At 65.4% G+C, this 57671-nt stretch carries 50 protein-coding genes, 1 tRNA gene and 1 pseudogene (1 of these 52 running past the window's edge); 42 read left to right on the plus strand and 10 right to left on the minus strand.

Annotation, left to right across the window (positions count from 1 at the left end; all coding sequences use genetic code 11):
- The 5 genes and pseudogenes from ABDV68_RS01175 to ABDV68_RS01195 form a co-directional block, all read left to right on the plus strand.
- Positions 1–392 (plus strand): annotated as a pseudogene (locus tag ABDV68_RS01175) (hypothetical protein); the annotation flags it as partial.
- Between the two features lie 73 nt (positions 393–465).
- Positions 466–540, plus strand: a tRNA-Glu gene (locus tag ABDV68_RS01180).
- A gap of 164 nt (positions 541–704) precedes the next feature.
- Positions 705–1937 carry an integrase arm-type DNA-binding domain-containing protein gene (locus ABDV68_RS01185; RefSeq protein ID WP_343517813.1) on the plus strand — a complete coding sequence of 411 codons (1233 nt, stop codon included), beginning with the start codon at positions 705–707 and terminating at the stop codon, positions 1935–1937.
- 482 nt (positions 1938–2419) lie between these two features.
- The gene (locus ABDV68_RS01190; protein ID WP_343517814.1) at positions 2420–3448 is read left to right on the plus strand and encodes an adenine-specific methyltransferase EcoRI family protein; all 1029 of its coding nucleotides are present in this window, start codon (positions 2420–2422) and stop codon (positions 3446–3448) included.
- A complete protein-coding gene (locus ABDV68_RS01195; protein WP_343517815.1) occupies positions 3445–4527 on the plus strand; it encodes a DUF262 domain-containing protein in 1083 nt (360 codons plus the stop codon). The genes ABDV68_RS01190 and ABDV68_RS01195 overlap by 4 nt, the downstream gene beginning before the upstream one ends.
- 85 nt (positions 4528–4612) lie before the next feature.
- Here ABDV68_RS01195 and ABDV68_RS01200 read toward each other — a convergent pair whose 3' ends face one another.
- A complete protein-coding gene (locus tag ABDV68_RS01200) occupies positions 4613–4816 on the minus strand; it encodes an AlpA family phage regulatory protein (protein ID WP_343517816.1) in 204 nt (67 codons plus the stop codon).
- 265 nt (positions 4817–5081) lie between these two features.
- Positions 5082–5327: a hypothetical protein gene (locus ABDV68_RS01205; protein WP_343517817.1), complete on the minus strand. Its 246-nt coding sequence runs from the start codon at positions 5325–5327 to the stop codon at positions 5082–5084.
- A 17-nt stretch (positions 5328–5344) separates the two neighbouring features.
- On the opposite strand from ABDV68_RS01205, the gene ABDV68_RS01210 reads away from it, so the two are divergent.
- Complete coding sequence (locus ABDV68_RS01210) at positions 5345–6082, plus strand: hypothetical protein (protein ID WP_343517818.1); 738 nt, start codon at positions 5345–5347, stop codon at positions 6080–6082.
- A gap of 86 nt (positions 6083–6168) precedes the next feature.
- Entirely contained in the window at positions 6169–6378 is a 210-nt protein-coding gene (locus ABDV68_RS01215; RefSeq protein WP_343517819.1) for a sigma-70 region 4 domain-containing protein, read from the plus strand.
- On the opposite strand, the gene ABDV68_RS01220 is transcribed toward ABDV68_RS01215, so the two are convergent.
- Together ABDV68_RS01220 and traD are read right to left on the minus strand one after the other, a co-directional pair.
- The gene (locus tag ABDV68_RS01220; protein WP_343517820.1) at positions 6346–6630 is read right to left on the minus strand and encodes a conjugal transfer protein TraD; all 285 of its coding nucleotides are present in this window, start codon (positions 6628–6630) and stop codon (positions 6346–6348) included. The two genes, ABDV68_RS01215 and ABDV68_RS01220, sit on opposite strands and share 33 nt — an antisense overlap.
- Positions 6631–6652: 22 nt before the next feature.
- Complete coding sequence (gene traD, locus ABDV68_RS01225) at positions 6653–6955, minus strand: conjugal transfer protein TraD (RefSeq protein ID WP_343517821.1); 303 nt, start codon at positions 6953–6955, stop codon at positions 6653–6655.
- Positions 6956–7127: 172 nt separating this feature from the next.
- Here traD and traA point away from each other — a divergent pair, with 172 nt between their 5' ends.
- The 5 genes from traA (at position 7128) to ABDV68_RS01250 (ending at position 18460) form a co-directional block, all read left to right on the plus strand.
- Positions 7128–9944, plus strand: coding sequence for a Ti-type conjugative transfer relaxase TraA (gene traA / locus ABDV68_RS01230; RefSeq protein ID WP_343517822.1), 2817 nt, complete (start codon positions 7128–7130; stop codon positions 9942–9944).
- Positions 9945–10179: 235 nt separating this feature from the next.
- A complete protein-coding gene (locus ABDV68_RS01235) occupies positions 10180–10980 on the plus strand; it encodes a DUF2026 family protein (protein ID WP_343517823.1) in 801 nt (266 codons plus the stop codon).
- Between the two features lie 87 nt (positions 10981–11067).
- Positions 11068–14403 (plus strand): NERD domain-containing protein, encoded by a 3336-nt coding sequence (locus ABDV68_RS01240; RefSeq protein ID WP_343517824.1) that lies wholly within the window; start codon positions 11068–11070, stop codon positions 14401–14403.
- A gap of 135 nt (positions 14404–14538) precedes the next feature.
- Positions 14539–15354 (plus strand): Hachiman antiphage defense system protein HamA, encoded by an 816-nt coding sequence (locus ABDV68_RS01245; RefSeq protein WP_343517879.1) that lies wholly within the window; start codon positions 14539–14541, stop codon positions 15352–15354.
- A gap of 46 nt (positions 15355–15400) precedes the next feature.
- Complete coding sequence (locus tag ABDV68_RS01250; RefSeq protein WP_343517825.1) at positions 15401–18460, plus strand: DEAD/DEAH box helicase; 3060 nt, start codon at positions 15401–15403, stop codon at positions 18458–18460.
- Between the two features lie 437 nt (positions 18461–18897).
- On the opposite strand, the gene recJ is transcribed toward ABDV68_RS01250, so the two are convergent.
- From recJ to ABDV68_RS01265, 3 genes are read right to left on the minus strand one after another with little or no spacing between them, the layout of a single operon-like run.
- On the minus strand, positions 18898–20652 hold the full coding sequence (gene recJ, locus ABDV68_RS01255) for a single-stranded-DNA-specific exonuclease RecJ (RefSeq protein ID WP_343517826.1): 1755 nt from the start codon (positions 20650–20652) through the stop codon (positions 18898–18900).
- 38 nt (positions 20653–20690) lie between these two features.
- Entirely contained in the window at positions 20691–21983 is a 1293-nt protein-coding gene (locus ABDV68_RS01260) for an MFS transporter (RefSeq protein WP_343517827.1), read from the minus strand.
- A gap of 44 nt (positions 21984–22027) precedes the next feature.
- Positions 22028–23509 (minus strand): S41 family peptidase, encoded by a 1482-nt coding sequence (locus ABDV68_RS01265; protein ID WP_343517828.1) that lies wholly within the window; start codon positions 23507–23509, stop codon positions 22028–22030.
- A 249-nt stretch (positions 23510–23758) separates the two neighbouring features.
- Between ABDV68_RS01265 and rpsU the strand changes: the two genes are divergently transcribed.
- The 11 genes from rpsU to ABDV68_RS01320 all read left to right on the plus strand — a co-directional run bounded on the left by rpsU (position 23759) and on the right by ABDV68_RS01320 (position 33100).
- Complete coding sequence (rpsU, locus tag ABDV68_RS01270) at positions 23759–23965, plus strand: 30S ribosomal protein S21 (RefSeq protein ID WP_010162663.1); 207 nt, start codon at positions 23759–23761, stop codon at positions 23963–23965.
- Positions 23966–24057: 92 nt separating this feature from the next.
- On the plus strand, positions 24058–24681 hold the full coding sequence (locus ABDV68_RS01275) for an FKBP-type peptidyl-prolyl cis-trans isomerase (protein ID WP_343517829.1): 624 nt from the start codon (positions 24058–24060) through the stop codon (positions 24679–24681).
- Positions 24682–24770: 89 nt separating this feature from the next.
- Complete coding sequence (locus ABDV68_RS01280) at positions 24771–26186, plus strand: cytochrome ubiquinol oxidase subunit I (protein ID WP_343517830.1); 1416 nt, start codon at positions 24771–24773, stop codon at positions 26184–26186.
- Positions 26176–27183 carry a cytochrome d ubiquinol oxidase subunit II gene (gene cydB / locus ABDV68_RS01285; RefSeq protein ID WP_343517831.1) on the plus strand — a complete coding sequence of 336 codons (1008 nt, stop codon included), beginning with the start codon at positions 26176–26178 and terminating at the stop codon, positions 27181–27183. Before ABDV68_RS01280 ends, cydB begins: the two co-directional genes overlap by 11 nt.
- A complete protein-coding gene (locus ABDV68_RS01290) occupies positions 27180–27302 on the plus strand; it encodes a DUF2474 domain-containing protein (protein ID WP_343517832.1) in 123 nt (40 codons plus the stop codon). Before cydB ends, ABDV68_RS01290 begins: the two co-directional genes overlap by 4 nt.
- Before the next feature lie 71 nt (positions 27303–27373).
- Positions 27374–28255 (plus strand): glucose-1-phosphate thymidylyltransferase RfbA, encoded by an 882-nt coding sequence (gene rfbA / locus ABDV68_RS01295; protein WP_343517833.1) that lies wholly within the window; start codon positions 27374–27376, stop codon positions 28253–28255.
- Entirely contained in the window at positions 28252–28818 is a 567-nt protein-coding gene (rfbC, locus tag ABDV68_RS01300; protein ID WP_343517834.1) for a dTDP-4-dehydrorhamnose 3,5-epimerase, read from the plus strand. Before rfbA ends, rfbC begins: the two co-directional genes overlap by 4 nt.
- A gap of 5 nt (positions 28819–28823) precedes the next feature.
- Positions 28824–29882 carry a dTDP-glucose 4,6-dehydratase gene (rfbB, locus tag ABDV68_RS01305; protein WP_343517835.1) on the plus strand — a complete coding sequence of 353 codons (1059 nt, stop codon included), beginning with the start codon at positions 28824–28826 and terminating at the stop codon, positions 29880–29882.
- A complete protein-coding gene (gene rfbD / locus ABDV68_RS01310) occupies positions 29879–30757 on the plus strand; it encodes a dTDP-4-dehydrorhamnose reductase (protein WP_343517836.1) in 879 nt (292 codons plus the stop codon). The genes rfbB and rfbD overlap by 4 nt, the downstream gene beginning before the upstream one ends.
- On the plus strand, positions 30757–32133 hold the full coding sequence (locus tag ABDV68_RS01315) for an MBOAT family O-acyltransferase (protein ID WP_343517837.1): 1377 nt from the start codon (positions 30757–30759) through the stop codon (positions 32131–32133). The genes rfbD and ABDV68_RS01315 overlap by 1 nt, the downstream gene beginning before the upstream one ends.
- Positions 32120–33100, plus strand: a complete 981-nt coding sequence (locus ABDV68_RS01320; protein ID WP_343517838.1) for a hypothetical protein — start codon at positions 32120–32122, stop codon at positions 33098–33100. The genes ABDV68_RS01315 and ABDV68_RS01320 overlap by 14 nt, the downstream gene beginning before the upstream one ends.
- A 4-nt stretch (positions 33101–33104) precedes the next feature.
- On the opposite strand, the gene ABDV68_RS01325 is transcribed toward ABDV68_RS01320, so the two are convergent.
- A complete protein-coding gene (locus ABDV68_RS01325) occupies positions 33105–34508 on the minus strand; it encodes a sugar transferase (protein WP_343517839.1) in 1404 nt (467 codons plus the stop codon).
- A 229-nt stretch (positions 34509–34737) separates the two neighbouring features.
- Here ABDV68_RS01325 and ABDV68_RS01330 point away from each other — a divergent pair, with 229 nt between their 5' ends.
- The 10 genes from ABDV68_RS01330 to hisH are packed head-to-tail and all read left to right on the plus strand — an operon-like array spanning position 34738 to position 44259.
- Positions 34738–35748 carry an NAD-dependent 4,6-dehydratase LegB gene (locus ABDV68_RS01330; RefSeq protein WP_343517840.1) on the plus strand — a complete coding sequence of 337 codons (1011 nt, stop codon included), beginning with the start codon at positions 34738–34740 and terminating at the stop codon, positions 35746–35748.
- Between the two features lie 8 nt (positions 35749–35756).
- Entirely contained in the window at positions 35757–36950 is a 1194-nt protein-coding gene (locus ABDV68_RS01335; protein WP_343517841.1) for a LegC family aminotransferase, read from the plus strand.
- 4 nt (positions 36951–36954) lie between these two features.
- Complete coding sequence (locus ABDV68_RS01340; RefSeq protein WP_343517842.1) at positions 36955–37629, plus strand: acylneuraminate cytidylyltransferase family protein; 675 nt, start codon at positions 36955–36957, stop codon at positions 37627–37629.
- Positions 37629–38267, plus strand: a complete 639-nt coding sequence (locus tag ABDV68_RS01345; RefSeq protein WP_343517843.1) for a hypothetical protein — start codon at positions 37629–37631, stop codon at positions 38265–38267. The genes ABDV68_RS01340 and ABDV68_RS01345 overlap by 1 nt, the downstream gene beginning before the upstream one ends.
- Positions 38264–39268, plus strand: coding sequence for an N-acetylneuraminate synthase (gene neuB / locus ABDV68_RS01350; protein WP_343517844.1), 1005 nt, complete (start codon positions 38264–38266; stop codon positions 39266–39268). The genes ABDV68_RS01345 and neuB overlap by 4 nt, the downstream gene beginning before the upstream one ends.
- Positions 39265–40452 (plus strand): UDP-N-acetylglucosamine 2-epimerase, encoded by a 1188-nt coding sequence (gene neuC, locus ABDV68_RS01355; protein ID WP_343517845.1) that lies wholly within the window; start codon positions 39265–39267, stop codon positions 40450–40452. Before neuB ends, neuC begins: the two co-directional genes overlap by 4 nt.
- A gap of 3 nt (positions 40453–40455) precedes the next feature.
- A complete protein-coding gene (locus ABDV68_RS01360) occupies positions 40456–41508 on the plus strand; it encodes a nucleotidyltransferase family protein (RefSeq protein WP_343517846.1) in 1053 nt (350 codons plus the stop codon).
- A 29-nt stretch (positions 41509–41537) separates the two neighbouring features.
- Positions 41538–42851 (plus strand): N-acetyl sugar amidotransferase, encoded by a 1314-nt coding sequence (locus ABDV68_RS01365; RefSeq protein ID WP_343517847.1) that lies wholly within the window; start codon positions 41538–41540, stop codon positions 42849–42851.
- Positions 42848–43621 (plus strand): imidazole glycerol phosphate synthase cyclase subunit, encoded by a 774-nt coding sequence (locus ABDV68_RS01370; protein WP_343517848.1) that lies wholly within the window; start codon positions 42848–42850, stop codon positions 43619–43621. Before ABDV68_RS01365 ends, ABDV68_RS01370 begins: the two co-directional genes overlap by 4 nt.
- Complete coding sequence (gene hisH / locus ABDV68_RS01375; protein ID WP_343517849.1) at positions 43618–44259, plus strand: imidazole glycerol phosphate synthase subunit HisH; 642 nt, start codon at positions 43618–43620, stop codon at positions 44257–44259. Before ABDV68_RS01370 ends, hisH begins: the two co-directional genes overlap by 4 nt.
- A 152-nt stretch (positions 44260–44411) precedes the next feature.
- Here hisH and ABDV68_RS01380 read toward each other — a convergent pair whose 3' ends face one another.
- Positions 44412–45860, minus strand: a complete 1449-nt coding sequence (locus ABDV68_RS01380) for a polysaccharide biosynthesis C-terminal domain-containing protein (protein WP_343517850.1) — start codon at positions 45858–45860, stop codon at positions 44412–44414.
- Between the two features lie 172 nt (positions 45861–46032).
- On the opposite strand from ABDV68_RS01380, the gene ABDV68_RS01385 reads away from it, so the two are divergent.
- From ABDV68_RS01385 to ABDV68_RS01420, 8 genes are all read left to right on the plus strand, one after another.
- Positions 46033–46950, plus strand: a complete 918-nt coding sequence (locus ABDV68_RS01385; protein WP_343517851.1) for a hypothetical protein — start codon at positions 46033–46035, stop codon at positions 46948–46950.
- A 44-nt stretch (positions 46951–46994) separates the two neighbouring features.
- Positions 46995–48452 (plus strand): MBOAT family O-acyltransferase, encoded by a 1458-nt coding sequence (locus ABDV68_RS01390; protein ID WP_343517852.1) that lies wholly within the window; start codon positions 46995–46997, stop codon positions 48450–48452.
- Positions 48453–48454: 2 nt separating this feature from the next.
- Positions 48455–49588, plus strand: coding sequence for a hypothetical protein (locus tag ABDV68_RS01395; protein ID WP_343517853.1), 1134 nt, complete (start codon positions 48455–48457; stop codon positions 49586–49588).
- Positions 49585–51669 (plus strand): acyltransferase family protein, encoded by a 2085-nt coding sequence (locus ABDV68_RS01400; RefSeq protein ID WP_343517854.1) that lies wholly within the window; start codon positions 49585–49587, stop codon positions 51667–51669. Before ABDV68_RS01395 ends, ABDV68_RS01400 begins: the two co-directional genes overlap by 4 nt.
- A gap of 97 nt (positions 51670–51766) precedes the next feature.
- Complete coding sequence (locus ABDV68_RS01405) at positions 51767–53308, plus strand: hypothetical protein (RefSeq protein WP_343517855.1); 1542 nt, start codon at positions 51767–51769, stop codon at positions 53306–53308.
- Positions 53309–53324: 16 nt separating this feature from the next.
- The gene (locus ABDV68_RS01410; protein ID WP_343517856.1) at positions 53325–54071 is read left to right on the plus strand and encodes a GDSL-type esterase/lipase family protein; all 747 of its coding nucleotides are present in this window, start codon (positions 53325–53327) and stop codon (positions 54069–54071) included.
- Positions 54068–54664: an acyltransferase gene (locus ABDV68_RS01415; RefSeq protein WP_343517857.1), complete on the plus strand. Its 597-nt coding sequence runs from the start codon at positions 54068–54070 to the stop codon at positions 54662–54664. Before ABDV68_RS01410 ends, ABDV68_RS01415 begins: the two co-directional genes overlap by 4 nt.
- Positions 54665–54685: 21 nt before the next feature.
- Positions 54686–55978: an O-antigen ligase family protein gene (locus ABDV68_RS01420; protein WP_343517858.1), complete on the plus strand. Its 1293-nt coding sequence runs from the start codon at positions 54686–54688 to the stop codon at positions 55976–55978.
- On the opposite strand, the gene ABDV68_RS01425 is transcribed toward ABDV68_RS01420, so the two are convergent.
- Positions 55930–56955 carry an acyltransferase gene (locus tag ABDV68_RS01425; RefSeq protein WP_343517859.1) on the minus strand — a complete coding sequence of 342 codons (1026 nt, stop codon included), beginning with the start codon at positions 56953–56955 and terminating at the stop codon, positions 55930–55932. The genes ABDV68_RS01420 and ABDV68_RS01425 overlap by 49 nt on opposite strands.
- Positions 56956–57136: 181 nt before the next feature.
- Between ABDV68_RS01425 and ABDV68_RS01430 the strand changes: the two genes are divergently transcribed.
- Positions 57137–57671 carry the 5' portion of a hypothetical protein gene (locus ABDV68_RS01430; protein WP_343517860.1) on the plus strand. Its footprint extends 416 nt past the window's final position, so only the first 535 of its 951 coding nucleotides appear in the window; its start codon is at positions 57137–57139; its stop codon lies off the right edge, out of view.

Below are 57671 nucleotides of genomic sequence, written 5' to 3' on the forward strand. Positions count from 1 at the left end.
GCTCGACCGCGCTGCGCGGCGGGGACGGGAGCGATTCGCTCGCCGGCGGCAACGGCGCGGACACGCTCACCGGCGGCGCGGGCGCCGACTGGTTCACCTTCACCACCGCGCCGGGGGCCGGGCAGGCCGACACGATCCTCGACTTCGTCTCGGGAACCGACGGGCTGCGCTTCGACGATGCGGCGTTCGCGGGTCTCACCCCCGGCGCGCTGCCGGCGAACGCGTTCCATCTCGGCACCAGCGCGCAGGATGCCGACGACCGGCTGATCTACGACCAGGTGACCGGTTCGCTATGGTACGACGCCGACGGCAATGGCGGCGGCGCGGCCGCGCTGGTCGCCGTGCTCGGCGCGGGCACGGTGCTCGCCGCGAGCGACATCGGCGTGTTCTGAGCGGGGCGGCGCGCCGTGAAGAACGCCACTTGACCCGGTGGCGTGCTTTGCCTAGTCCGCGCGCTCGCTGCATGGCCCCTTCGTCTAGCGGTTAGGACGCGGCCCTTTCACGGCTGAAACACGGGTTCGATTCCCGTAGGGGTCACCAACAAGCCCTCCCAGAGGGTGCCAGAAGATGCCATAAATGGCTGTTTTCTGCGGATTTTCTGTGGTATAAGCATCCCAATCGGATCAGCTGGATACCACCAGATACCAGCATTTTGATGGTATGTTCGATGGTAGCTCGCCGGTCCCGGATCGGGAGATACCATCATGGCCCTCACCGCCCTCGCGATCAAGAGCGCCAAGAGTCGCGCCAAGCCCTACAAGCTCGCCGACAGCGACGGCCTTTATCTGCTGGTGACGCCCTCGGGCGGGCGCTGCTGGCGGATGAACTATCGCCATCTCGGCAAGCAGAAGACACTGGCGTTCGGCACCTGGCCCGACACGAGCCTTGCCGACGCCCGCGAGCGCCGCGACGCGGCGCGCAAGGTGCTGGCGCGGGGCGACGATCCGGCCGAGCAGATCAAGCTGGAGCGCATCGCAGCGACCGTGGCAGCGTCCAACAGCTTCAAGGCTGTCGCCGATGAATGGCTGACCAAGGCTGAGAAGGAAGGCCGTTCGGCTGTCACCATGAAGAAGCTGCGGTGGCTGCTGGACTTCATCAACGAGTCGATCGGCAAGCGCCCCATCGCCACGATCTCCGCGCAGGAGCTGCTGATCATGCTCCGCAAGATGGAGGGCAAAGGCAAATATGAGACGGCCAAGCGGCTGCGCAGCACATGCAGCCAAGTCTTCCGCTATGCTATCGCCACGGCCCGCGCCGAGCGCGACGTTGCCGCCGATCTACGCGGTGCGCTGATCGCCCCTAAACCGATCCACCGCGCCGCAATCACCAGCCCCAAGGAAGCAGGCGGCTTGCTCCGCGCCATCGAGGCGTTCGAAGGACATCCCAACACCAAAGTAGCACTTCGGCTGCTTCCCCATGTGTTTGTCCGCCCTGGCGAGCTGCGTCATGCCGAATGGAGCGACTTCGATTTCGACAAGGCGCTTTGGACGATCCCGCCGCACAAGACCAAGATGCGGCGGGCGCATACCATCCCCCTCTCCCGCCAAGCGCTCGCCATCCTAGAAACCATCGAACATGATGCGGACTATAGCCGCTTCCTGTTCCCCTCGCTGCGCTCGGTCGATCGGCCGATGTCCGAGAACACGATCAACGCGGCGCTGCGCCGCATGGGCTTCGCGCAGGACGAGATGACCGGTCACGGCTTCCGAGCCATGGCGGCAACGCTGCTCAACGAGATGGGGTTATGGCATCCCGACGCGATCGAGCGGCAGCTTGCCCACTGCGACAACAACGCGGTGCGCCGTGCATACACGCGCGGCGAATATTGGGACGAGCGCGTCAAGATGATGCAGCACTGGTCCGACCATCTCGACTTCCTCCGGGATGGCGCGAAGGTGCTCAAGGGCAAGTTTGGAAAAGCACGAAGGCGCCTGTAGTCGACCGGCCTAGGTCTTGAACTCGGCCGGTTGCAGCCTGGCAGCTTCCGGGGGCCAGATCGTGCGAAGCGGACATTGGCTCCGCGAGCCGCTAAGAGGCTACAAGTGGGCGTTCAGCTCACCTTTGCACGCTCCCATGTTATATAAATTTGTTCACCTGATCGAATCTCGCAACTGCGCCATACGGTTGCGAGGAACGCTGATAAAAGCGGACATGTGTGCCGTCCCGATTTGTGGAAGCAAACAGCCGGCGCCCCTACACCACAGCGTGTAAAGCGCATTCACAACCAGGAAGACATGCGCCTAATCAACGACTTAGCGTTGTCGCGGCTTCTGAACGGCTATGACGAGACGGTGCGCCGTCACCTGACATAGGGTTAGCCGGTCGCGGCGGTGATCCTTTCCTTGCCGCTGCCCATCAGGTGTGAGAGGAACAAACCGGAATTAAACATGGCTGGTTGCGACCAGCGACGGAGACCGGCGTGGCGAGTAAAAGCCTGAATAGTAATCTCGCAGACGCGAAGAAGGCCAAGGAAGACGAGTTCTACACCCAGTTGCCCGACATTGAGCGCGAACTGCGGCACTACAAGAAGCACTTTAAGGGCAAGGTTGTCTACTGCAACTGCGACGACCCCCGCGTCAGCAACTTCTTCCACTATTTCAGCTACTCGCTCGAGGAGTTAGGTCTCAAGCGCCTCATAGCTACCTGCTACAAAAATCAGGACGCCGACCTTTTCAGCCGCAACAATTCCGAGCAAGCGGTTTTCCTCGAATACAGCGGGGACAAGAACCGCAACATGGTGCCCGATCCTAGCGAGATCGGTGTTCAACCGCTTAAGGGCGACGGTGACTTTCGTAGCCCAGAAAGTATTGAACTGCTCAAGCAGGCGGACATCGTCGTCACCAATCCGCCGTTCTCGCTGTTCCGCGAGTTCGTCACCCTCCTGAACAAGCATGACAAGAAGTTCCTCCTCGTCGGCAACCAGAACGCCATCACCTACAAGGAGGTGTTCCGGCTCATCATGGAGAACAAGCTCTGGCTGGGGCATAACAACGGCGACATGAAGTTCAGGGTGCCGGACTCCTACCCGCCGCGCGAGACGCGCTACTGGGTAGACGAGGAGGGCAACCCGTGGCGCAGCTTGGGCAACGCCTGCTGGTTCACCAACCTCGACATCTCTAAGCGCCATGAGGACATGGTGCTCTACAAGACCTACACACCTGAGGAGTATCCGACCTACGCCAACTTCGACGGGATCGAGGTTGGCCGCACGGAGCACATACCCGCCGATTACAAAGGCGCGATGGGCGTGCCCATCACCTTCTTGGACAAATACAACCCCGACCAGTTCGAGATTATCGGCAACAGCCGTGAGCTAGGCGTGCCCATGTCCAGCATCGCCGAGAAGGGCAGCTTTGCACAGGGTGGGCCGCGTTTCTATCTTCCCAACGGGGATGGCACCTACCGGCGGATGTACGACCGGCTCGTGATTAGGAACAAGCGGCTATGAAGATCGAGTTGGAGCGGATCACGATCGGCGACCTGACGGCCGACTATGAGGACAACGCCGAGAATGGCGTGGTCGGCTTCGGCGGGCAGCTAGACATTCGTCCGCCCTACCAGCGCGAGTTCATCTACAAGGACAAGCAACGTGACGCCGTGATCGAGACGGTGTTCAAGGGCTTTCCCCTGAACGTCATGTATTGGGCGGTCCGCGAGGATGGGGGGTTCGAGGTCATCGACGGCCAACAGCGCACCATCTCCATCTGCCAGTACGTCAATGGCGAGTTCTCTTTCAAGGGCCGCTACTTCTACAATCTCCAGCCCGACGAGAAGGCTAAGGTCCTCGCCTACGAGTTGATGGTGTATCAGTGCAGCGGCACAGACAGCGAGAAGTTGGACTGGTTCCAGACCATCAACATCGCAGGCGTTCAGCTGACCAACCAGGAACTCCGCAACGCGGTGTATGCCGGATCGTGGGTCACTGACGCCAAGCGGTACTTCAGCAAGAACGGCTGCGCGGCATACGGCCTTGGCAGCAAATACATCAATGGCGAACTGAACCGGCAGGCCTACCTCGAAACGGCCATCGACTGGATCAACGACGCTGATGTCGAAGGCTACATGGCCAGGCATCAGCACGATCCGAACGCCAACGAGCTATGGCTCTATTTTCAGGCGGTGATTGCCTGGGTGCAGACGACGTTTCCGCACTACCGCAAGGAGATGAAGGGCGTTCCCTGGGGTGAACTCTACAACCAGTTCAAGAGCGTGCCCTACGACTCCAAGAAGCTGGAGGAGGAAGTCACGCGCCTGATGCTCGATGAGGACGTGGAGCGGAAGCGAGGTATCTACTCTTACCTGCTCGACGGCAAAGAGAAGCATCTGAGCATCCGTACGTTCAGCCCTGCGATGCGGCGTGAGGCGTACGAGCGCCAAAAGGGCATCTGCCCCGACTGCAAGAAGAATTATGAGATAGAAGGCATGGAGGCCGACCACATTACGCCTTGGCACGCAGGCGGCAAGACGACCGCTGCCAACTGTCAGATGCTCTGCTTGGAGGACAACCGCCGCAAGGGCGGTCGCTGAATGTCCGTAGTTAGTGCGCGAAGCCGCCTTCACTAGGCCGAGGTCTTAGCCGCGCTCTCGCCCCGGGAGAGCGCGGTAGCAGACATCATTCTGCGCTATCGCCTCGATAGGCCATCGGATCGGCGATCCAGCGGTTGATGGCGGACTCGTGCCAGCCGGCGCCGTGAATGCCGATCTTGACCTGCCGGGGAAAGGTGCCCTCACCCATCTTTCGATAGAGGGTTGTGCGGGAAAGCCCGGTGCGAGCGAGGACGGTCTTGAGACGAATAATCCTTTCGGTGTTGGACATGGGCTATACTTCCATACTCGGGTTTAGCGAAGCTCCCCGGGACAGGATCGATAGCGTTGGGACGAAGTGCAAGAGTGCCGAAAACGGTGCCGGTGTGCGGTGGCGGACTCTGGCGTCCCGTGGCGGCCCCTGTCGTCCGAGGGCGGTGAAAAGAAATTTTCCCATGTCGTCCCGGTACGAGCAAATCGACCGTGCCAGCACGGATTTGGCGCTATCCTCGCCGCCCCCGGGTGCCGACTCGCGAGCGGCACCGACGGAAGGCGAGTCAGCCCTTTGGCGGTTCAGGATTTTCCCGGCGCTGCAACTCGTTTTCGACCGCTTCGCGAATGAACAGCGCAACCCGCCGATTGCCCACCAGCGCTGCGATTCGGCTGATCGTCTCAGCCGATAGCCTGACCGTCGTCGGCTTCATTCCAAGCGGTGGGCGTCCCATCGCCTCTTGGCTATCGGCCATGTCTGCGAACTCCAAGCCAAACAGGTTGACGCAACCGTTTATTTGAATATACGACATCGTTTATTCGATAAACGGTGGCGTATATTGCTGCAAGGGCATCGAGCAAATCGGCCTGCGGCGATTCCGGCATCGCGAATCGCGCGGGAGCTACGGGATCGTGCCGCATCCGCTCCGTCGCATCCGCTTCATCCGCCCAGGATGCGGAACGGAAGGTGCATATGGTTGGCCCCACATCACGCCGCGCGCTGCTTAGCGCATTGACGGGCGTCCCGGTTGCCGCGCTTGCCGCCCCGGCCGCATCGACCTGGGCCGAGGGCTTGGCGAAGCTTCACGACCAGTATGCCAATCAACCGCCGGCCCTTGCTCGCACCAAGGCGGGGCGGAACCTCAGCCGCTTCCGCTATCATAACGCCGAGGGCTTCTTTCTCGGCATAGAGAAAGGGATTGTGCGGCATCCGACCGACAGGCTCTATCAGATCGGAATTGTGCTACAGCTCGGGCTGAGTTCACATCTGCTCGATGTTGGATTCGCCGATGCGTGGTGCGCCCGTCACATCGGCCTGAACATCGCCAGATCGCTCGCCTACGCCAATGCCACCGGCCTCGGCTTCGAAACAACCGACGTAGAACTGCTGGCGGCGATCCTCTCGCCGTACGGCAAGTGGCGCAATGCCAGTCCCCGCGACATCGCGCCGGACTTCCCGTTCTCCACCGAGGAACTCCGAATGCTGACACGCGCGCTGCTCGACCGCGTGTATCAGGTGACCGGTCATCCGCGCCCACGTGGATGGCAGCATCGCTTGACGCGATGAAGGGGGGCGCCATGGCTGCCCATGATGCGACGGCGAATCCGGCCCCCGCCCGTGAGGTAAGGGCGACAGCCGAGGAACTAGCACGGATGGAGGCAGCCCTGCTGGCGCTGCCGCGTCTCACCCGCGAAGTGTTTCTGGCCCACCGGATCGATGACCTCAGCTATGCCGAAATCGCCGAGGTCACCGGCCTCAGCGTGCGACAGATCGAACGCAGAATGGCCGATGCCCTCTACGGCCTCCACTCTGCGCTGCAGGGCCGACCGTTACGCCGCAGATGGTGGTGGGGCTGGCGGTGACGGTAAGATAGCCATCGCACCGCTTTTCGCTTCTGCTTCGGCTTCGAACGCGCGCTTTCCGCGTCGCGCCCACAGGGCAAGCGCATGATCGCGTTCTTCGCCTTGCAGCTTGCCCGCGATCGACAGGAACACGCCATAGAGCGTAGTGCGATCATCGCCGGTCAGTTCGACCAACCCTGCCTTCACGACCAGGCCGCCCAGCTCGATCAGATGCCGCGTGCGTTCCCGGCGCTTGACGACCCATTCGCGCATGTCGGTTCGTGCCTTCCTGGCTTCAAGCCGATGCGCCGCCGCCCTCGCGCTCCGCTCCGCCTTCCGGCTCCGCGCGAGCGCGGCGGCGAGGCTGGCGCGTGACGCGAAAGAAGGCTGCACCCGCCTTGCGCCAGCCCTCCTTTGTCGCGGCGTCCTTTGCATCCACCGCACTGATCAGCGCGCCCGCTAGCAGGTCGGCGTCGAGCGCATCGGCGCCGGTCGCCGTCACCAGCTCGCCGAACTGGCGTACACGGCGTTCTCTGAGTTGCTTCGCCTTGTCGGCGAGCGCCTTCAGTTCTGAATCGAAGTCACGGGGTTTGCGCATCACAGTCTCCATTACCGGGTGATGCGGGCATGATAGTAGAGCGACAGGCGCAATGCTGCAGAGTCGGCGGGACTGTCTGAAACGTCGCAGTCCCTCACAGGAGTTTTTCGTGTGAGGGCGCGCTTATACGTCGTGCCGACGTGCGCTTTCAGGTGTAACTGCTTTGATCGCTATGGCGATCTACCATTTCAGCGTGAAGGTCATCAGCCGTGCTGCCGGTCGCAGCGCCGTCGCCGCTGCTGCCTATCGTTCGGCCTCTCGGCTGCACGACGAGCGGCTCGACCGCCATCACGACTTCACCAACAAGTCAGGCGTCGTTCACTCGGAAGTGATGCTGCCGAACGGCTCGCCCGAGCATCTCGGTGATCGCGAAACGCTGTGGAACGCGGTCGAGGCCACCGAGCTGCGAAAGGATGCGCAGCTCTCCCGCGAGGTGGAGTTCGCCATTCCGCGTGAGCTGGACCAGGTCGAGGGCATCCGACTGGCGCGCAATTTCGTCGAACGGGAATTCGTCGAGCGCGGGATGATCGCCGATGTCAATGTGCATTGGGATGTCGGCGCCGATGGCGAGCCCAAGCCGCACGCGCATGTGATGCTCACCTTGCGCAATGTCGATGAGAGGGGGTTCGGCAAGAAGAACCGCGACTGGAACCGCACCGATCTTCTGGAGAAATGGCGCGAACGCTGGGCCGAGAACGTCAACAAGCGGCTGGCCGAGCTGGATATCGATGCGCGTGTCGATCATCGCTCCCTGGAAGCGCAGGGCATCGACCTTGAGCCGCAGCACAAGATTGGCCCCGCCGCCGCCCGGATGGCGGAACAGGGGCTCGCCTCCGAGCGGCTGGAAGAACATCACGCCATCGCGCGCGCCAATGGCGAGAAGCTGTTGGCGAACCCGGCGCTGGCGTTCGATGCGATCACCCGCACCCAGGCGACATTCACCACGCGTGATCTGGCGATGCTCGTGCACCGACATAGCGAGGGGAAAGAGCAGTTCGACCGGGTGATGGCAGCGGTACGCGCGTCGCCCGAGCTGGTAGCGCTAGGCAAGGATGGGCGCGGCCATGATCGCTTCACCAGCCGCGACATGATCGAGACCGAGAAGCGGCTCGAGCGCGCCACTGTCCGGCTGGAGGCGGCGCGGCGACACGGCATGGCTGAGCAGCATCGCAAACTCGCGCTCGCGCGTGCGGAGATGCGCGGGCTGGTGCTGTCGAGCGAGCAGCGCAGCGCCTTCGACCATATCACCAAAAGCCAAGGGCTTGGTGTGGTCATCGGCTATGCCGGGACAGGCAAGTCGGCCATGCTGAGCGTTGCGCGCGAGGCCTGGGAGAGCGCAGGCTATTCGGTTCGCGGCGTGGCGCTATCCGGCATTGCCGCCGAGAATCTGGAGGGTGGTTCGGGAATCGCGTCGCGCACCATCGCCAGCATGGAGCATCAATGGGCGCAGGGTCGCGAGCTGCCGTCGGACCGCGACGTGCTGGTGATCGACGAGGCTGGCATGATCGGCTCGCGCCAGATGGAGCGCGTGCTTACCGAAGCCGAGAAGCGCGGCGCCAAAGTCGTGCTGGTCGGCGACCCCGAGCAGCTTCAGGCGATCGAAGCAGGCGCCGCGTTCCGCGCGACTGCCGAGCGGCATGGCAGTATCGAGATCACCGAGATCCGCCGCCAGCGCGAGGATTGGCAGCGCGACGCCACGCGCTACCTCGCGACCGAGCGGACAGCACAAGCGATCAGCGCCTATAGCCGGCACGACCGCATCCATGTTGCCGGTACGCGTGAAGCCGCACGTGCTGACCTGATCGACAGCTGGGATCGGGATCGTTTGCAGGCGCCCGGCGCCTCGCGGATCATCCTCACACACACCAACGACGAGGTGCGGGACCTGAATACCGCCGCACGCGACAGGCTGCGCGCCAACGGCGAGCTCGGCGAGGATGTGATGATCTCGACCGAGCGGGGGCAGCGTGAATTCGCGCCCGGAGACCGGGTGATGTTCCTGCGCAATGAGCGCAGTCTGGGCGTCAAGAACGGTACGCTTGCACAGGTACTGTCGGTCACTCAGGCGCGTATGGCGGTGCTGCTCGACGACGGGCGCTCGATCGCGTTCGATGTCAAGGATTACGCGAACGTCGATCACGGGTACGCCGCCACGGTGCACAAGGCGCAAGGTGTGACAGTCGATCGCGTCCATGTGCTGGCGACGCCAGGGCTCGATCGTCATGCCGCTTACGTAGCGTTGTCACGCCACCGCGACAGCGTCGATCTCCACTATGGTCGCGACGATTTTGCCGACGGACATGCGTTGACCCGGACACTGTCGCGCGAGCGCGGCAAGGACATGGCGTCGGACTATCTGGCCACCGAGCCAGCGCAGCAGCGGCCGGCACCCCACGACCGGTTCGCGGGTTTGAAGCTGCGCGTGACACCCGATGCTCCGGAGTTGAGCCCATTCGAGCGGGCGGTGGTGCGCGTTGCACGCTCGGTCGCCGACATCGTGCGCGTACGGACGGAAGGATATGCGGAGCTTCCGCATCAGCGTGCCGCCCTCGACAAGGCTGTTGCTGAAATGGAGGCGCTGCGCCCTGGTGTTAAGCGCGACCTTCAGAACGTATTCAACGCCGATCGCACGACGATCGATGAGGCTGCGAGCGGGCGGCCGCAACGGACGATCCGGGCTGTGATGCTGGAGGCCGAGATGCGGGCCGACCCGGCCAGGCGCGCCGACCAGTTCGTTGCGCGCTGGAGCAAGCTGCAGAAGCAGTCTGACCGCGCCTATGCGGTGGGCGACATGGCGGGCCGCAAAGCCATCCAAAGCGAGATGGCGGGAATGGCGAAGAGCCTCGAACGAGACCCACAGATGGAATCGATCCTCGCAGGCCGTAAGGCGCAGCTCGGGATCACGATCGACACCGGTCGCCGGCTTGGAGCGGAACTGGCGTTCAATCACGGAATCGACTTCGGGCGAGGACGTGGGCTTGGGCGCTAAAGTGGTGTCCGCTTTGCGCCCTAAGTCCGGGCCTTCAGCATCGCTGATACGCTTTCCAAAAGCAGACGCTTGTTCAGGGAAATTTCCCGAGCGCTCAAACCGCCGGGGTGTGCACGGCGCGTCGCTGCTCATACAATCCCAGCGCTGTCAGATTAACCGACGGCGGCGAAGTTCGGAACCACGCAGCAGTTTTCCGGCACGACGACAGGGGCACCTCCTTCAGCAATGCCTCGCAATGCTGCTCGTGCACGGCGCATTTGCAGCGGATGTGCAACGATGGCAGCCAGAACTATGCGACCTGCGCCTACCGCCCGTGGGTTTGCGGCTCGCCCTCCTCCTAACCTTGCGATTCCGTGTGCAATTGAGAAACTCTATCGATCCAACCGATCCGTCACCGCAGGTTCAAATGAAGAAGTTCCTCCTCACCCTCGGCGAATATAACCGCATCCATCAGGTGGCGCGTGGCGTGATCGAGGGTGTCGGCACCGCCGAGCGGTCCTGCATCTTCTTCGCCGTCTTCGGGGCCTATATTCTGGAGACGAAATACAAAATCCCGGCGACGGCGGTGGCCGGTAATCTCGCGCTCTGTGTCAGTAACGAACCGAAGATCGCCTTTTTCGGCCGTGACGAAGGCGGCCGGATCATCGCGGACTCCGACGGCTTCCACATGTGGGTCCAGACCGAGACCCATATCATCGACTTCATGGCCCCGATCTTCCCGAAGTCATTTGCAGGCCTGCTGGGCGATACGGCCCTCCCGCGCAAGATGCTGCAACGACCGATCGCGAGCGAGGCGGACGATCTGGACAGCCTGCACGTCACCGGTGATTTCATCACTCTACCGAGCCGTGAACTCACTCACGAGCTGCTCGAAAGATTCGGCAAGCGTGCGGCCAATTCTGATCTGATCCATGTCGCCGAAACTTGGTTCGGCACACCAAAGGGCAAGCAGCTACCCACCTTCGCGATGATCAACGATCTCGGCGAAGTGACCAATCTCAAGTTGCCCACGAACGTGGCGACGGGCTCTTGGTAATGGCTGGCGATAGGAATAGTTATGCAAAATATTGTTTTGCGTCCTTTTGTCCAAGAATGATTGGGCCAAAATGCTAGTCATATTCTTATGACAAAAACCCGCGCGACGGCACATATTCGCGTCTTTTATGGCGCAGCGATCGATAACCGCACAGAACGCGATTTTCTGCGGCGTCTGCGACGCCATCTTGAATCTAACGGCGAAAACGCTGTCATCTTCGCGAATTTCGAAGTCGGCACCGACAACCGTCAGGTTGATTTCGTCATCTGCACCGAACGCCGGTGCGTGGTGGTCGAAGTAAAAGGCTTTCGAGCTGCTGTCGAAGGCTCCGAGAATGGCGAGTGGCATCTTGTAGACGGTGGGATACGGCGACCGGTCGGCTATCCCTACTCCCAGGCGCTGAATAACAGATTTGCCGTGTCCGACCTCTTGCGGAAGTTGCCTGATTTTGTCGGAGACACGCGCGCCGCCGTATCGGGATTCCTGTGCATTTTCCCCGAGGCTCCGGCGGATTCGTCCTTGCCCGCTTCCAATCACAAACTTGGGATTGGGGGCTTTGACGCACTGGCCTCCCACCTAAGGTCTGCTGCCAGCGTTCGACTTCCGCTAGAGACATGGGCTGACATTGCCGATCGATTGAGGCTGACTGCCGAGGGCCTGCTTGCCACTGCCGATGACCGGAAGGCCGTCGGCGAATATCTTTCGAACTGCCTTCAACTCGCAACGCTCAACATCGGCCCGCATGTCGAGGCGGAAATCCGTCTGGATGAGCAAATTTGTCCGCTGCCGCCCCTCTTGCCGCTCGTTGAACAGGGCAACCATGTGCATCTGGTTGGCCCGTCCGGTGTTGGGAAAAGCCACCTTAATGCCAGGCTAATTGTTGAAGCCGCGCGCAGTGGCGTCATTCCAATTCCGATTGCTGCCCGCGATTTCGACAAATCATTACTGTTGTTGCTGCAACAAGCCGTCGCGCGGTCTACTACCGTCCCGTTTCTCAAGCTGATGCGTTCGGCGGCGAGAGCCGGATCACGCGTGTTGATCTGCGTCGATGCGCTCAACGAGTGCCCCGCCGGTCGACGACCGGCTTTGCTGGCCGCTTTGCAGACTGCGTCGCTGCGGTACGGGGTTGGACTCTTCATGACGGGTCAGCAACTTCCCGACCTGCCAGCGAGCCTGCAAGGGGTCGTGTTCGAACTTGTCCAACCCACTGACGTTCGGCGACGGCTGATCACCGAGGCCCACATCGGTCGGCCTCTGACAGAAACCGAAGCCTCGATTTTGGAAGTCGTCAGCAGCGCTCAAGACGCGACCGTACTGGCAGAAACCCTTGCAAAGGGCGGCAAGGTCGATGGACGATTTCAACTTTATAATGCCTTCACTCTCGGTCGGCTGCCCGATAGCCGGCACCGGACGGAGCTGCATGCTGGCCTTGCCCGCATGGCACATGACATGCGGGCTGAATATACAACTCAACTGCCAGCGCATGTCGCCGCACGCCTGCTGGATCGAACATCGGGCGTCACCATATCGGGAAAGGCATTGGCCGAGGAAGCCGAACGCTCTTCCATCCTGATCACGAGCGGCGGCCTTGTCAGGTTTCGCCATGACCTGATCGCCGATTATTTCGCGGCGGATCATCTCATCCGGCACGCAGAGGATGCGGCAGATTTGGTGCGATTGGCCGAGCGCCCCATAAATGCGGAACTGCGGGAATTTATTCTGGGCGGAGCAAGCCTTTCGAGCGAAACAGCCCTTCTGCTCGACAATAGGATCGCATCGACGATGATCGACGCGGCCCTTTATGGTCGCTGCGGCTGCGTCGCCCGCAGACTTATTCAGGAGCGCTGCCGGGACGTTATCGATAAGATCAAGGCTGCCTACAGCCTGTCGATTTTCACGCTTCCCCTGGACGGGCAGGAAACGCCGCATCGCGCCGAGTTCACGCTTCCCGAGACATTCGATTTAACTGAGCCCGAATTGATGGCGGCACATGCGCTTTCAACGGCGGTCAACGCCGGGCTCTATGATGCGGTGATGTCCATGATCGCTGATGTGGACGAGCATCTATGGGCGGAGGCGCGCCGCCTTCGCGCGGAAAACCCGGACCTCAAACGGAACATGCCGGGAATGGTCTTTGGGGCTGTGTATGGCGTGATGTTTCATCCGAAGGGTGGCGCGCTCCTGCGGTCGCTCCTCGATAACATCACGAACAGCCGGATCGGCGGCGGGCACCCCGTCACCAGTATCGATCTGAATGCGGAGCTGGACACCTTCGAGTTCCTCACACCGGGGCAAATCTTTTTGCTGCTCTCGATGCACCGGGCGAGCCTTGACCGGCATATCGCGCTGCCGTCGAGGATGGTGGAGTTGATCCCGCATGTCTGGAAGCTGGGCATCTATCATTTGAGACTACAACTTCTCGATATCATCCATTTCGGAGGCCGCTCCGCCCCGGATGACCAGAGGTCGGCGATCTACGACGTTCTGGTGGGCTATCTCTCGGAAAATGCCTGGATGAACACAATCTTGGTCGATGCCATCGCCGCGGTTGGCGAGTTGGAGCTTGGACTGTCCGTTGAGTCTATCGTCGAAGAACTAGAGGACATCGCCGCACAGGAACCGACGAAGGAAGTCGCCGATCGCGCCCGATCGGCTTATAGCTCGACCTACGATCATCCGGCAGAGGACAAGTTCTGCGAGGCGTTTTTCGAGAAGATCTCGCCGGAGACGAAAACCGCCATTCTGATCCGCGCTATCGCTGACCCTGGCGCAGATTCCATGACCCTCGAATTTGCCATTCGTGACTTGGGCCGTGCGTCGTCGGAGCTGGCAATTCCCTTCCTGCATCCGTTCAGTTTTGCGCCGATGACGGAGACTGTCTCAACCCAGTCTGCCGTCGCGGTCTTTTGCGAAGCGATCGGACAGCTCGCCCGCCTACAGGCCCCATTGCAGCAAATTGAGGATGACGCGGCCAGTGCCGCGCTCCGCGCCTGGCACGGGTCTCGATCGCTGCTCTATGCCCTGAATATGCCGGTCATGCCCGGCCAAGCGCAGATCGACGCCCTTTGGGCTGAATTCCGGTTGGCAGACGATGGCGCCGCAATGGATGTCGTTTTTCGCCTGGTCAAAGAGTCGAGATATCTCGGTGGCGACGCCAGTGTCGATTTTCTGGGCAAATGCGCCGACGGACTGCGCTCGCTTGCATTGGCCGTCATCGGCCCGGATTACGCACCCCAGTCGATTTTCAAGCACGAGGCCGGACGCGACCTCGCCAAGCGCCATCGGCAGTTCGCCTTCCACTGCCTGGAGCATGTTGGGCGCTCGACCGACAAGGCTCTGATCGAGGTGTGGCGGGATGACAGCGAACTAGGCCGCGCATCCGTATCGACGCTGCGCGCGATCGAAACGCGTCAGCCAACGTGAGAAAATCCGGACATGGTCTTGAAACTCCGACGCAATTTTTGTGGCCGTATGCGATCTATTCCCTCGTGGTCAGCCACGGAGCCGCTATATAATATCTGGTCATGACATGGCATGTAATTTTGAGGTTTGAAGGAAGTGGCTGCGCCGCCGCACATAGGTTGGATCAAGGACACCGGTGAACGTCGTCAGACGGCATGCGGGCAAGAAATCCAAATCTGGGAACTCGATCCCGTTGACGACCAAGCCGTCCTCTCGGCGTGGGCAGCACATTTCCGTCATCATTACTGCGCTGACGCCGATCTTCCGGCATTGGTGGACGGCACGGGCAAGAGCAAGGCCGAGTTTCTCAATACGATACTGTTCCCCGATGCGAAGGTGGCACCCGGCCCGAGCCTTCGGTCAGGTGACTTTGGCGAGATACTGGTCGCCGATTTCATCGAGTTCATATTGGGATACTGGTGCCCTCGGGAGCTTCGGTATCAGGATCGCTGGAACCGACAGGACTCGACCAAGGGCTGTGACATCGTCGGCTTCAAATTTGTGAATAACCAAGCCGAAAACGCGAACGACGAGCTTTACATCTTCGAGTCAAAGTCCGGGCTGTCAGCGACAAAAAGCAACCGGCTTCAAGACGCGGTCACGGACTCGATGAAGGACCACCTTCGTGAAGCCATGACGCTGAATGCGATGAAGCAGCGTCTTCTGGTGCGCGGGGAGACCGCGCAGGTTGAAGCGGTCCAGCGGTTCCAGAACGAAACCGAGCGTCCTTTCCGTCGGATCAACGGGGCAGCCGCTGTATTGGACATCGATGTCCTCGCCACCACGAAGCTGGAGGAAACCGACACGACCGGGCACAAAAACGCGGCAAACCTGCGGCTGCTCGTCATCAAGGGACCCTCTTTGATGCAGCTTGTCCAAGCCCTTTACGAAAGGGCGGCCAATGAAGCCTAGAGCAACTGCGACCAGGGTGCTTTCCACCACGCGGGCGCGGGCGAAAATGCACGAGTTCCGCGTCGCCCCCGAGGATTTCATTGAGCTATACCGGGACCCCTCGACGCTATTCGATCTGGCAGTTGGCATCCTCGGTGACGTGGCCGCCGTCACCGCAGATCAATTTCGCGAAGCCGACGGCCTGGAAGGGTTCAATCCGGATGTCGAGCCGGTGAGCTGGGACGGCGAAGAGCTTTCCGTATCAGAAGGTCTTCGCTTCGCTTCAACCTTCTTCGACGCCTACCTCAACGCCAGGCTCGACGAGACCATTTCGGTCGAATTCTCGCTGCTTTGCGCAAGCGCCTATTATCTCAACAACAGCGTCGGTAACGCGACTGTCATCGTCAAAAAGATGGATGCACCACCGCCGGACTTTGCCGCCGGGTTGGCTCGCCTGGTCTACAAGATTTTGCTCAACGACTTTTCGCCGATCGACGCGGGCTCCGATCGGGTGAATGCCGTCCTCGCCGGCATGAACGGTTTCATGACCTTCGCATCAGGCGTACCAGAGGTGTCTGCCGCCTGCGACGCGCTCCGGGAAGTCGCTTATCAAAACGGCTCGCCCCGCGAGCTGCTCTACGCGGATTTGGCAGCCGCAGCTTGTGCAACCAAGCTCCGAAACGCGTCACGCACGATCCTTCCTGAAGCGTCGGGTCTCGATGCCGCCGCGTGGCAACCCGCGCTCGGAAAATCTCATTTCCCGATCGAACTGTGGCCTGCTCAACAACGAATAGCATCCGCTGGCCTGCTGCAAGGCCGCTCCGCCGTCATTCAAATGCCGACGAGCGCGGGTAAAACCCGTGCAACAGAATTGATCATCCGCTCGGCCTTTTTGTCGCAACGGGCGTCGTTGGCCGTGATCGTCGCCCCCTATCGCTCGCTCTGTCACGACATCAGAGGCGATCTGGTGACGGCATTTGCCGGAGAACCCATCCGTCTGGACGAGGCTTCGGACTCTTTTCAATTCGATATCCAGCTAGAGCAAATTCTTGCGGTGAATACGGTCCTGATCGTGACGCCGGAGAAGCTGCTTTACATGCTGCGACGCGCGCCGGAGCTGGTCGATCGCATCGGCCTCGTCATCTACGACGAAGGCCATCAATTTGATGGTCTCACGCGCGGGCCGACGTATGAGCTTCTCCTTACGTCCCTGAAATTGACCCTGCCCGAGGCGACGCAGGTCATTTTGATTTCAGCCGTGATCGGGAATGCCAACACGGTTGCGGAATGGCTGGTTGGAGATCCGGAAGCCGTCATCGATGGCGCAGGCCTGCTCCCCACGTCGAAAAGCATAGCATTCGCGAGCTGGCAGGATGCCAGAGGACGCCTTGAATATGTAAGCCCGGCTGACCCCGAAGAAGGCGAATTCTGGGTTCCTCGCATCATTGACGACTTTCCCCTGAACCTTCGCGGGCGCGAACGGAATGTTCAACGGTTTCCTGCCAAAACGAAGGGCGGCGAAGTCGGCTTATTTCTCGGGCTCTATGTTGTCGGCAACGGCAGCGTCGCGGTCTTCTGCGGCAAGAAGGATAGCGTGACGACCGTCTGTCGGCGGGCCGTCGACATTTTTGATCGCGGGGCAAATTTGCCGAAGCCCGTAGATGTGTCGGACGCGGCGGAAGTCGAGAAACTCAGACGTCTGTCCGAAGCACATCTTGGACCCGATGCTGTGGCGACAAAAGCGGCGGTCCTCGGGATATTCGCCCATCACGCGGATACGCCCCAAGGCCTTCGGCTATCGATCGAGCATGCCATGAAGGTGGGTCTGGCCAAATTTGTGGTCTGCACCTCCACGCTTGCGCAGGGCGTCAATTTCCCTCTGAAGTACCTGATCGTCACCTCCACACGCCAAAGTGCGGAGAGCATCATGGTGCGCGACTTCCAAAACCTGATGGGTCGCGCGGGCCGCGCCGGAATGCACACCGAGGGAAGTGTGATCTTTGCAACCCCGTCGATATTCGATCAGCGCAACGACTATAGAAACCGGTGGCGCTGGAACGAGGCGAAGGAGCTGCTGGACGCCTCCAAGTCAGAACCGACGAGAAGCAGCATCCTCAACCTGTTCGACGATTACGAGCAGCGGCAGAAAGACGCGCCGCCGGTGGTCCAGCCAATTCAACCCCAATGGCTCGACCTGGCTTTCGCGGACCAGGCCCGGATCGAGGCGGTGGTGCAGGAAGCGCTCAACATACAACCGCTCATAAGCGCGACTGAATTTCGGAAATTTATCGAACGCCGGGCACGGGCGATCCAGGCCATCGCGGCTTTTCTCGTCGCGAATATGACATTTCTGGAAGAGGAAGGTCAGGATCGGGTTTCAGACCTCGCCTCGCACACGCTGGCCTATCACCTGGCACCCGAGGAGGTTCGCCCTGCCCTTGTCGATGTCTTCAAAATGATCGCTGACGCTATCGCCGCGAATACGGACGGCGACCAGCGAGCGGTGATCCGGAAGTCGCCGCTGCCGCCAGCGATCATCGCCGAGCTACAGGCTTGGCTTGCCGAGAATGCGGCGGAGCTTCGCGCGGCGATCGAGGCAGACCAGTTACTGCAAGTGGCGGGCGAGAAGATCATATCCTGGAACTCGGCCCCCTCCATCCGATCGTTGTCCGACGATGGCTTTTTACCCGAGGCACTGGCGGATTGGGTCGCAGGCCGCCCCTTCTACCATATCCATGCGAAGATGGCGGCGCTGGGCATCCGGGTCAGCGGCGATCATGCAACCGTCGAGGACGCTGTCGCCCTCTGCGAGGGGGCCTTTGCCTATGACTTGGCGATGATCACCGCCTCTCTCTCCGACCTCGCCGAGCCGGTGGACGAAACCCTTTTCAACGGCTTCTCCAGGCTCCAGAAGCAAATCAAATACGGGCACAGCGATCCAGCTGCTATCGCCTTCATGGAGTCGGGTTTTGCCGACCGCGTGGTGGCGAACTTCCTGTCGTTTTTGTGGAACAATGTGCGTGACCGAGACGGGGTGCGCACAGCCTGTCGGCATGAGGCAATGCTTCCGGCACTGGCGGCCTATCCGTCGTATTTCTCATCGGTTGCGGCCGAGATTGCTGCGTAGGGTTTATGGCCTGCCGTCCCGTAAAGCTGCATCTCAAATGCGCCGGACCGTATGCGCCAAAACGTATTCAATCTTGGCCGGGATTGGGTCAGCAAACGAATGACAGCTTCATAAGGCTACCACGCCGTTGGCGGACAAGTCCGCATCCGGCCCAGATCTTGCCGGTGGACAATCTTCCACACTTCGTACTCCTCCTCCTGCTTATCAGCGGCGGCAGGTGCTCGTCCCATTCGACCGCACAAGGGCCGGCGAATTGATGGTATGTTTGATGGTACCAGACTCACCACTAGATTCATTATGTCGTCATATCAGCTACTTACCTTAGGTTCACAGCTTCCGTAGGGGTCACCAGCGGACTCGAAATCATGCGGGGCATGATTTCGGCCGCTGGTGACGGCGGCGACAGCCGCCGGGCGGCCGCTCCGCGTTCCCGAGCCTCAATCCGCCCAGGCGGCATCCTCGACATGGATCTCGGCCGCGGGCCGGGCGCCCCAGTCGTCAATCTTCGCGCGGCCTGCGATCCACAGCCGCCGGTCGCGCGGCGCGCCGAGCAGGGCGAGGCCGAGCGGCGTATCGGCCGAGCGGAACGCCACGCATTTGATGCTGCGCCCGTCCTCACCCGCGACGATCGCGCGGACATGGCCGTTGCCGACGATGTCGCACTTGATCATCCGCACCGGTCCCGCGGCGACACGCGGCGCCGGCCAGCCCATGCCATAGGGGCCGCCGGCCTCCATCGCATTGACCAGCTCGGGATTGACCCCGCCCGGGGCAAGCACCGCGTCGAGCAGCAGCGCCCGCTCGCCCGACGCGCGCGCGACAGTCTCGGCGAGCTTCGCCTCGAGGAAGGCGGTGAACTCGGCGATTTGTCCCTCGGCCACGGTCACGCCGGCCGCCATCGCATGCCCCCCGCCGGCGATCAGCAGCCCGGCTTCCTTGGCCGCGAGGATCGCCGCGCCCAGATCGACTCCGGCGATCGAGCGGCCCGAGCCTTTGCCGATCCCGTCCTCGCCGATCGCGATGACGATCGCCGGCCGGCCGAGCTTTTCCTTGAGGCGCCCCGCGACGATGCCGATGACCCCCGGATGCCAGCCGCGGGCCGCGACCACCGCCACCGCGCCCTCGGCGGGCATCGCCTCGGCCGATTGCTGCACTTCGCCCTCGATCGCGCGCCGCTCCTCGTTGAGCCGGTTCAGCTCTTCCGCGATCACTCGCGCCTCGTCCGGGTCCTCGGTGGTCAGCAGCCGCACGCCCAGGTCCGACTTGCCGACGCGCCCGCCGGCATTGATCCGCGGCCCCAGCGCGAAACCGAGATCGGTGCAGGTCGGCGCGCGGGTGAGGCGCGACGCCTCGATCAGCGCATTCATCCCGACATTGCGCCGCTGCGCCATCACCTTGAGGCCTTGCGCCACGAAGGCGCGGTTGAGCCCCTTGAGCGCGGCGACATCGGCCACCGTGCCCAGCGCGACTATATCGAGCAAATCGAGCAGCTTGGGCTCGGCCCGGTTCGCGAAAAATCCGCGCCCGCGGAGCACGCGCACCAGCGCCGCGCCGAGCAGCCACGCGACCCCCACCGCCGCCAGATGCCCGTGCAGCCGCCCCTCGTCCTCGTCGAGCCGGTTGGGGTTCACCAGCGCGAGCGCAAGAGGGAGCTCGGATGCGCATTTGTGATGATCGACCACGATCACCTCGGCGCCCGCCGCGCTCGCCTCGGCCAGCGCGTCGAACGCCATCGCGCCGCAATCGACCGTGACGATGAGGTCGGCGCCCTCGCGCTTGAGCCGAACCAGCGCCTCGCCCGAGGGGCCATAGCCCTCCATCAGCCGGTCCGGAATGTAGGCGCGGGGGGCGAGGCCGAGGTCGCGCAGCAACCGGATCAGCAACGCCGCCGAGGTCGCCCCGTCGACGTCGTAATCGCCGAACACCGTCACCGCCTCGCCGCGCTGCACGGCGTCGGCGAGCCGCTCGGCGGCCTTGTCCATGTCGCGGAAGATCGACGGGTCCGGCATGAAGGCGCGGATGCTGGGCGCGCGGTGCGCTTCCAGCTCCTCGCGCGCGCAGCCGCGGGTGAGCAGCAACTGCGTCACCAGATCGTCGGGCGCGAATCCGGGATCGCGCGCATCCGCCGCCAGCCCGCGCCAGCGCCAGGGCTGGCCGAGGATCGAGCTATGGACGTTGAGCACGGGAGTCATCCGGGGGTCTTAGCGCGGATCGGCGGGCAGGGGAATCGTCAGTCCTCCAGGATACGGCTGTGCGTGCGCGTGTCGCGCATGCGCAGGTACACGACCAGCGACACGCCGATCATCGCGGTCACATACCAGTAGAAGCCCCGCTCCCAGCCGCGGTCCTTGAACCATAGCGCGACATATTCCGCGGTCCCGCCGAAGATCGCGTTGGCCAGCGCATAGGGCAGGGCGACGCCGAGCGTGCGGATATGCGCGGGGAACAACTCCGCCTTCACCACCGCGTTGATCGAGGTGTAGCCGGTGACGATCACCAGCGCGCCGAGCATCAGCGCGAACGCCGCCCAGGCGCTGGTCACCTGCTCCAGCGCGGTGAAGATCGGGTAGGTGCACAGCACGCCGAGAACCCCGAATCCGACCATCAGCGGCTTGCGTCCGACCCGGTCGGAGAGGGCGCCCGCCAGCGGCTGGATGCACATGAACACGAACAGCGCCGCGGCGTTGATTTCCGACGCGGTTTCGCGGTCGAAGCCCGAGGTGTTGACCAGGAACTTCTGCAGGTAGATCGAATAAGCGTAGAAGGCGAGCGTGCCCCCGGCGGTGAGCGCCATCACCAGCAGGAACTCGCCGGGATGCTCTCTGAGCAGCGCCAGTGCCCCGGTCCTGCGGCCCTCCGCCTTGGCGTTGTGAAAGCTCTCGGTCTCGGCGAGCCCGCGCCGAAGCCAGAACACGATCACCGCCAGCGCGCCGCCGATGAAGAACGGGATGCGCCAGCCCCAGCTTTCCAGCGCCGTCTCGCTCATCGCCGCCTGCAGCACCAGCAGCACGCTCAATGCGATCAGTTGGCCCGAGATCAGGGTGACATATTGGAAGCTCGAGAAGAAGCCGCGGCGCTTCTTGCCCGCCATCTCGGAGAGATAGGTCGCGCTCGCGCCATATTCGCCGCCGATCGACAGCCCCTGCATCAGCCGCGCGAACACCAGCAGCGCCGGCGCCACCCAGCCGATCGTCTCGTATCCCGGCGTCACCGCGATCAGCAGCGACCCCGCGCACATCAGCGACACCGACAGCGTCAGCCCCGCCTTGCGCCCGTAGCGGTCGGCATAGACTCCCATCAGCCACCCGCCGATCGGCCGCATCAGGAAACCGACCGCGAACACCGCGGCGGTGTTCAGCAACTGGGTGGTCTGATCGCCCTTGGGAAAGAAGTGCGGCGCGAAATAAAGGGTGAAGGCGGCATAGGCGTACCAGTCGTACCATTCGACCAGATTGCCGGCCGACCCGCCCAGGATCGATTTGAGGCGCTGCCTCGTGTCGGCAGCGCCGCTCGCGTCATGCATGCGTTGCTCTCCCCATCGCGGCGAAGCTTAGCCGCCGGGTAGCGTCAGTACAGCCCCGGCACCTCGCGCTGCGGCGTGGTCGGCCGGTCGGGCGAAACCAGCTCCATCGGCTTCCCGAGCTGCGCGCCGGCGGCTTGCGGGCTGAGGCCGGGGCTGCCCGCCGCGGCCGAAGCACTGATCGGCGTGCAGCTGCGGCCCGCCAGGAAGTCGAGCGCGCGGCGCGTCGACTGCTCCTGCGGGTCACCGAGCTGACGGCTGATATCGTCGTTCGCCTGGCAGGTCGCGCCCATGAACGCGGCGAGGCCGTTATAATAGGCGCCCTGGTGCGCGCTGTTCTCGAGCGCGAACGCGATCACGCGCAGCCGGTCGTCGCACGCCGCGCGGTCGATCGCGATCTGGCCGACCGGCTTGCCATAGGTGTTGGTCCCGACCAGCGCCGCGCGGTTGCCGAGATAGGGGATGAAGGTGTTCATCACCAGCTCGCTCGCCGAGGCGGAGCCGCCGGTGCCGATGAAGGCGATGCGCGTCGGCGCGATCGATTGCGGCTGCGGCGCGAAATAGACCGTCTCGTTGTTCGACGCCTTGGACGGGCGGAAGGTAACGTAGTTGGCGACGGTCGAGGTCGTGCGGTCGGCGCCGAGCAGGTTGTTGACCAGATCCGCGATCGAGATCAGCCCGCCGCCATTGTAGCGCACGTCGATGATCACGTCGGTGATGCCCTGCGCCTTGAAGTTGGCGAAGGCGTTGCGCAGCGGCGTCTCCGCCGTGTTGATGAAGGTGCGCAGGTTGATGTAGCCGACCTTGCGCCCGGCATCGTCGATCACCTTGGCGCCGTAGCGCGCCGACACCGGGGTCAGCGTGAAGTCGGCCATCGCCAGCGTCACGTTGCGCGTGCCCGCGGCGTCGCGCACCTGGAACACGCGAGTGAGCCCCACCGCCGGCGTGCCGAGCGCGTTGTTGAGGCCCGCGGTTCCCTCGCTCGACAGGATCGAGCTGACGGTGCGCAGGTTCGACGTGGTGGTGCCGATCGACACGATCTCCGCGCCGCGATCGACCCCGGCATTGAGCGCCGGCGCGCCCTCGAACGATTCGGTGATGACCAGCCGGTTCGAGCCGTCGAGCGCGAGGCGGAAGCCGAACCCGGCGCTCGAGCCCGAATTATAATAGGCGTTCTCCTCGGCGATCGAGGTGAGGTAGGTGAAGAAGCGATCCTTGTTCTGCGCCCGCGCGCCCGCGGTCAGCGCGTCGAGATAGGCCTCGACCGTCGAATAGGAGGCGGGGTTGAGGTTCGCGGGCAGCGTCTCGGGGAACAGATACCATTCGTTCATCTGCGCCGCGACCCAGTCCTGGCGCGCACGCAATGCGCAGGTGCCCGAGGGGGTCGGCGTCGGGGCGGCGCCGGTCCCCCCGCCGCCTCCGCCGCCGATGCTGCCCGAGCTGCCGCCCCCGCCACAGGCCGAGAGCAAGGCGAGGATTGCGGTCATCGCCGTCAGGCGTCCCGCGGCACTCTTGGATACGCGCTTCATTTCAGTATCTTACCTCGTTCGAATCGCGCCGTCAGCCGAAAATGCGAAGCCGGTCCCGCGAATGATGCGCCGATCATCTCCAGTCGGCCGCAAAAGACAAGGCGATAGAAGGAGTCGGCGCCCGCTGCCGCCGGAGTCGCGCCCTTGTCATTCCAGCCTCTCCCTGCTAGGGGCCGCATCCTGACGCCCGGGGCAGGTGCTTCGGCGAACCCTTTTCTATTGAATATGATTCGGAGTTGAGACGGCCTTATGCAAATCATCGTTCGCGACAATAACGTCGACCAGGCGCTGCGCGCGCTCAAGAAGAAGCTGCAGCGTGAGGGCGTCTATCGCGAGATGAAGCTGCGCCGTCACTACGAGAAGCCCAGCGAGAAGCGCGCCCGCGAGCGCGCCGCCGCAGTCCGCCGCGCGCGCAAGCTCGAGCGCAAGCGCATGGAGCGCGACGGCGCCCGTTAAGGCCGTTCGGATCGCTCCCGCGTGCGCGTGGGAGCGTGACTCTTGTGACTTTCCGCCGCGACCTCCGCGCGGCAACCCGGGATAGCTGAGCCATGTCGTCCGTCACCGCCGTGCCGATCGCGCCGACCAAGCGCAGCTATCTCGTGTGGATCTGGGTCGGCATCGTCGTGGCGATCGCCGCCGCGGTAGCGCTGGCATGGGTCGGCACCTCGACTCAGGCGGTGCGCGATTCGCTGCCCAACGACAAGTTCCTGGCCGCGAACAAGTCGCAGGCGAACGTGATCGAGACCGCCTCGGGCCTGCAGTATGAAGTGCTCAAGGAAGGCACCGGCGCCAGCCCGACGGAGGGCGACGTCGCGCTGGTGATGTACAAGGGCACGCTGCGCGACGGCACGCAGTTCGACGCCAGCCAGCAGCCGACCCCGCTCCCCGTCGCGGGGATGATCCCCGGCTTCACCGAAGCGCTCAAGCTGATGAAAAAGGGCGGCAAGTACCGCATCTGGATCAAGCCCGAGCTCGGCTATGGCGCCGAGCCGCGCAAGGACCAGCAGGGCCGCGAAGTGCTCCCCGCCAACTCGCTGCTGGTGTTCGAGGTCGAGCTGTTCGAGTTCATGCCGCAGGCGCAGTTCATGCAGATGATGCAGCAACAGCAGCAGATGGGCGGCGGCATGCCCGGCGGCCCGCCCCCGGGCGCCGAGCCCCCGCAGGGCCGCTGAGCTTCCGGGAATTGCCTGCACCCGCGATTGCGTCGCGTGCACTTGCCCAACGATTGCGAAAGGCGCACTAGCCCGCCGCGGAGGGCAACGTGTTCGACGCATTCGACCCGATCATCCTGGCGCGAATCCAGTTCGCGTTCACGGTCAGCTTCCATTTCATCTTCCCGGCCTTCTCGATCGGGCTGGCCAGCTATCTGATGGTGCTCGAGGGGCTGTGGCTGCGCACCGGCAAGCAGCTCTACCTCGACCTGTTCAAATTCTGGATCAAGATCTTCGCCATCGCCTTCGCGATGGGCGTCGTCTCGGGCATCGTCATGTCCTACCAGTTCGGCACCAACTGGGCGGTGTTCTCGGACAAGGCGGGGCCGGTGATCGGCCCGCTGATGGCCTATGAGGTGCTCACCGCCTTCTTCCTCGAAGCCGGCTTCCTCGGCGTGATGCTGTTCGGGATGAACAAGGTCGGGCGCAAGCTGCACTTCGCCGCCACCTGCATGGTCGCGGTCGGCACCTTCATCTCGGCGTTCTGGATTCTGTCGGTGAACAGCTGGATGCAGACGCCGGTCGGTTACGCGATCAACGAGGCGGGGCAGTTCGTCCCCGCCGCGCCGTGGTGGGACATCGTGTTCAACCCGAGCTTCCCTTACCGCCTGATCCACACCGTGACCGCCGCCTATCTCACCACCGCGCTGGTGGTCGGCGCGGTCGGCGCCTGGCACCTGCTCAAGGACAAGGCCGATCCGCATGCGCGGAAGATGTTCAGCATGGCGATGTGGATGGCCGCCCTGGTCGCGCCGGTGCAGATCTTCGTCGGCGACCAGCACGGCCTCAACACCCTCGAGCATCAGCCGCAGAAGGTGATGGCGATGGAAGGCCATTATCACAGCCATCCCGAGGGTGCTCCGCTGATCCTGCTCGGCCTGCCCAATGCCAAGGAGAAGCGAGTCGACTATGCGGTCGAGATCCCCAAGCTCGGCTCGCTGATCCTCAAGCACGATCCCAACGCGCCGCTCGCCGGGCTCGACACGATCCCGGACACGGACGAGCCGCCAGTCTGGATCGTCTTCTGGTCGTTCCGCATCATGGTCGGCATCGGCCTGCTGATGCTCGGGCTCGGCCTGTGGAGCCTCATCGCGCGCTGGCGCGGCAAGCTCTACGAATGGCCGCTGCTGCATCGCGTGGCGATCCTGATGGGGCCCTCGGGCTTCGTCGCGGTGATCGCCGGCTGGGTGACGACCGAGGTCGGGCGCCAGCCCTTCACCGTCTACAATCTGCTGCGCACCGTCGACAGCGCCTCGCCATTGGCGGCGCCGGCGGTCGGCGCATCGCTGGTGGCATTCGTTCTGGTCTATTTCGCGGTGTTCGGCTTCGGCACCTGGTACATCCTCAAGCTGATGCAGAAGGGTGCGCAGCCGCACGAGCCCGAGATCACCGACGATGCGCCGATCCGCGCCGCCGGGATCACGCCGGGACCCGCGCAGAAGGGGGAACTGCCCGATGGCCGCTGATCCGACGCTGGCGATGATCTGGGCGTTCCTGATCGCCTTCGCCGTGTTCGCCTATGTCGTGATGGACGGGTTCGATCTCGGCATCGGCATCCTCTTTCCCGCCTTCGAGGTGGGGGAGGAGCGCGACAAGGCAATGAACTCGATCGCACCGGTATGGGACGGCAACGAGACCTGGCTGGTGCTCGGCGGCGGCGGGCTGATGGCTGCGTTTCCGCTGGCCTATGCCGTCATCCTGCCGGCACTCTACCCGCCGATCATCGCGATGCTGCTCGCGCTCGTCTTCCGCGGCGTCGCCTTCGAGTTCCGCTGGCGCGATCCGGGCCACCGCCGCTGGTGGGACTTGGCCTTCACCGCAGGCTCGTTCGTCGCGGCGCTGAGCCAGGGCGTCATCCTCGGCGCGCTGCTGCAGGGGATCGCGGTTGCCGACCGCGCCTATGCCGGCGGCTGGCTCGACTGGCTGACGCCGTTCACCTTGCTCACCGGGCTCAGCGTGGCGGCGGGCTATGCGCTGCTCGGCGCGACCTGGCTGATTTGGAAGACCGATGGGCGCGGGCAGGAACATGCCTATCGCCTCGCCGGCTGGTTCGGTCTCGCGACGCTCGCCGCGATCGGTGCGGTCAGCGTCGCGACGCTGTTCCTGTCGCACGGCTATTGGCAGCGCTGGCTCGAATTTCCGAATGTGCTGGCGACCGCACAGGTGCCGCTGCTCACCGCGATCACTGCCTTCGCCTTCTACCGCTCGCTCAAGAAGAAGCGCGAGACGCGGCCGTTCTTCCTCGCGCTCGGCCTGTTCCTGATGGGGTTCGTCGGGCTCGGCATCAGCATGTGGCCCTATGTCATCCCGCGCAGCGTGACGATCATGGACGCCGCCGCGCCCGCCGCGAGCCAGGGCTTCATGCTGATCGGCGCGGGGCTGCTGATCCCGATCATCCTCGCCTACACCGCCTGGTCCTATTGGGTGTTCCGCGGCAAGGTCGGCGCGGAGGGCTATCATTGAGAGCCGAGGACGCTCCCGGCCCGTTGTGGAAGCGGCTGGCGTGGCTCGTCGGTATCTGGGCTGCGAGCGTCGCCGTTCTGGGGCTGGTCGCCGCGATCATCCGCTACTGGCTGTCGTAAGCGTTGTCTCGCCCGCCGCCATCGACTAGGGCGGCGGCCGTCTCAGACCAAGGCGGGGAATCGGCCGGAATATGAAGGGCATTATTCTGGCGGGGGGCAGCGGCACGCGCCTCTATCCCGCGACGCTGGCGATCTCCAAGCAGCTGCTGCCGGTGTTCGACAAGCCGATGATCTATTATCCGCTGTCGGTGCTGATGCTCGCCGGCATCCGTGAGATCCTGATCATCTCCACCCCGCGCGACCTGCCGATGTTCGAGGCGCTGCTGGGCGACGGATCGGCGTTCGGGGTGAGCTTCAGCTACGCCGTCCAGCCTCAGCCCAACGGTCTCGCCGAGGCGTTCGTGATCGGCGCCGACTTCGTGAACGGCGGGCCAAGCGCGCTGATCCTCGGCGACAACATCTATCACGGCGACAAGATGGGCGAGAAATGCCGCGTCGCCGCCGACGAGGCCGCGCGCGGCGGGGCCAATGTCTTCGCCTATCATGTCGACGATCCCGAGCGCTACGGCGTGGTCTCGTTCGACCCCGAGACCGGCCGCGCGACCAGCGTCGAGGAGAAGCCGGCCAATCCCCAATCGAACTGGGCGATCACCGGCCTCTATTTCTACGACAAGGATGTCGTCGACATCGCCAGGTCGATCCAGCCCTCGGCGCGCGGCGAGCTCGAGATCACCGACGTCAACCGCACTTATATGGAGCGCGGCGACCTTCACATCACCCGGCTCGGCCGCGGCTATGCCTGGCTCGACACGGGGACGCACGAGAGCCTGCACGAGGCCGGGGCCTTCGTCCGCACGATCGAGCACCGCACCGGCATCAAGATCGCCTGTCCGGAGGAGATCGCGATGGAGCTCGGCTGGCTCGACGGCGACGCCGTGCTTCGCCGCGCCGCCAGCCTCGGCAAGACCGGCTATGCCGACTACCTCAAGAAGCGCGTCGCGAGCCTCGCATGACTCAGTTCAACCGCCTCGCCATCCCCGACGTGATCGAGGTCGTGCCGCCCAAATATGGCGATCATCGCGGGTGGTTCTCGGAGGTGTTCAAGCTTTCGGCCTTCGCGGCGGAGGGTGTGGATATCGACTGGATCCAGGACAATCAGAGCTTCTCGGCGCAGGTCGGGACGGTGCGCGGGCTGCACTTCCAGGTGCCGCCGGTGGCGCAGGACAAGCTGGTCCGGGTGCTGCGCGGATCGATCTACGACGTCGCGGTCGATATCCGGAAGGGCTCGCCGAGCTACGGCAAATGGGTCGGGGCCGAGCTGTCGGCGGAGAAGTGGAACCAGCTGCTCGTGCCCGCGGGCTTCGCGCATTGCTTCATGACGCTGACTCCGGATACCGAAGTGCTCTACAAGGTGAGCGGCCCCTATTCGAAGGAACATGAGGGCGCAATCCTGTGGAACGACCCCGATCTCGGCATCGACTGGCCTGATCTCGGTGTGGAACCTACGCTGTCGGAAAAGGACCTGGTCGCGCCGCGACTAGCCAACTTCGACTCCCCCTTCGTCTACGAGGGCTGACCCAGATGCGGACCATTCTCGTCACCGGCGGCGCCGGCTTCATCGGTTCGGCGGTGGTCCGCCACCTCGTCCGCAAGGGCCTGCGCGTCGTCAATCTCGACCTGCTGACCTATGCCGGCAACCCGGCGAGCCTGAAAGCGATCGAGAACGCCCCCAACCATCGATTCGTGCAGGGCGATATCGCCGACGTGCCGCTGATCCTGTCGCTGCTGCGCGAGGAGCAGGTCGACGGCATCATGCATCTCGCCGCCGAAAGCCATGTCGACCGCTCGATCGACGGCCCTGGCGCGTTCGTCGAGACCAATGTCGTCGGCACCTTCCGCATCCTCTCCGCCGCGCTCGAATATTGGCGCGGGCTGGAAGGGGCGAAGAAGGACGGCTTCCGCTTTCACCATATCTCGACCGACGAGGTGTTCGGCGACCTGCCCTTCGACAGCGGCATATTCACCGAGGACACGCCCTATGCGCCGTCCTCGCCCTACTCCGCGTCCAAGGCGGCGAGCGACCATTTCGTCCGCGCCTGGCACGAGACCTACGGGCTGCCGGTTGTGCTCTCCAACTGCTCGAACAACTACGGACCCTATCACTTCCCCGAGAAGCTGATCCCGCTGGTCATCCTCAACGCGCTCGAGGGCAAGCCGCTGCCGGTCTACGGCAAGGGCGAGAACGTCCGCGACTGGCTCTATGTCGACGATCACGCCAAGGCGCTCGAGCTGGTGCTGACCAAAGGCGCGGTCGGCGAGAGCTACAATGTCGGCGGGCGCAACGAGCGCACCAACCTCCAGGTGGTCGAGACGATCTGCGACGTGCTCGACGCGCGCGTGCCGCTGGCCGACGGTCGCAGCCGCCGCGAGCTCATCACCTTCGTCACCGACCGCCCCGGCCACGACCGCCGCTATGCGATCGATGCGACCAAGATCGAGCGCGAACTCGGCTGGAAGGCCGAGGAGAGCTTCGACACGGGCCTCGCGCGTACGGTCGACTGGTATCTCGACAATCGCTGGTGGTGGGAGCCGATCCGCTCGGGCAGCTATGCCGGCGAGCGGCTCGGCAAGACCGCGTGAAGATCCTCGTCACCGGCCGCGACGGCCAGGTCGCGCAGAGTCTCGCCGAGCGCCATGGCGCGCACGAGCTGGTGTTCGCCGGGCGGCCCGACCTCGATCTTGCCGATCCCGGGTCGATCGAGCGCACCGTTGCTGCGGTCAATCCTGAACTGGTGATCTCGGCCGCCGCCTATACTGCGGTCGACAAGGCCGAGGACGAGCCCGAGCTGGCGATGGCGGTCAATGGTGAGGGGCCGGGCGCGCTCGCCCGTGCCGCCGCGAAGCTCGGCGCGCCGGTGATCCATTTCTCGACCGACTATGTCTTCGACGGATCGCTCGACCGGCCGTGGCGCGAAGACGATCGCGTCGCCCCGCTCGGCGTCTATGGCGCGACCAAGCTCGTGGGCGAGCAGGCAGTCGCGGCGTCGCGCGCGACCTATGCGATCCTGCGCACCGCCTGGGTCTATAGCCCGTTCGGCGCCAATTTCGTCAAGACGATGCTGCGCGTCGCCGAGACGCGCGATGCGCTCAACGTGGTCGAGGACCAGTTCGGCTGCCCGACCAGCGCGCTCGACATCGCCGACGGGATCATGGCGGTGGTCGCGGGCTTGCAGAACGGACGCGGCGGCAATGCCATCTATCATCTCGCCGGCACCGGCGAGACGCACTGGGCCGATTTTGCCCGCGCGATCTTCGCCGAGAGCGCGCAGCGCGGCGGTCCTACAGCCGAAGTGACCGGCATCCCGTCGAGCGGCTATCCCACGCGCGCGACGCGTCCGGCCAATTCGCGGCTCGACTGCACGCGCATGGCGAAGACCTTCGGCTGGCGCGCACCGCGCTGGCAGGACTCGCTCGGCGTGGTGATGGACCGGCTGGTCGGGACCCGCACCGCCTGATGGCGACGGCCGTGGCCAATGCGGTTGCGGGGCAGGGGGCGGTTCCGGCCGGCACGCGTTCGCTCTGGTCCAAGCTCGTCCTGCTCGCGGGCTCGATCGCGCTGATCTGGGCGATTGCCGGCGCGTGGCAGATCCCGCTGTTCATCCTGGCGCTGATCACCGTGGCGTGGGGCGTGATCGTCGCGCTCGACATCCGGCTCAAGGAGCCGGTGGCCCGCCGCCGCGCGGGATCGGCCTGCGTCGCCGCGATCATGCTCGGGCTGATCGCCGCCAACATGACCGGCGCGCTCAGCACGCTCACCGGCCTCGCCGAATCGCTCGAAGGGCAGCTGCCGATCATGCTCGGCATCAGCTTCTATGCGCTTCAGGTTTCCGGCGTCGCGTCCGACCTGCTGCGCGGCGAGATCGCGCGGCCGCGCTTCCTCGACTATCTCCTGTTCATCCTGCTCGGCTTCAAATTCTACAGCGGGCCGCTCGAGCGCGCGATCGATCTTGACCGCATCGTCAACCGCGTGCCGCCGCTTACCCTCGACCGGGTGTGGGAGGGGTTCAGTTGGACCTTGCTCGGCGTGTTCATGAAGTTCGTGATCGGCAACCCGCTGGTCGAGTTCATCGATCTCGACACCGCCAACCCGATCGCCACCTTCTGGGTCGCGACGGTCGCGGAGCTGCGCATTTATTTCGACTTTGCCGGCTACAGTTTCATGGCGGTGGGGCTCGCCAAGATTGCGGGGATCGAGCTCACCAACAATTTCCGCCAGCCGCTCTATGCCCCCAATATCCGCGATTTCTGGCACCGCTGGCACGTCAGCCTCGGCCAGTGGCTGCGCCAGTATATCTACTATCCGGCGCGCGAGGCGCTGCGCGAGCGCGCGATCAAGACTCGGCTGCTGGCGCCCTCGGTCTTTTTCGTCTCCGCGCTGTGGCATGGCGCGACCTTCAATTTCGCGCTGTGGGGCATCATCCACGCCTTCGTCTTCTGGCTCTATGTCGTGGTGCTCTCCAAGCGTCGCTGGCCGTCCTTGCTCGCGCACCTCTCGATCATCCTGCTGCTGATCTTCGTGCGGCTGCTCTATATCGACGATAATGCCGGGCGGCTGGCGGGCAAGCTCGCCGCGTTCGGCAGCATCGACGCCTGGCGCGCCGGCTTCGCCGCGCTGGCGAGCGTCCGGCCCTCGACCATCCCGCAACTGCCCGCGATCGCGGTGGCGCTCGGCGTGATCTTCATCGCGCTCGAGGCGCTGAGCGCGAAGCGCTACGGCACGCTCGACTATCGCCTGTTTCGCACGCTGCCGGGCATGGCGGCGATCCTCGTCCTCACCCTGCTGCTCGCGCACCAGCAGCCCGAAGCGATCTTCGTCTATGCGCGCCACTGACCCGCGGCTGTGGTTCATCGCGCTGGCGCTCGGCGCGACCGGCGCGGCGGGGTTCGTCAATGCGCGCTACCTGCGCACCAACTATGATTCGGTGGCGGTCAACTATCGCGGCGAGATCGAGCACGTCCGCAAGGCCATCGCGCGAGTACCGGGCCCGCGGCTGATCATTGCCGGCGGGTCGAGCACCCTGTTCGGGCTCGACGCAGCCGCGGTCGAGCGCGAACTCGGCGTCCCCGCGGTCAATGCCGGCATGCCCAGCATGCTCGGCAGCGAGGACGTCTATAACGAGTTCCTGGCGTCGCTGGTGCGGCCGGGCGATCTCGTCGTCTATTCCAACAGCCACTGGATGGCGCCTTCCACTCAGCGCCAGTCGCGCGACGAGGCGGTCGATGCGGCGCGGATCGCCGACCGGCTCTCGCGCATGGGGCCGATCGAGTTCAGCCTGCGCGGTGAGGCGGCGTGGCCGACCTTCCTGTTCCTGCCGCACCGCGCGTTGATCGGGCAAGTCGCGGATCCGCATCCGCACGTGCCGCTCGACTGGCAGCGCGACGCCAATGCCAGCGCGGTCGCCTGCAAGCTCAATCTGCGCAACCGCGTGCCGCTCGATGCGCCGGAATCGATGCCGCCCGAGTCGATGTTCGCGCGCAGCCGCGAAGTCGTGCAGAGCGTGAAGGCGCGCGGCGGCGACACGGTCCTCGCCGAATCCTGGACGCTGATCCACGAACGCGAGCGCGGGCACTGGCAGCCCTATCGCCATTTGCTGGTCCGCGGTCTCGCCCGGATCGCGCCGGTGGTCGGGGCGCCCGAGCCGCTCGCCCTCAATGCCGTCGTGAAGGATTTCTGCGACAGCCCGCTGCACCTGACCTCGGCGGGCCGCAAGGTCAGGACCGACCATCTCATCGCGGCATTCCGCACCGACCCGGCGCTGCGGGAAAAGCTCGACCGGCTGCGCGAACGCCGCCGCTGACGCCTCAGAACGCGTTGCGGTGGAGCAGCACGCGGAAGGTCATCAGCACGATCTGAATGTCGCGCCAGATCGTCCAGTGATCGAGATATTCCAGATCGGCCTGCAGCCGGTTGGTCAAGTCGTCCTCATGGAAGGTCGCGCCGCGATAGCCGCGTACCTGGGCGAGCCCGGTGAGACCCGGCTTGGCGCTGTGGCGGTGCCAGTAGCGCTGGTCGACTTCCCAGAAGAGCTTGTCCGCCGCGCGCGAGCCCAGCGCGTGCGGGCGAGGGCCGACGATGCTCATCTCGCCGCGCAGCACGTTGATCAGCTGCGGCAGCTCGTCGATGCTGGTCCTGCGGATGAACGCGCCGACCTTGGTGATGCGATCGTCGTCGCGGCTGGTCGAGCGGTCGCCCGCGCCGTCGAGCGTCTCGACGCGCATGCTGCGGAACTTGAGCATGCTGAACATCTTGTTGCCGCGGCCGATGCGCACCTGCTTGAAGAACACCGGGCCGTCGCTGTCGAGCTTGATCAGCGCCGCGACCACCAGGAACAGCGGCGACAGGAGCACCAGCGCCGATCCCGCGACCGCGACGTCGAAGCCGCGCTTGATCACGCGGTCGAGCAGGTCGAGCGGACCGGTGGAGACGATCACCGTCGGCATCGGGCCATGGCGCGCCACGCCGAGCGGGGCGAGTTCGGCGAGCTCGGGGATCAGCATCTCGCTCTGGATGTTCGCGCCCTTGAGCGCGCTCGCCCAGGCGATGCGGCGCTCCGGACGGCACGCCACCACGACCCGGTCCGCGCTGCCCAGCGCCTTGGACAGCCGGTCGTACATCAGCGGGTCGTGCTTGTCGGGGTCGAGGTCGAAATCGGCCGCCATCAGCACCGAGAAGTCGCCCTCCGGCACTTGCTGCCCGGCGTCGCAGATCAGCACGGTCGAATGGATCGCCATGCCGCGCGAGCGGCGCAGGAAATGCGCGAAGCCATAGCGGCCGACGGCGAGGCTCAGCACCGACAGGCCCGCGCCGAAACCGAGCGTCAGGCGCGAGAATTGCGCGCTGGTCTTGAGCACGAAGGCGACCAGGATGACGATGCACAACGCCGTCAGGAAGGCGCGCACCGAGCGGGTGATGCTGAGAAAGCGGTTCTCGAGCGCATCGACCGAATAGGCGTGGAGGTTGCTGGCGCTCACCAGGTAGATCGGGATGACGATCCCCGCGATCAGGATCCAGCCGGTGTTGTGGGTGACGCCGACGGTACCGTAGAGCTCGCCCGCCGCGAGGAAGCTCAGGGCGATGCAGGCGATGTCGAGCAGGAACAGGCCCGCGATCAGCCGGGCGTTGCCGACTCCGCTGGCCGCCCGCCATTTGCTGGATGGCTTGGCCGAGTTGAGCCCCCATTGTGCGGTCTTGTGGCTGTAATTCATGTTGCCCCTGAACCTGAGCCGACTCAGCCGATCTGTGCGCGGTCCCCTATTCCGATTCGTAGTTATCCACAAGGTCACTGCGTTGGTACGCGCCTCCCAAACGGTAGAAAAACGGGATGTTACCGCGTTGCGGAAAATCGGCGTCACCGTTAATGCGCTGGCCGCGGACGGGTCGCCGGTGTGACGGGATCGTAGGGCGCCGCCGTATTGTTCTATCGAGGGGCAGATCGTGAAACTGAGCGGCAAGCGTGTTCTCGTTACCGGAGCCGACGGCTTCATCGGGTCGCATCTCACCGAATATCTGGTCGAGCAGGGCGCCGACGTGCGCGCCTTCGTCTATTACAACAGCTTCAACAGCTGGGGCTGGCTCGACACCTCGAAGCCGGAGATCCGCAAGTCGCTCGACGTCTTCGCCGGCGACATCCGCGACCCTTACGGCGTGCGCAAGGCGATGGAAGGGTGCGACGTCGTCATGCACCTCGCCGCGCTGATCGCCATCCCCTATTCCTACCATTCGCCCGACACGTACATCGACACCAACGTCAAGGGCACGCTCAACGTCGTCCAGGCGGCGCGTGACCTCGGCGTCGAGCGCGTCGTCCACACCTCGACCAGCGAGGTCTACGGCACCGCGCGCTTCGTGCCGATCACCGAGGAGCACCCGCTGCAGGGCCAGTCGCCCTATTCGGCGAGCAAGATCGGCGCCGACCAGATCGCGCAGAGCTTCTTCCTGTCGTTCGACACACCCGTCGCGACGATCCGCCCGTTCAACACCTATGGCCCGCGTCAGTCGGCGCGCGCGGTGATCCCGACGATCATCACCCAGATCGCCGCGGGCGCGAACGAGATCCGGCTCGGCGCCACTCACCCGACGCGCGACTTCAACTATGTCCGCGACACGGTGCGCGGCTTCGTTGCGGTCGCGGAGTCGGACAGGGCGCTGGGCGAGGTGATCAACATCGGCAGCAACTACGAAATCTCGGTCGGCGACACCGCCGCGCTGATCGCCGAGCGGATGGACCGCGAGGTCCGCATCGTCAGCGAGGACCAGCGCATGCGCCCCGACGGGAGCGAGGTCGAGCGGCTGTGGGCGGAGAACGCCAAGGCGCGCGAGCTGACCGGCTGGGCGCCGGAATATGCCGAGCGCGAGGGCTTTGGCCGCGGGCTCGACGAGACCATCGCCTGGTTCAGCGACCCGGCGAACCTCGCGCGCTACAAGACCGACATCTACAATATCTGAGGATCCGCATGGCGAGCGCTGCCCCGACCGAACCGACCCCCGCGATCGCCCAGGACATCCTCGGCGCCATGCGGCAGGTGCTGGGCACGCCCAACGGCATGATCCCGCTCCACGAGCCCGAGTTCGCGGGCAACGAGTGGGCCTATGTCAAGGAATGCATCGACACCGGCTGGGTCTCGTCGGTGGGCTCCTACGTCAACCGGATCGAGGGCGATCTCGCCGACTTCACCGGCGCAAGCCACGCGATCGCGACGGCCAATGGCACTGCGGCGCTGCACATCTGCCTGCTGCTCGCGGGCGTCGAGCCGGGCGACGAGGTGCTTCTCCCGACGCTGACCTTCATCGCCACCGCCAACGCCGTCTCCTACATCCAGGCCACGCCGCATTTCGTGGATTCGGAAGCGCGCACCCTCGGCGTCGATGCGGAATCGCTCGACGCGCATCTGCGCGAGGTGGCGGAGGTGTCGGGCGACCGCTGCGTCAACCGCCGCACCGGCGCGACGATCCGCGCGCTGGTGGTGATGCACGCCTTCGGCCACCCGTGCGATCTCGACGCGCTGGCCGAGGTCGCGGCGCGCTGGAAGATCGTGCTGGTCGAGGATGCCGCGGAATCGCTCGGCTCCTATTACAAGGGCCGCCACACCGGCAATGTCGGCCGCATCGCCGCGCTGAGCTTCAACGGCAACAAGGTGATGACCACCGGCGGGGGCGGGGCGATCCTCACCAACGACCCCGAGCTCGGCCGCCATGCCAAGCACCTCACCACCACCGCACGCGTGCCGCACCGCTGGAACTTCATCCATGACGAGGTGGGCTACAACTACCGCCTGCCGAACCTCAACGCCGCGCTCGGCTGCGCCCAGCTCGAGCGCGTGCCGGGGATGATCGAGCGCAAGCGCAAGCTCGCCGACCGTTACGCCGCCGCCTTTGCCGAGGTGCCCGGCGTACGCTTCCTCGTCGAGCCCGCGCAGTGCGTCAGCAACTATTGGCTCAACACAATCGTGCTCGATCCGGCGCAGGCCGATGCGCACGAGGCGGTGCTGGGCGTGCTCAACGACGCCGATTACATGTCGCGCCCGCTCTGGACGCTGATGCACCGGCTGCCGATGTACGCGGCTTGCCCGCGCGCCGATGTGAGCGTCGCGGAGGGGCTGGCCGCGGCGGTGATCAACCTGCCGAGTAGCCCGAAGCTGGCCGACTGAGTCGATGGCCGTCTTCGCCCTCATCCCGGCACGCGGCGGCTCCAAGGGCATCCCGCGCAAGAACATCCGCGAGATCGCGGGCAAGCCGCTGATCGCCTGGACGATCGAGGCGGCGCGTGCCGCGCCCGGAATCGACGCGGTGGTGGTGAGCACCGAGGACGACGAGATCGCCGCCGTGTCGCGCGAATGGGGCGCCGAGGTGCCGTTCATGCGCCCGGCGAAGCTGGCGGCGGACGAGACGCCGGGGATCGACCCCGTGCTCCACGCGATCGACCAGCTGCCGGCCTATGACGCGGTGCTGCTGCTTCAGGCCACCTCGCCGTTGCGCACGACCGCGGATATCGACGGCATCCTCGCGCTGGCCGCGCAGACCGACGCCCCGGCGGTGGTGTCGGTGTGCGAGCCCGAGGATCACCCCAACTGGATGTACCGGCTCGATGCCAGCGCACGGCTCGCGCCGCTAATGCCCGTGCCCGAAGTGGCACGGCGTCAGGACCTGCCCCCGGTCTATGCGCTCAACGGCGCGATGTACTTCGCGCGCACCGCGTGGCTGCGCGAGACGCGCGGGTTTCTGAGCGCGGAGACGCGCGGCTATCCGATGCCCGCCGAACGCTCGGTGGACATCGACACCCCGCTCGACTGGCGCGTCGCCGAGATGCTGCTGCGGGGCGAGGGCTGATGCCGCCGCTGTTCATCCTAGGCACCGGCGGCCAGGCGCGCGACGTCGCCGACATCGCGGACGCGCTCGGCTACCGCACCGTGTTCGTGACGCGCGACCCCGCCATCATCGCGAGCTGGACCCGCGACGACGAGATCGTCGACGAGGAAACCGCGCTCGCGCGGGCGGCGGACGAGGCGTTCGTCGTCGGCGTCGGCGACAACCGCACCCGCGCCGCGATCGCCCGGCGGTTGCGCGGCACGCTGCGCTTCCCCAGCCTGATCCATCCCGACACCAGCTTCGGTCGAGGCTCGCGCGCCGCGGTCGAGGCCGCCGCCGGGACCGTGGTGTTCGCCGGCGCGCGCTTCACCAACAATGTCGCGTTCGGCGACTTCTGCATCGTCAATCTCGCCGCGACCGTCTCGCACGATGTCGAGCTGGGCGATTTCGCCAACCTGTCGCCCGGCGCGTCTATCGCCGGCAACGTCCGGATCGGGGAGGGCGCCCTGATCGGGGTGCGCGCGGCGGTGAATCAGGGTAGCGACACGCGCAAGCTCGAGATCGGCGCCTGGACCATGGTCGGATCGGGCGCCGCGGTGATCCGCGACTGCGAGCCCAACGCGGTCTATGTCGGTGTGCCAGCAAGGAAGATTCGTTGAAGACGCTCATCATCGCCGAGGCCGGGGTCAACCATAATGGCGACATGGCTCTGGCGCGCCGGCTGGTCCGCGCCGCCGCTGATGCCGGTGCCGACATGGTCAAGTTCCAGACCTTCCAGGCGAGCAAGATCACCGCGGCGCATGCCCCCAAGGCCGATTACCAGAAGGAAACCACCGGCACCGGCGAGAGCCAGCAGGAGATGATCGCCAGGCTCGAGCTGTCGCGCGCCGATCACGACATGCTGGTCGCCGAATGCGCTGATGCCGGCATCCACTTCTTCTCGACCGGGTTCGACGAGGACAGCCTCGACATGCTGGTCGAGCTGGGAATCGACCGGATCAAGGTTCCCTCGGGTGAGATTACCAACCTGCCGCTGCTGCGACATATCGCGGGCAAGGGCCTTCCGGTGATCCTCTCGACCGGCATGGCCGACATGGCCGATATCGAAGCTGCGATCGGCGTGCTGGAAGTGGGCGGCGTCCAACGCGCGCGCATTACCGTGCTCCACTGCAACACCGAATATCCGACGCCGATGCGGGACGTGAACCTGCCCGCGATGCGCAACATCGCCGCCGCCTTCGGGGTCGAGGTCGGCTATTCGGACCATACGATGGGGATCGAGTTGCCGATCGCCGCGGTCGCGCTCGGCGCGACGGTGATTGAGAAGCACCTCACGCTCGACCGCAACCTGCCCGGTCCCGACCACCGCGCCAGCCTCGAGCCCGGCGAGTTCGCGCACATGGTCCGGGCGATCCGCAACATCGAGCAGGCGGTGGCCGGCGACGGGATCAAGCGTCCGAGCCCGAGCGAGGCCAAGAACCGCGCCATCGCCCGCAAGTCGCTGGTCGCCGCGCGTGCCATCGCCGCGGGCGAGGCGTTCGGCGCCGACAATCTCACCGCCAAGCGCCCCGGCACTGGTATCTCGCCGATGCGCTGGGACGAGGTGGTCGGCCGTACCGCCCACCGCGCCTTCGCGGCCGACGAGCTGATCGAGCTGTGAGCGCGCGCCGCATCTGCGTCGTCACCGGGACCCGAGCCGAATATGGCCTGATGCGCGGGCTGATCGCGGGCCTGCGCGACGACGATGCGTTCGAGCTGCAGCTCGCCGTCACCGGCATGCATCTCTCGCCCGAGTTCGGCCTGACGTGGCGCGAGATCGAGGCCGACGGCTTTCCGATCGACGAGCGGGTCGAGATCCTGCTCAGCAGCGACACCCCGGTCGGGGTGAGCAAGGCGATGGGCCTCGGCATGATCGGCTTTGCCGAGGCCTTCGCGCGGCTCAAGCCCGACCTCGTCGTCGTGCTCGGTGACCGGTTCGAAATTCTCGCGGCGGCGTCCGCGGCGTTGGTCGCGGGCATCCCGATTGCGCACATCCATGGCGGCGAGACCACCGAGGGCGCGTTCGACGAGGCGATCCGCCATTCGGTGACCAAGATGTCGCACCTGCACTTCACCGCCGCGGCGCCCTATCGCGACCGGGTGATCCAGCTCGGTGAGGCGCCCGAGCGCGTGTTCCTGGTCGGCGGGCTCGGCATCGACGCGATCAAGGGGCTCCCGTTGCTCGACCGCGCCGAGTTGGAGGCGCAGCTCGACCTCAAGTTCGGCGAACGCAACCTGATGGTGACCTTCCACCCGCCGACGCTGGAGCCGGGCGAGACCACGGCGCAGATGCAGGCGCTGCTCGACGCGCTCGATTCGCTGGGGCCGGAGACCCATCTCCTCTTCACCATGCCCAATGCCGACACGGGCGGGCGCGAACTCGCCGCGATGGTCGACCGCTTCGTCGCAGCGCGCGACAACGCCCGAGTCTTCACCTCGCTCGGCCAGCTTCGCTATCTCTCCTGCATGCGCCTCATGGATGGGGTGGTGGGCAACTCGTCGAGCGGCCTGATCGAGACGCCGAGCTTCGGAATCGGCACGGTCAATATCGGCGATCGCCAGGCCGGTCGGCTCAAGGCGGCGAGCGTGATCGATTGTGCGCCGCAACAAGACGCGATAGAGGCGGCCCTGGAACGGCTGTTCTCGGACGATTTCCGCAAGGGGCTGGCAGGGGTGGAGAATCCCTATGGCACCGGCGGCGCTACCACGGCGATTCTCGACGTGCTGCGCCGGCATCCTTTGTCGGGATTGCTCAAAAAGTCGTTTCACGACATTGCCTTGGCAACGGATACCGGGGAGCGATAGACGATGGTTTCCGAGCAGTGGCGCGCCTGCCTGCTTCCGCACGAGTCGAGCGTCCAGGACGCGATCCGCTGCCTCGATGAATCGGGACTGCAGATCGCGATGGTGGTCGACGCCGGCGACCGGCTGCTCGGTACGGTGACCGACGGCGATATCCGCCGCGGCCTGCTGCGCGGCGTCCAGCTAAGCGACCCGGTCGCCCCGATCGTGCATGGCGACCCGCTGGTGGTCCCGCCGACGCTCGAGCAGGAGATGGTGCTGCAGCTGATGCAGGCCAACAAGATCCACCAGCTGCCGATCGTCGATGCCGGCCGCCGTGTGGTCGGCCTGCACGTATGGGACGAGCTTCAGTCGACGCCGAGCGCTCGCCCCAACACCATGGTGGTGATGGCGGGCGGCAAGGGCACGCGCCTTCGCCCTCATACCGAGAATTGCCCCAAGCCGCTGCTCCCTGTCGGCGGCAAGCCGATGCTCGAGCACATCATCCAGCGCGCGAGCGGCGAGGGCTTCCGCCACTTCGTGCTGGCGATCCATTATCTGGGTCACATGATCGAGGACTATTTCGGCGACGGCAGCCGCTGGAACGTGCGCATCGACTATCTGCGCGAGAATGCCCCGCTCGGCACCGGCGGCGCGCTCAGCCTGCTCTCGCCGCGCCCGGAGCATCCCTTCCTCGTCACCAATGGCGATGTGCTCACCGACGTGCGCTACAGCGAGATCCTCGACTTCCACGAGCGCCAGGGCGCTGCCGCGACGATGGCGGTGCGCAGCCACGAATGGCAGCATCCGTTCGGCGTGGTGAAGACCCGCGGCATGGAGATTATCGGCTTCGAGGAGAAGCCGGTCTATCGCAGCCATGTCAACGCCGGCATCTACGTGATCGAGCCGCGCGCGCTTGACGCGCTCGAAACCCATCAGCATTGCGACATGCCGACGCTGTTCGAGCGGCTCCAGGCCGGATCGGACCGCACCATCGTCTACCCGATGCACGAGCCCTGGCTCGACGTCGGGCGTCCTGCCGATCTCGAGCAGGCGCGCAACAACCACGAACCCGCCTGACGCCCGTTTAGACGCAAAGAGGTTTCCCCATGAAGATTGGCCCGAGTTCCAGCGTTGATCTGTCGCGCTACGAGCGTCCCGATGACCAGCTCGAGGTCCTGTACGGCCTGCCGCGCGAGGTGCGCTTCTGCGTCAAGTGCAACATGTCGAACCAGCAGCCGATGTCGTCGAACGAATATGCGCACGGCGCCGGCTCGACCAAGACGACGATGCAGTTCGACGAGGAGGGCGTGTGCCACGCCTGCCGCTTCAACGAGCTCAAGGCCAACGAGGCCGAGATCAACTGGGACGAGCGCGAGCGCGAGCTGATCGAGCTGTGCGACCGCTATCGCCGCAACGACGGCAGCTACGACTGTATCGTCGGCGGCAGCGGCGGCAAGGACAGCGCGATGCAGTCCCACCTGCTCAAGTACAAATACGGCATGAACCCGCTGACGGTGACCTGGTCGCCGCATCTCTACACCGACATCGGCTGGAAGAACTTCCAGAACTGGCTGCACGTCGGCGGCTTCGACAATTACCTGTTCACGCCAAACGGCAAGATCCACCGCCTGCTCACGCGCAACGCGACGATCAACCTGCTCCACCCGTTCCAGCCGTTCATCCTCGGCCAGAAGACCTTCGTCGCCAAGATGGCGGCCAAGCTCAACATCCCGCTGATCTTCTATGGCGAGATGCCGGGCGAATATGGCGAGCAGATCAGTCACAAGACCTCGAGCTACGCCGCCGGCAAGGACGCGGAGAGCGAGGGCTTCCAGCTCGATTACTATCGCGGCCGCGACGTGCGCGACATGCTGCTCGGCGGCAAGTCGATCGGCGAGTATCTCGAGGAGGGCGTGCCGCTGGTCGACCTCAAGAGCTATCTCCCGATGGAGAACGAGGTCCTGATCGAGAAGGGCATCGACTGGAAATATCTCGGCTATTACGTTCGCTGGGTGCCGCAGGAAGCGTATTACTACGCGGTGGAGCATACCGGGTTCGAGGCCAATCCGGTGCGCACCGAGGGCACCTATTCCAAGTACAACAGCCTCGACGACAAGGTCGACGGCTTCTTCTACTACACCCGCTGGATCAAGTTCGGCGTCGGCCGCACGATGATGGATTCCGCCCAGGAGATCCGTAACCACCACATCACCAAGGAAGAGGGCCTGGCGCTCATGGAGCGCTACGAGGGCGAGTATCCGGCGCGCTACGAGAAGGAATTCCTCGACTATGTCGGCATGACGCGCGAGGAGCTGTTCGAGACCGTCGACCGCTTCCGCTCGCCGCATCTGTGGAAGGTCGAGGACGGCGAGTGGAAGCTGCGCCACACGCCCTGGGGACGGACGGACCAGCGCGCATGAGGAACACCCGCCTGATCGCGCGGCTCGACGTCAAGGGTCCCAACCTCATCAAGGGAATCCACCTCGAGGGGCTGCGCGTCATCGGCGATCCGCAGGAATATGCCCGGCGCTATTACGAGCAGGGCGCGGACGAGCTGATCTATATCGACATCGTCGCGAGCCTCTATGGCCGCAACAGCCTGGGCGACATCGTCGCGCGGGCGGCGCGCGACGTGTTCGTGCCGCTGACCGTGGGCGGCGGCCTGCGCTCGATCGACGACGTGCGCGCGATGCTGCGCGCCGGCGCCGACAAGGTCGCGATCAACACCGCCGCGATCCGCCGCCCCGAGCTGATCACCGAGATCGCCCAGCGCTTCGGCTCGCAGTGCATGGTGCTCGGGATCGAGGCCAAGCGCAGCGGCGCGGGCAAGTGGGAAGCCTTCACCGACAATGGCCGCGAGTTCACGGGGGTCGACGTCGTCGAATGGTGCCGCCGCGGCTACGAGCTCGGCGCGGGCGAGATCTTGCTGACCTCGGTCGACCAGGAAGGCACGCGCAAGGGCTTCGACACCGCGCTGATCGAGGCGGTGACCAAGGTCGTGCCGATTCCCGTGATCGCCTCGGGCGGCATGGGCTCGACCCAGCACATGGTCGAGGCGGTCGAGCATGGCGCCGACGCGGTCGCGATGGCCGACATCCTTCACTATAACCGCATGTCGCTGCCCGCGATCCGCGCCGCCGCGATCGACGCGGGGCTGCGCGTGCGCCGCGATACGGAGATTGCCGCGTGAGCGTCGTCCACATCGTCGATTACGGGATCGGCAACCTCTACAGCGTGTCGCGCGCGATCGAGAAGGCGGGCGGCGAGGCCAGGCTGACCAGCGACGCCGGCGAGATCGCCCGCGCCGACCGCATCCTGCTGCCCGGCGTCGGCGCGTACGAGCCATGCATCTCGACCCTGCGCCAGACCGGCCTCGCCGACCCGGTGCTCGAATTCGCCGCCACCGGGCGCCCGTTCCTCGGCATCTGCGTCGGCATGCAGCTGCTGTTCGACTACAGCCTCGAATTCGGCCGTCACGAGGGGCTCGGGCTGATCCCCGGCCATGTCGCGGCGATCCCGGCGAGCGACGATGCCGGCACGCGCAAGGTGCCGCATATCGGCTGGAGCCCGCTGCTGGTGCCCGAAGGGCGCAACGGCTGGGAAGACACGTTGCTCGACGGCGCCGAGCCGGGCGTCAGCTCGACCTATTTCGTGCACTCGTTCAACTGCGTGCCCGACGATCCCGCGCGGCGGCTGGCCGAGGCCGACTATGCCGGCTTCGCGGTGTGCGCGGCGGTCGAGAAGGACAACATCACCGCTTTCCAGTGCCACCCCGAGAAAAGCGGCCCGGCAGGCCTGCGAATCCTCGAGAACTTCCTGCGCAAGTAACGACGATAGCGGGCCCTTAATCCTCCCCCGCCAGGGGGAGGTGGCGCGCGAAGCGCGACGGAGGGGGAGGAAGCGAGCGGCCGATGTTCTGGAATCCGCCCCCTCCGTCAGCCTGCGGCTGACACCTCCCCCTGGCGGGGGAGGATTGCAGGTCACGCCTTCCCGGTACCGCCGCGAACCCGCGCGATCGCCTGGCGGAAGCGGTTCGGCACATAGACCGCCGCCAGCGCGGCGAACACCGCGCCAATGATGGCGAGCTTGATCGCCCCTGCGAGCACGACGTGCATCCCGCCCCAGCCCGGCCAGGCGGCGAGCAGCGCCATTCCCGCCAGCGCCGCAGTGACCATCGCCAGTTCGCCGAAATAGGATTGCCCGCTGATCCGCCACGCCATGATGTGGCTGAACAGCGTCATCGCGACATAGGCGCCGAGCGTCGCCACCGCGCCGCCGAGCAGGCCATAAGGCGGGATCAGCGCGAGACCGAGCACCACCGACATCACCGCGCCCAGCACCGACATCGCCGCCGAAGTGCGCGGCCGGCGGTGATATTCGAGCGCGGTGTTGGAGACGAGGCTCAACGAATAGACGAATGCCGCGACCAGCAGCACGATCAGCACCGGCAGGCCCGAGAGATAGCCGGCGGGTGCGACGATGCGGATGATTTCGCTCGCGAACAGCACCGCGCCGCTCGCCGCGCCGAAGATCAGCAGGATGAACAGGCGGCTCGACCGGCGCAGGATCTCGGGCGCCGCCTCGGGCGTCGCGCCGAACACTGCGGGCTGCATCGCCTTGCCGAAGGATTGCGAGGCGACGGTGATCACCAGCGCGAGCTGCTGCGCCAGGCCGAAGATCGCGATGTCCTCCAGCGTCACGTGCCGCTGCAGCGTCAGCACGCTGAACCGGTTGAGGATGAAGAAGGCGATGTAGCTCACCGCGAAGGGCAGGCCGTAGTGCAGCGACGGAAGCAGGTCGGCGCGGCGGATGCGCGGGGCGAGGTCGCCGCCGATCCGCCACAGCAGCACCAATGTCGCGGGAAGGTAGCCGATCGCGAAGGCGGCGAGCAGCCCGGGCAGCCCCAGATGCAGCACTTCGAGCGCGACGAACGCCGCGACCGTCACGATCGCCGCGGCGGTGATCTGGATCCCGACGAACAGATTGACGCGGTTGTCGAGCCGCACCCACAGCGAGCCGAGGCCCGCGGTGAAGGTCAGGGCCGCGATCCCGAGCGCATACCAGAGATAGGGGCGCGAAGGCGTCCCCGGTGACACCAGCCGCCACAACGGATCGCCCGCCGCCGCGGCGATGCCGGCGGCCGCGGCGATCACCAGCAGCGCGAACATCAGGATCGAGTTGATGTAGCGGCCGGGCTCGCCCCCGCCGCGATGGTCGAAATAGAGCCGTCCCACCGCCGACAGGAGCCCGAACTGGATCAGGTACCCGATCAGCTCGATGTTGGTCTTGACGATGACATAGCCGCCGAAGTCGGCCTGGCTCAGCGCATGGGTATAGAGCGGAAGCAGCAGGAAGCCGCTGACGCCGAGCACCAGCATGTCGGCGATGCCGTAGAGCGCGCTTGCCCTCAGAAGCTGGCGAATTCTCATGCGCGGCGGCACCCCGGTCGACTCATCGCCGCGCGCTAGGGGCGCGTTCGATGCAGGTCAACGCAACGGCCCTGTTTTTCGACGAGTCACTGCGCTAGGCGGTCGCGCGGCCGAATCTTGACCGGCCCGGAGCGCTCTGGTCTTTGGACCCTGAACCGATTGGGGGAATTGCGTGCTCAAGTTCCTGCAACGCCTCGCCGGGCATGTCTGGCTCGCGACCAGCGAGCTTGGCTATGGCGTGGTCAAGCTGCGCCAGCCGGTGCCCGAGGCGCTCAACTTCTTCGCGATGCGCCTGCTCACCCCGTTCGGCTTCTTCCGTAGCTGGGACCGCAAGCGGACATCGGCCGAGCATCCCGAGCTCGAAAGCCTGAGCAGCGTCGGTTTCGCCGAGCTGGCGCCGCTGCCCGACGACCGGGTCGAGGCGCTGAAAAGCCACTTCTGCCGCAATGTCGACCTCAAGCAGGGCCGCGACTATCGCAACCTCGCCGCCTATCTCGACCATTATCGTGCCGAGCGCATCCAGCGCCCGCGCGGGCTGCTCGCCACCGGGCGCAGCGACTGCCCGATCACTCAGGTCGCCTTGTCCGACCGCTTCGTCGAGCTTGCCGCCGAGTTCCTCGGTCTCGACAAGACGCGCATGGTCGCCGCCGCTTCGATCGACGCGCTGGTCAGCTTCGAGCAGCCGCGCAAGGTGATCGGCGGCTATGACGATGCGCTCGCCTGGCACCGCGACATCGACAGCTACCGCTTCCTCAAGATCTTCGCCTTCCTCACCGATGTCGAGATCGATGGCGGGCACCACGAGGTCTATCTCCAGTCGCACAACAGCATGCCGATCCGGCTCGGCCCGATCGCGCGCTATTCGAACGAGGAGATCGAGGCGGCGATCGGCACCGCGCGGCTGCACAAGGTCAAGGGCCCGGCCGGCTATACCTTTGCCGAGAACACCTTCGGTTTCCATCGCGGCACCCGGCCGATCAAGGGCGACCGGCTGATCCTCAACCTCCAGTATATGGAGGACACGTTCCGCGTCCGCTATCCCGAGGCGTTCGACGTGATCCGCCGCAACGCGTTGCCGGAAGCGGCCTGAACTTGCGCGCGGCCCCGGCCAGCATGAGCGCGAACGGCTGACGCATGCTGTTCAATTCCTACGAGTTCATCTTGCTCTATTTGCCGGTGGTGTTCGCCGGCTTCTTCGCGATCGCGCGCTTCAGCCGGCGCGGCGCGGCGCTGTGGCTCGCGCTCGCCTCGCTGTTCTTCTACGGCTGGTGGGACCCGCGCTACGTCGTGCTGCTGCTCGGCTCGATCGGCTTCAACTACGTCATGGGCTACACCATCGCCCATTCGCGGGTCGATGACGCGCCGACGGGCAGGGGGCGGGCGCTGCTCGCCTTCGCGGTCGCCGCCAATCTCGCGCTGCTCGGCTATTACAAATATGCCGACTTCTTCATCGGCACCGCCAATGCGCTCGCGGGCTTCGACTGGGCGCTGTGGCACGTGGTGCTGCCGCTCGGCATCTCGTTCTTCACCTTCACCCAGATCGCGTTCCTGGTCGACGCGCATCGCGGCATCGCGCGCGAGTACAACCCGGTCCACTATCTGCTGTTCGTCACCTATTTCCCGCACCTGATCGCGGGGCCGGTGCTGCACCACAAGCAGATGATGCCGCAATTCGGGCGGCCCGAAACCTACCGGCTCAACATCGCCAACATCAATCTCGGCATGACGATCTTCGTGATCGGCCTGCTCAAGAAGGTGCTGATCGCCGACCAGTTCGCGCTCTACGCCGATCCGGTGTTCAACGCCGTTCAGGGCGGGGCCACGGTGACCATGACCGAGGCGTGGGTGGGGGCGCTCGCCTATACCTTCCAGCTCTATTTCGACTTCTCGGCCTATTCCGACATGGCGATCGGCCTGTCGAAGCTGTTCAACGTCGATCTGCCGATCAACTTCAACTCGCCCTACAAGTCGCGCAGCATCGTCGATTTCTGGCGGCGCTGGCACATCACCCTGTCCAACTTCCTGCGCGATTATCTCTACATCTCGCTCGGCGGCAACCGCCACGGCGCGGTGCGGCGCTACTTCAACCTGCTCGCGACGATGGTGCTCGGCGGGCTGTGGCACGGCGCCAACTGGACCTTCGTGCTGTGGGGCACGCTGCACGGGGTGTATCTCGTCATCAACCATGGCTGGAACGCGCTGCGCACGCGGCTCGGCATCCCCTCGGTGCCGGGCGGGGCGTTCCTCGCCTGGCTTGTGACCTTCGTCGCGGTGGTGCTCGCCTGGGTGTTCTTCCGCGCGACCACGATCGAGAGCGCGATCCGGCTGATCGAAGGCGCGGTAGGGCTGCACGGCTTCGGCTCCTACGCCGCGCTCGCGCCGCACGTGCCCGAGACCCCGGCGCTGCTGCTCGCCTGGATCGCCGCGGGCCTGCTGATCGTCAAGCTCGCGCCCAACAGCCTCGAGATCGCCGCCTGGCTCCAGAACTGGAAGTGGCGCGGCTGGATGCTTGGCTATGCCGTCGGCGCGGCCCTGGTGTTCGTGATGCTCAATTTCAGCCGCGTGTCGGCCTTCATCTACTTCAACTTCTGACCATGACCGAGAGACGCTTCCTCCTTGGCTTCGTGACGGCGCTGGCGACGCTGGGCCTGGTCGTGGGCGCGTTCCAGCTGCTGTTCACGCGCGTGGGCGAGATCGGCCTCGCCCGGGTCGTCGACCGCCAGCTCGCCGCGCCCAATGGCGACGTGCTGTTCCTGAGCGGCGTCAACCAGAACAGCCACCGCTACAAGCTGATGCTGTTCGACCGCCAGCGGCCGCAGGTGATCGCGATCGGATCGAGCCGCGCGATGGAGGTTCGCGCCGAGTTCTTCGACGCGCCGTTCGTGACGCTGGGCGGCGCAGTCAACAACCTCGCCAATCTCGAGGCAGTCGCGGATCATGTCGCCAAGGCGCCGGCCAGGCCGAAGCTCGCGATCGTCTATGTCGATCCGTGGCTGTTCAACGCGCGCTACACCGACAATCAGGGGCCGGTGCCGTCCTATCCGCGCTATGTCTCGGCCGACATGCTGTGGGCGGGAGCCAAGGCGCTACGCCGCGGCAACTGGATCGCGCAGAGCTTCCGCTCGCCCAATCTCGGCATCTACGCGATCAGCCGCAACGAGGGCTTCGCCCGGGACGGCAGCCAGTACTACAACCTCACCGGCGACGGCGCCTATGATGCGAAGTTCGCGCTGACCTTCGCGCGGATCGACGGCGACAAGCAGAATTTCCAGCGCAACACCCGCGCCTATCCGCGCCTCGTCGGCCGCATCTGCGCCGCGGTCAGGAAGGTGCGCGCCGCGACCGGCGCCGCCGCGGTGGTCGCGCCGCCCTTCGCCGACAGCGTGTGGCGGCGCCTGTCGCAGCCCGACTATGCCTATATCGCCGACGGCTATGCCCAGCTCCAGGCGTGTCTCGGCGACATCCCCTTCTTCGACTATGCCGATCCCGCCAGGATCGACGGCAGCAGCGAGTGCGAGTTCATCGACGGCCTCCATGGCGGCGACGTCACCTATGCCCGCACGTTGCTCCAGATGGCCGCCACCGACCCCGCGGTGCGGGCGCAGGTCAACGCACCCTATCTCCAGGCCTTCGTCGGCAAGTATCGCGGCCATGCCGGCGGCACCGTGCTGGCGCGCGACCCGGCGGTGCGCGAGGCCGACTTCCTCCAGCTGGGCTGCCGCAAATGACCGATATGCTCGGCCAGATCCCCGGCGAGAAGCCCACCGCGCACCATCCCGGCGGCCGCGGCTACCGGCCCGAGGTCGACGGGCTGCGCGCGGTCGCGGTGCTCCCCGTCATCCTGTTTCACGCCGGCATCAGTGCGTTCGGCGGCGGCTATGTCGGGGTCGACGTGTTCTTCGTCATCTCGGGCTATCTCATCACCTCGATCATCCTCGAGGAGCGGATGAGCGGGCGCTTCACGCTCGCCGGCTTCTACGAGCGGCGCGCGCGGCGCATCCTGCCCGCGCTGTTCCTGGTGATGCTGTTCTGCATCCCGCTCGCTTGGTGGTGGATGCTGCCCGGCGAGCTCGAGAATTTCGGCCAGAGCCTGGTCGCGGTGCCGCTGTTCGTCTCCAACGTGCTGTTCTGGCGCACCAGCGGCTATTTCGGCGGCGCGGCGGAGTTCAAGCCGTTGCTGCACACCTGGAGCCTCGGCATCGAGGAGCAGTACTACGTCGTCTTTCCGCTGCTGCTCGCCTTACTGCTGCGCTTCGGGCTCAAGCGCACGATCGCCGCGATCGGGGTGATCGCCGCTGGCTCGTTCACGCTCAGCGTGTTCCTCACCACGCGCCAGCCGCTGGTCAATTTCTTCCTGCTCCCGCCGCGCGCGTGGGAGTTGCTCGCCGGCTCGCTGCTCGCCTCGGCGGGGATCGCGGGCGTCGACTTCATGCGCGCGAAGCGCAGCTGGCGCGAGGTGGCGGGGCTTGCCGGGCTCGCGCTGATCCTGCTGCCGGTGTTCCTCTATGACGAGAATACGCGCTTCCCCGGCTTGACCGCGCTGCCGCCGATCCTCGGCACGATGCTGATCCTCGCCTTCACCAGCCCCGAGACGCTGACCGGCCGGCTGCTGACGTTCAAGCCGATGCTGTGGGTCGGCCTCATCTCCTACAGCGCCTATCTCTGGCACCAGCCGCTCTTCGCCTATGCCCGGCTGATGACGCCGGGGCATTTGCCGCTGTGGCTTTATCTCGTGCTTGCCGCCGCGTCGCTGATCCTTGCCTGGCTGTCATGGCGCTATGTCGAGGCGCCGTTCCGCAATCGCGGCAATTTCAGCCGCCGCGCGATCTTCACCTGGTCGGCGATCGGCTCGCTGTTCTTCATCGCGGTCGGCGCCGGACTCGCGCTGAGCAAGGGCGCACCCTCGCGCATCGCCGCCGCCGACCTGCCGCTGATCGCCCCGGCCAAGTCGATGATCGAGGGCTGCCCCGATGCCGGCGGCGGCATCTTCGTCTGCAACCTCGGCGTTCCGGGCAAGACGCCGAGCGTCGCGCTGGTCGGCGATTCGCATGCTTATGCGATCGGCCCCACGCTGGATGCCGAGCTCAAGCGCCGCGGCCTCGCCGGCATCCTGGTCCACACCGCCTGCCACCCCGTGCCGGGCATCTTCGACAGCCGCGAGCCGCTCGATACGGGCTATCGCGAGCGTTGCGCCGCCGCCAACCGCGCGATGGAGGCGCGCGTCACCGCGCCCCGGATCGATGCAGTGATCGTCGCGATCCGCTGGACGATGCGGCTCTATCCGATGGACGGCGCGATCGACTTGCCGTGGTTCGACAATGGCGAAGGCGGGATCGAGGACGACGCGCCCTATCGCCGCAACCTTACCCTCGCCGGCGACGGCACGGCCAGCGACGCCGCCGCGCCCAAGGCAGAAGCGGTCCGCGCCTATCTCGAACGCCTCGCAGCGAAGAAGCCCACGATCGTCCTCTATCCGGTCCCCGAAGCGGGCTGGCTCCCCGCGCGGCTCAACATGGTCGCGATCGGCCGCGGCGGCCGCGCGCCGGAGACGATCAGCACCGCGCACGACCGCTTCCTCGCCCGCAACCGCGCCGCGATCGCCACGCTCGATACCGCCGCCGCGCCCGGCCTCCACCGGGTGGAGCCCGAGGACATCTTCTGCGACACGCGGCTCAAGGGCCGCTGCACGATCCAGGCCGACGGCACGCTCTATTATTTCGACGACGACCATGTCTCGGCAGCCGGCGCCAAACCGATCGTCGATCGGGCGCTGGCATTCATCCCGCAACGCAGCAAAACCACGCCGTAGCGGTGCGCCATGTCATTGCGCCGTCATGCTTATGCTGCCAAGGCCCGCGGCGAAGATGCGGCACCTGCGCGGCCGCCGGGGATATCGGGCGATCGACATGAGCTTCATTGACGGGATCAAGCGTGCGGTCGGCTGGAACCCGCTGGCCTGGATCGGCTCCGCCGGGCGGATGCGCGGGGTGGTGCGCGACTATCTCGCGGCGACCCCGCGGCGCGAGGACGGGATCACCGTCTGCGTGGTGGTCCCGCCCTGGCTCGGCACCCCGGTGCCGTGGTTCGCGCTCGCGGTCGGCCTGCTGCTCGCCGGCAACGGCGCCAAGGTCAGCTTCGTCGTCGACGACCAGCGCTTCGGCCCGGGCGCCGCGCGCTACCGCTTCGTGCTCGGCCGCATCCGCAAGGTGATGGCGCTTGTCGCACGGCATTTCCCGGTCTTCCACCTCTCGCACTGCGCCCCGGTCGAGAGCAATGCCGAGCTGGAGGCGGAGATCGACCGCCTCGCCGCGCTCAACACGATCTGGGCGATGCGCGGCGAGACCGTCGAGGCCGGGCGGGCCGAGCATGAGCTCGCCGGCCGCGGCCAGATCGCCGCCGCGCAGGGCCGCATCGCCGCTTTCGTGCGCGACCACCGCTTCGACCTGCTGTTCGTGCCCGGCGGGGTGTTCGGCAATTCGGGCATCTGGCTGCGTCACGCGCGCGCCGCCGGGATGCGCGTCGCGACCTTCGACACCGGCGGCTACGAGACCGCGATGCTCGCCGCCGACGGCCTCGCCTGCCAGCTCGAGGACGTGCCGCGCGCCTTCGCCGCGATCAAGGCCGATGTCGCCGCCGATCCCGCGGTGCGCGAGGCGGTGATCGCCTATGGCAGGAACGAGATCGCCAAGCGCAAGGCCGGCTCGGACAATTTCGAATCGCAGATCAAGAACAGCGGTGCCGGCGGCGAGGAGCTGCGCGGCGGCATCCTGATCGCGCTCAACTCGTCGTGGGACGCCGCGGCGCTCGGGCTTCAGCTGGTCTATCCCGGCAATGCCGACTGGATCGTCGGCACCGTCCGCTACCTGCTCGACCATAGCGACGCGACCGTGATCGTCCGCCAGCACCCGGCCGAACGTCTCTCCTTCGCCGCCACCAGCGACGATTATCGCGCGCTGCTCCAGCGCAACTTCGGCGATCATCCGCGCCTCGTCTTCATCGCCGCCGAGGACCCGATCAACAGCTATGCGCTGCTCGAGCGGGTCAAGGCGGTGGTCGTCCATTCCTCGACCATCGGGATCGAGGCGACCGCCTATGGCCGGCCCGTCGTCACCGGCTCGCGCGCTTATTATTCGGGACTCGGCTTCGTGTGGCGCGCCGACAATGCCGAGCGCTACCACGCGCTGCTCGACGATGCGGTCGCCGGCCGCCTCGAAGTGACCGAGGCGATGCGCGAGGACGCGATGCTGTGCTTCTACGTCACTCAACTGTGCAACTGGGTGTTCTCGCGCTTCAATCCCGCCGATTATGTGAAGTGGAGCCGCGAGCCGCTGGCGCATTGGGGCGCGCAGCCGCCTGTGCAGCGCATGGTGCGGTCATTGCTCGACAATGTCGCCGTGGCGGAGCTTAATCACCGCGCGCGGATCGCGGACGGGGCGAACCCGGCCTGAGGCGCGGGGAGGCGGCATGAGCGAATGGGCCAGGATGCGGATCTGGGGGCCGGCGGCCGTCGCGGTCGCCGCCGCATTCCTGTGGGGCCTCGCGGTCGGCTTCTACCACGTGTTTCCCTATGAGCCGATCCGGCAGCTCAAGAACCTGGTCGAAGGCGACCGCAAGCCTGCCGAGCGGCCGATGGTGACCAATCCCGCGGCCGAGACGGTGGCGCTGGGCGACCGCGACCTGCCCGCCGTGGCCGCCGATGTGGTGATGGCCGGCGATTCGATCACCGCGGGCGGGCGCTGGGGCGAGCTGTTTCCCGGCATGTCGATCCTCAACCGAGGCGTCGGCGGCGACATGGTCACCGGCCTCGCCAAGCGCACCGACGAGATCCTGGCGCACCGCCCCAGGGTGGTGGTGGTCATGATCGGCGTGAACGACCTCCTCTCGGGCAACACCGCCAGGCAGATCCTGCCGGTCTACGGTTCGCTGCTCGCCAAGCTGCGCGCGGGCGGGGCGCAGGTGATCGTCCAGCCGGTGCTGTGCGGCACACGCTGCTCCGACGAGCAGAGGGTCGAGCTCGCCGCGACCAACCGGGCTTTGCCCGCGCTGGCGGCACGGCACGGCGCGCGCTTCCTCGACCTGCGCCCCGATTTCGACGATGCCAAGGGCGTGGTTCGCGGCGAATTGACCTGGGACGGGCTCCACTTCACCGGCGCGGGCTATCGCGCCTGGCAGCGCAGGCTCGCGCCCGCGATCGCGGAGGCGCTGCGATGATCCATTTCCGCCTTCGCGATTTCGCCTGGGTGCTCGTCTACCGCTTGCTCGCGCCGTGCTTCGGCAGCTTCGGCAAGCGCGTGCGGCTCGAGCATCCGCGGCACCTCACCGGCGCGCGCTATATGCATTTCGAGGATGGCGCCGATATCCAGAATGGCGCCTATGTCATCGCCCATCCGACCGCCGGCAGCGTGCCCGAGGTGCGCTTCGGCCGCGATTGCCTGGTCGGGCACGAGCTTCACGTGTCGTGCATCGATCGGGTTGTGATCGGCGAGCGCGTGCTGCTCGCCGACCGCGTGTTCCTCGCCGACAATGTCCATGAATATGAGGACGTGACCCGCGCGATCGCCGACCAGCCGCTGCGTCCGGTCGGCGCGGTCGAGATCGGCGCGGGAAGCTGGGTGGGCGAGAATGCCTGCATTATCGGGTGTCGGATCGGCCGCAACTGCGTTATCGCCGCCAACAGCGTCGTCCGGCGGGACGTGCCCGATCATTGCGTCGCGGCGGGCGTTCCGGCACGGATCGTCAAGCGCTATTGCCCGGACCGCAAGGCCTGGGTGCGAACCAGGCCCGACGGCGATTTTGCCGAGTGAGGGCCGAGTGATGGAGCGAGCATGCTGCACAATCTCGACCTGAGGGATCCCGAGGTGCGGGCAGTTGCCCTGCGGCGGTTCGCGTTGTTCATGGGCATGATGATGAGCGGCGGGCTGTTCATCTTTCCGCGCATCCCGATGCTGGTGGGCATCGCCATCCTCGCCTTCGTGCTCAAGGGTCCGTCGCTCGGCATCCGCCGCGCGATGGGGCCGATCTTCCTGCTGCTCGTCGCGGTGTTCGCGGTCACGCTGGTCGGCGGCGGCGGGCTGCCGCTGGGCGACGTCGCCACGCGCTACGCCAACTTCGCCGGCGGCATCCTGCTGCTCGGTCTCTATCTCGACCTTCCGCGCAGCACGATGGCGCGCGACTTCTATTTCTTCGGCAAGGTCTTCTCGATCCAGGCGGTGCTCACGGTGATCCTGGCGGAGACGGTGAACGGCCTGTTCCGCCCGGTCGCGTTCGACCAGGACCTGACCTACAACACGATCGGCTTCCTCTTCACCTACCACGTCATGCTCGAGGACAGCACGCGCTTCCTGCGGCCGGACGGGTTCTTCTACGAGCCGGCGGTGCTTCAGATCTATCTGAACATCCAGCTCTACCTCGCCCTGTTCATGTTCAAGGATCGGCGCTGGGGCGCGGTGGCGCTGCTCGGCGTGCTCGCGACCCAGTCGACCACCGCGCTGATCATCAGCGGCATCGTGCTCGCGGTCTATTATATCCGCCTGTTGCCGACCGCGACGGCGTTCGAGAAGCTCGCCGGCCTCGTCGTCGCGCCGGTGCTCGCGATCTTCCTCGCCTTCGTCGCGGCGGAGAATTTCCAGGCCAAGTTCGCCGGCGTCTCGGTGGGATCGACCTGGGCGCGCGAATATGACGCCTATACCGGCCTCAACATCGCCGCCGCCTATCCGCTGACCGGCATCGGCTTCGGCAGCGAGCAGTATTTCGAAGCGGCGATGAAGCACGGTTATTTCGAGACTCAGCTCGACAATACGCACGTTCTCAATCGATCCGAGGCGAATTCGAACGGCGTGGTGATGGTGCTCTACACCATGGGCTTCCCGCTCGCCTTCATCTTCTTCCTGGGCCTCTTCCGCCAGCGTTTCTTCCCGGACCGGATCCTGTTCTTCGGCATGTCGATCGCCGCGCTGATCCCCGAGCCGCTGGCTCTTAATCCGTTCTTCCTGATGCTGATGTTCAGCGGACTGCTGCAGATGCCGGGACTGCCGCGCATCCTGCGGAGGCGGGCGCATCCGGTGTCCGGCTATCCGGCGGGCGCCGTGCCGTCGGGCGGGCCGCGCCGTTTCAAGTAGCGGAGCGCCGGCTTCTCGACATAGCGGTAGAGCAGGATCGCGATCGCGAACGATACGACGATCGCGCCCAGGACATAGACGACCGCGCCGGGGATCGTCGCCACCGGCACGATGCGTGCCATCACCTGGAACAGAGCCGACAGCACCAGCGCGTGCGACAGGTACAGCGAATAGGACGCGTCGCCGAGCAGCATCAGCGCCGGCCGGCGGCGCACTGGCCGGCCCATCTCGAACAGTACGGCGCCATAGACGATCATCGCCGCGCCGATGCCGTCGCGCAGGAAGCGGTGCGCCTCGAAGCGGAACAGGATCAGCGCGACCCCGGCGACGATCAGCAGCGCCGCGCTCCAGCCCGGCAGCTTCGCGCCCCTGCCGCACAGCGCGCCGAGCACGATGCCGAGCAGGAACTCGAGGATGATCGGGTCGGTGTAGAAGGACGCCGCGGTCGCCCCGCGCGGCACGACGAAATAGCCCGCCGCGAGCACGCCGAACGCCACGCTCAGCGCGGCGAGCCGCATGGCCCGCGGCAGCAGCAGCGCCAGCCCGAAGACCAGGTAGAAGAACATCTCGTAGTTGAGCGTCCATCCCGGGACCAGCACCGGGAACATCGATGTGGTCGCGACCGGATGCGCCATCGGCACGAAGAAATAGGAGGCGGCGACATGCGCCCAGTCGAGCTTGCCCGAGCGGACGAGCGACGGCGCCAGCACCAGCATCGCCACCACCACGCTGGTCAGCGCCCAGTAGAGTGGCACGATGCGGATGATTCGGCGGTAATAGAAATCGAGCGTGCGGTGATGGTCCTGCGAGGTGTGCCACATCACGAAGCCGCTGATCACGAAGAAGATGTCGACCCCGACCGAGCCGTAGAGCGCGAGCGGGATCGCATGCCCCGCGCGCTGCAGCTGCTCCTGGAGATGGACGAACACGACGAGCAGCGCCGCCACCGCGCGCAGATACTGTACGCCGACCACCATTCCGGTGCGCGCGGGCTTGTCGGCGGGCGGACAGGGAATGTCCGCGACGGACGGCGTTGACGAGATCTTGGCCTCCGTCGGCAGGTCTGGACTTGGCGGGGGCCGGAATATACGGAGCGCCCGCCGGGCACAAGCCGACGCCCATCCGCCATGCCGCGATCACTCCAGCCAACGGATTGCCATGTCTCGCATTCTCTTCATCGCGTGCGACTATTACGCATATACCGACCGGATCGAGGCCGAGATGCGCGCGCAGGGGCATGAGGTCCGGCGCTTCCCGATCGAGCCGCGCGGCTGGCGCAACAAGGCGGTGCGCCGCTTCGCCAGGGACCGGCACCAGGCCTCGCTCGACGCGCATCACGCGGAGATTTTCGAAGCGATCCGAGGTGAGGAATACGACCAGGTGGTGTTCCTGCAGGTCCACCAATATGCGCTGGCGAATCTCGAGCGGCTGCGGGCTGCGCTGCCCGACGCGCGCTTCACCCTCTACAATTGGGATTCGCTCAAGACCCACGATTATCGGCCGCATCTGCGCTTCTTCGACAAGGCGGCGACCTTCGATCCCGCCGATGCCGAGGCGCTGGGCATCGACTATCTGCCGCTGTTCGCGTTGCCGGAATATTATGCCGTCGCCGCCAGCCGCGGCGCGCCCGAATACGACCTTTATTTCGTCGGCTCGGTGCATTCGCTGGCGCGGTTCGACGCGGTCAAGCGGC

Source organism: Sphingomonas sp., assembly GCF_039595165.1.
Lineage (GTDB): Bacteria > Pseudomonadota > Alphaproteobacteria > Sphingomonadales > Sphingomonadaceae > Sphingomonas.

Excerpts from the sequence above, each read along its gene's own strand:
- ABDV68_RS01185 (WP_343517813.1), top strand. The coding sequence starts at position 705 with ATGGCCCTCACCGCCCTCGCGATCAAGAGCGCCAAGAGTCGCGCCAAG.
- ABDV68_RS01195 (WP_343517815.1), top strand. The coding sequence starts at position 3,445 with ATGAAGATCGAGTTGGAGCGGATCACGATCGGCGACCTGACGGCCGAC.
- ABDV68_RS01200 (WP_343517816.1), bottom strand. The coding sequence starts at position 4,816 with ATGTCCAACACCGAAAGGATTATTCGTCTCAAGACCGTCCTCGCTCGC.
- ABDV68_RS01205 (WP_343517817.1), bottom strand. The coding sequence starts at position 5,327 with ATGTCGTATATTCAAATAAACGGTTGCGTCAACCTGTTTGGCTTGGAG.
- ABDV68_RS01215 (WP_343517819.1), top strand. The coding sequence starts at position 6,169 with ATGGAGGCAGCCCTGCTGGCGCTGCCGCGTCTCACCCGCGAAGTGTTT.
- ABDV68_RS01220 (WP_343517820.1), bottom strand. The coding sequence starts at position 6,630 with ATGCGCGAATGGGTCGTCAAGCGCCGGGAACGCACGCGGCATCTGATC.
- traD (WP_343517821.1), bottom strand. The coding sequence starts at position 6,955 with ATGCGCAAACCCCGTGACTTCGATTCAGAACTGAAGGCGCTCGCCGAC.
- traA (WP_343517822.1), top strand. The coding sequence starts at position 7,128 with ATGGCGATCTACCATTTCAGCGTGAAGGTCATCAGCCGTGCTGCCGGT.
- ABDV68_RS01235 (WP_343517823.1), top strand. The coding sequence starts at position 10,180 with ATGCTGCTCGTGCACGGCGCATTTGCAGCGGATGTGCAACGATGGCAG.
- ABDV68_RS01240 (WP_343517824.1), top strand. The coding sequence starts at position 11,068 with ATGACAAAAACCCGCGCGACGGCACATATTCGCGTCTTTTATGGCGCA.
- ABDV68_RS01250 (WP_343517825.1), top strand. The coding sequence starts at position 15,401 with ATGCACGAGTTCCGCGTCGCCCCCGAGGATTTCATTGAGCTATACCGG.
- recJ (WP_343517826.1), bottom strand. The coding sequence starts at position 20,652 with ATGACTCCCGTGCTCAACGTCCATAGCTCGATCCTCGGCCAGCCCTGG.
- ABDV68_RS01260 (WP_343517827.1), bottom strand. The coding sequence starts at position 21,983 with ATGCATGACGCGAGCGGCGCTGCCGACACGAGGCAGCGCCTCAAATCG.
- ABDV68_RS01265 (WP_343517828.1), bottom strand. The coding sequence starts at position 23,509 with ATGAAGCGCGTATCCAAGAGTGCCGCGGGACGCCTGACGGCGATGACC.
- rpsU (WP_010162663.1), top strand. The coding sequence starts at position 23,759 with ATGCAAATCATCGTTCGCGACAATAACGTCGACCAGGCGCTGCGCGCG.
- ABDV68_RS01275 (WP_343517829.1), top strand. The coding sequence starts at position 24,058 with ATGTCGTCCGTCACCGCCGTGCCGATCGCGCCGACCAAGCGCAGCTAT.
- cydB (WP_343517831.1), top strand. The coding sequence starts at position 26,176 with ATGGCCGCTGATCCGACGCTGGCGATGATCTGGGCGTTCCTGATCGCC.
- rfbA (WP_343517833.1), top strand. The coding sequence starts at position 27,374 with ATGAAGGGCATTATTCTGGCGGGGGGCAGCGGCACGCGCCTCTATCCC.
- rfbC (WP_343517834.1), top strand. The coding sequence starts at position 28,252 with ATGACTCAGTTCAACCGCCTCGCCATCCCCGACGTGATCGAGGTCGTG.
- rfbB (WP_343517835.1), top strand. The coding sequence starts at position 28,824 with ATGCGGACCATTCTCGTCACCGGCGGCGCCGGCTTCATCGGTTCGGCG.
- ABDV68_RS01315 (WP_343517837.1), top strand. The coding sequence starts at position 30,757 with ATGGCGACGGCCGTGGCCAATGCGGTTGCGGGGCAGGGGGCGGTTCCG.
- ABDV68_RS01320 (WP_343517838.1), top strand. The coding sequence starts at position 32,120 with ATGCGCGCCACTGACCCGCGGCTGTGGTTCATCGCGCTGGCGCTCGGC.
- ABDV68_RS01325 (WP_343517839.1), bottom strand. The coding sequence starts at position 34,508 with ATGAATTACAGCCACAAGACCGCACAATGGGGGCTCAACTCGGCCAAG.
- ABDV68_RS01335 (WP_343517841.1), top strand. The coding sequence starts at position 35,757 with ATGGCGAGCGCTGCCCCGACCGAACCGACCCCCGCGATCGCCCAGGAC.
- ABDV68_RS01340 (WP_343517842.1), top strand. The coding sequence starts at position 36,955 with ATGGCCGTCTTCGCCCTCATCCCGGCACGCGGCGGCTCCAAGGGCATC.
- ABDV68_RS01345 (WP_343517843.1), top strand. The coding sequence starts at position 37,629 with ATGCCGCCGCTGTTCATCCTAGGCACCGGCGGCCAGGCGCGCGACGTC.
- ABDV68_RS01360 (WP_343517846.1), top strand. The coding sequence starts at position 40,456 with ATGGTTTCCGAGCAGTGGCGCGCCTGCCTGCTTCCGCACGAGTCGAGC.
- ABDV68_RS01365 (WP_343517847.1), top strand. The coding sequence starts at position 41,538 with ATGAAGATTGGCCCGAGTTCCAGCGTTGATCTGTCGCGCTACGAGCGT.
- ABDV68_RS01370 (WP_343517848.1), top strand. The coding sequence starts at position 42,848 with ATGAGGAACACCCGCCTGATCGCGCGGCTCGACGTCAAGGGTCCCAAC.
- ABDV68_RS01380 (WP_343517850.1), bottom strand. The coding sequence starts at position 45,860 with ATGAGAATTCGCCAGCTTCTGAGGGCAAGCGCGCTCTACGGCATCGCC.
- ABDV68_RS01390 (WP_343517852.1), top strand. The coding sequence starts at position 46,995 with ATGCTGTTCAATTCCTACGAGTTCATCTTGCTCTATTTGCCGGTGGTG.
- ABDV68_RS01395 (WP_343517853.1), top strand. The coding sequence starts at position 48,455 with ATGACCGAGAGACGCTTCCTCCTTGGCTTCGTGACGGCGCTGGCGACG.
- ABDV68_RS01400 (WP_343517854.1), top strand. The coding sequence starts at position 49,585 with ATGACCGATATGCTCGGCCAGATCCCCGGCGAGAAGCCCACCGCGCAC.
- ABDV68_RS01405 (WP_343517855.1), top strand. The coding sequence starts at position 51,767 with ATGAGCTTCATTGACGGGATCAAGCGTGCGGTCGGCTGGAACCCGCTG.
- ABDV68_RS01410 (WP_343517856.1), top strand. The coding sequence starts at position 53,325 with ATGAGCGAATGGGCCAGGATGCGGATCTGGGGGCCGGCGGCCGTCGCG.
- ABDV68_RS01415 (WP_343517857.1), top strand. The coding sequence starts at position 54,068 with ATGATCCATTTCCGCCTTCGCGATTTCGCCTGGGTGCTCGTCTACCGC.
- ABDV68_RS01420 (WP_343517858.1), top strand. The coding sequence starts at position 54,686 with ATGCTGCACAATCTCGACCTGAGGGATCCCGAGGTGCGGGCAGTTGCC.
- ABDV68_RS01425 (WP_343517859.1), bottom strand. The coding sequence starts at position 56,955 with ATGGTGGTCGGCGTACAGTATCTGCGCGCGGTGGCGGCGCTGCTCGTC.